The 57,671-nt window shown below is 55.5% G+C and carries 44 protein-coding genes and 1 pseudogene (2 of these 45 cut by a window edge); 22 read left to right on the forward strand and 23 right to left on the reverse strand.

All coding sequences use genetic code 11. The features are described 5' to 3' along the window. Positions 1 to 2,442 carry the 5' portion of a bifunctional [glutamate--ammonia ligase]-adenylyl-L-tyrosine phosphorylase/[glutamate--ammonia-ligase] adenylyltransferase gene (gene glnE, locus ACJAXR_RS01690; RefSeq protein ID WP_415056518.1) on the reverse strand. It extends 483 nt beyond the left edge of the window, so the window shows 2,442 of its 2,925 coding nt (coding positions 1-2,442); the start codon lies at positions 2,440 to 2,442; the stop codon falls past the left edge of the window. Positions 2,443 to 2,679: 237 nt separating this feature from the next. Between glnE and aceE the strand changes: the two genes are divergently transcribed. Together aceE and aceF are read left to right on the forward strand one after the other, a co-directional pair. Beyond that, positions 2,680 to 5,337: a pyruvate dehydrogenase (acetyl-transferring), homodimeric type gene (aceE, locus tag ACJAXR_RS01695; RefSeq protein ID WP_415056519.1), complete on the forward strand. Its 2,658-nt coding sequence runs from the start codon at positions 2,680 to 2,682 to the stop codon at positions 5,335 to 5,337. A gap of 11 nt (positions 5,338 to 5,348) precedes the next feature. Continuing rightward, positions 5,349 to 7,028, forward strand: a complete 1,680-nt coding sequence (gene aceF / locus ACJAXR_RS01700; protein WP_415056520.1) for a dihydrolipoyllysine-residue acetyltransferase — start codon at positions 5,349 to 5,351, stop codon at positions 7,026 to 7,028. A gap of 52 nt (positions 7,029 to 7,080) precedes the next feature. Here aceF and clpB read toward each other — a convergent pair whose 3' ends face one another. From clpB to rluD, 3 genes are all read right to left on the reverse strand, one after another. Next, positions 7,081 to 9,648: an ATP-dependent chaperone ClpB gene (gene clpB / locus ACJAXR_RS01705; RefSeq protein ID WP_415056521.1), complete on the reverse strand. Its 2,568-nt coding sequence runs from the start codon at positions 9,646 to 9,648 to the stop codon at positions 7,081 to 7,083. Between the two features lie 152 nt (positions 9,649 to 9,800). Then, positions 9,801 to 10,538 (reverse strand): peptidoglycan editing factor PgeF, encoded by a 738-nt coding sequence (gene pgeF, locus ACJAXR_RS01710; protein ID WP_415056522.1) that lies wholly within the window; start codon positions 10,536 to 10,538, stop codon positions 9,801 to 9,803. Next, complete coding sequence (gene rluD, locus ACJAXR_RS01715) at positions 10,535 to 11,494, reverse strand: 23S rRNA pseudouridine(1911/1915/1917) synthase RluD (protein ID WP_415056523.1); 960 nt, start codon at positions 11,492 to 11,494, stop codon at positions 10,535 to 10,537. The genes pgeF and rluD overlap by 4 nt, the downstream gene beginning before the upstream one ends. A 195-nt stretch (positions 11,495 to 11,689) precedes the next feature. Here rluD and ACJAXR_RS01720 point away from each other — a divergent pair, with 195 nt between their 5' ends. Beyond that, positions 11,690 to 12,685: an outer membrane protein assembly factor BamD gene (locus tag ACJAXR_RS01720; RefSeq protein ID WP_415056524.1), complete on the forward strand. Its 996-nt coding sequence runs from the start codon at positions 11,690 to 11,692 to the stop codon at positions 12,683 to 12,685. Between the two features lie 59 nt (positions 12,686 to 12,744). On the opposite strand, the gene ACJAXR_RS01725 is transcribed toward ACJAXR_RS01720, so the two are convergent. Next, positions 12,745 to 14,376: an NAD+ synthase gene (locus ACJAXR_RS01725; protein WP_415056525.1), complete on the reverse strand. Its 1,632-nt coding sequence runs from the start codon at positions 14,374 to 14,376 to the stop codon at positions 12,745 to 12,747. A 143-nt stretch (positions 14,377 to 14,519) separates the two neighbouring features. On the opposite strand from ACJAXR_RS01725, the gene ACJAXR_RS01730 reads away from it, so the two are divergent. From ACJAXR_RS01730 to ACJAXR_RS01740, 3 genes are read left to right on the forward strand one after another with little or no spacing between them, the layout of a single operon-like run. Then, on the forward strand, positions 14,520 to 14,750 hold the full coding sequence (locus ACJAXR_RS01730) for a PP0621 family protein (protein WP_415056526.1): 231 nt from the start codon (positions 14,520 to 14,522) through the stop codon (positions 14,748 to 14,750). Then, positions 14,731 to 16,323 carry a two-component system sensor histidine kinase NtrB gene (locus ACJAXR_RS01735; RefSeq protein WP_415056527.1) on the forward strand — a complete coding sequence of 531 codons (1,593 nt, stop codon included), beginning with the start codon at positions 14,731 to 14,733 and terminating at the stop codon, positions 16,321 to 16,323. Before ACJAXR_RS01730 ends, ACJAXR_RS01735 begins: the two co-directional genes overlap by 20 nt. Before the next feature lie 35 nt (positions 16,324 to 16,358). Next, on the forward strand, positions 16,359 to 17,711 hold the full coding sequence (locus tag ACJAXR_RS01740) for a sigma-54-dependent transcriptional regulator (RefSeq protein ID WP_415056528.1): 1,353 nt from the start codon (positions 16,359 to 16,361) through the stop codon (positions 17,709 to 17,711). On the opposite strand, the gene thiO is transcribed toward ACJAXR_RS01740, so the two are convergent. Further along, a complete protein-coding gene (gene thiO / locus ACJAXR_RS01745; RefSeq protein WP_415056529.1) occupies positions 17,708 to 18,820 on the reverse strand; it encodes a glycine oxidase ThiO in 1,113 nt (370 codons plus the stop codon). The genes ACJAXR_RS01740 and thiO overlap by 4 nt on opposite strands. A gap of 203 nt (positions 18,821 to 19,023) precedes the next feature. On the opposite strand from thiO, the gene mqo reads away from it, so the two are divergent. After that, positions 19,024 to 20,505 carry a malate dehydrogenase (quinone) gene (gene mqo, locus ACJAXR_RS01750; RefSeq protein WP_415056530.1) on the forward strand — a complete coding sequence of 494 codons (1,482 nt, stop codon included), beginning with the start codon at positions 19,024 to 19,026 and terminating at the stop codon, positions 20,503 to 20,505. A gap of 136 nt (positions 20,506 to 20,641) precedes the next feature. Here the strand turns inward: mqo and glyA are convergent, their stop codons facing one another. Both glyA and ACJAXR_RS01760 read right to left on the reverse strand, forming a co-directional pair. Beyond that, complete coding sequence (gene glyA, locus ACJAXR_RS01755; protein WP_415056531.1) at positions 20,642 to 21,898, reverse strand: serine hydroxymethyltransferase; 1,257 nt, start codon at positions 21,896 to 21,898, stop codon at positions 20,642 to 20,644. A gap of 103 nt (positions 21,899 to 22,001) precedes the next feature. Continuing rightward, positions 22,002 to 25,886, reverse strand: a complete 3,885-nt coding sequence (locus ACJAXR_RS01760; protein ID WP_415056532.1) for an EAL domain-containing protein — start codon at positions 25,884 to 25,886, stop codon at positions 22,002 to 22,004. 193 nt (positions 25,887 to 26,079) lie between these two features. Between ACJAXR_RS01760 and ettA the strand changes: the two genes are divergently transcribed. The 3 genes and pseudogenes from ettA (at position 26,080) to ACJAXR_RS01775 (ending at position 28,345) form a co-directional block, all read left to right on the forward strand. Beyond that, positions 26,080 to 27,744 carry an energy-dependent translational throttle protein EttA gene (gene ettA, locus ACJAXR_RS01765; protein ID WP_415056533.1) on the forward strand — a complete coding sequence of 555 codons (1,665 nt, stop codon included), beginning with the start codon at positions 26,080 to 26,082 and terminating at the stop codon, positions 27,742 to 27,744. 4 nt (positions 27,745 to 27,748) lie between these two features. Beyond that, positions 27,749 to 27,874, forward strand: a pseudogene (locus tag ACJAXR_RS01770) (Glu/Leu/Phe/Val dehydrogenase dimerization domain-containing protein); the annotation flags it as partial. Between the two features lie 114 nt (positions 27,875 to 27,988). Further along, a complete protein-coding gene (locus tag ACJAXR_RS01775; protein ID WP_415056534.1) occupies positions 27,989 to 28,345 on the forward strand; it encodes a PilZ domain-containing protein in 357 nt (118 codons plus the stop codon). Here ACJAXR_RS01775 and radA read toward each other — a convergent pair whose 3' ends face one another. After that, positions 28,346 to 29,725: a DNA repair protein RadA gene (radA, locus tag ACJAXR_RS01780; RefSeq protein ID WP_415056535.1), complete on the reverse strand. Its 1,380-nt coding sequence runs from the start codon at positions 29,723 to 29,725 to the stop codon at positions 28,346 to 28,348. Between the two features lie 134 nt (positions 29,726 to 29,859). Between radA and ACJAXR_RS01785 the strand changes: the two genes are divergently transcribed. The 4 genes from ACJAXR_RS01785 to ACJAXR_RS01800 all read left to right on the forward strand — a co-directional run bounded on the left by ACJAXR_RS01785 (position 29,860) and on the right by ACJAXR_RS01800 (position 33,743). Then, positions 29,860 to 30,624 carry an EAL domain-containing protein gene (locus tag ACJAXR_RS01785; protein ID WP_415056536.1) on the forward strand — a complete coding sequence of 255 codons (765 nt, stop codon included), beginning with the start codon at positions 29,860 to 29,862 and terminating at the stop codon, positions 30,622 to 30,624. Next, on the forward strand, positions 30,617 to 32,071 hold the full coding sequence (locus ACJAXR_RS01790) for a polyphosphate kinase (protein WP_415056537.1): 1,455 nt from the start codon (positions 30,617 to 30,619) through the stop codon (positions 32,069 to 32,071). The genes ACJAXR_RS01785 and ACJAXR_RS01790 overlap by 8 nt, the downstream gene beginning before the upstream one ends. 43 nt (positions 32,072 to 32,114) lie before the next feature. Continuing rightward, positions 32,115 to 32,528 carry a large-conductance mechanosensitive channel protein MscL gene (gene mscL, locus ACJAXR_RS01795; protein WP_415056538.1) on the forward strand — a complete coding sequence of 138 codons (414 nt, stop codon included), beginning with the start codon at positions 32,115 to 32,117 and terminating at the stop codon, positions 32,526 to 32,528. Between the two features lie 81 nt (positions 32,529 to 32,609). Continuing rightward, positions 32,610 to 33,743, forward strand: a complete 1,134-nt coding sequence (locus ACJAXR_RS01800; RefSeq protein WP_415056539.1) for a methyltransferase — start codon at positions 32,610 to 32,612, stop codon at positions 33,741 to 33,743. A 13-nt stretch (positions 33,744 to 33,756) separates the two neighbouring features. Here ACJAXR_RS01800 and ACJAXR_RS01805 read toward each other — a convergent pair whose 3' ends face one another. The 5 genes from ACJAXR_RS01805 to ACJAXR_RS01825 all read right to left on the reverse strand — a co-directional run bounded on the left by ACJAXR_RS01805 (position 33,757) and on the right by ACJAXR_RS01825 (position 39,165). Further along, positions 33,757 to 33,888, reverse strand: coding sequence for a DUF2256 domain-containing protein (locus tag ACJAXR_RS01805; RefSeq protein WP_415056540.1), 132 nt, complete (start codon positions 33,886 to 33,888; stop codon positions 33,757 to 33,759). Further along, positions 33,885 to 35,426, reverse strand: coding sequence for a cryptochrome/photolyase family protein (locus ACJAXR_RS01810; RefSeq protein WP_415056541.1), 1,542 nt, complete (start codon positions 35,424 to 35,426; stop codon positions 33,885 to 33,887). The genes ACJAXR_RS01805 and ACJAXR_RS01810 overlap by 4 nt, the downstream gene beginning before the upstream one ends. Then, on the reverse strand, positions 35,423 to 35,737 hold the full coding sequence (locus tag ACJAXR_RS01815; RefSeq protein ID WP_415056542.1) for a DUF6482 family protein: 315 nt from the start codon (positions 35,735 to 35,737) through the stop codon (positions 35,423 to 35,425). Before ACJAXR_RS01815 ends, ACJAXR_RS01810 begins: the two co-directional genes overlap by 4 nt. A gap of 71 nt (positions 35,738 to 35,808) precedes the next feature. Next, entirely contained in the window at positions 35,809 to 36,330 is a 522-nt protein-coding gene (locus ACJAXR_RS01820; RefSeq protein WP_415056543.1) for a TIGR00645 family protein, read from the reverse strand. A 399-nt stretch (positions 36,331 to 36,729) separates the two neighbouring features. Further along, positions 36,730 to 39,165, reverse strand: a complete 2,436-nt coding sequence (locus ACJAXR_RS01825; RefSeq protein ID WP_415056544.1) for a Lon protease family protein — start codon at positions 39,163 to 39,165, stop codon at positions 36,730 to 36,732. Between the two features lie 155 nt (positions 39,166 to 39,320). On the opposite strand from ACJAXR_RS01825, the gene ACJAXR_RS01830 reads away from it, so the two are divergent. Continuing rightward, positions 39,321 to 40,829, forward strand: a complete 1,509-nt coding sequence (locus tag ACJAXR_RS01830; RefSeq protein ID WP_415056545.1) for an amidase — start codon at positions 39,321 to 39,323, stop codon at positions 40,827 to 40,829. Between the two features lie 119 nt (positions 40,830 to 40,948). On the opposite strand, the gene ACJAXR_RS01835 is transcribed toward ACJAXR_RS01830, so the two are convergent. Together ACJAXR_RS01835 and ACJAXR_RS01840 are read right to left on the reverse strand one after the other, a co-directional pair. Next, a complete protein-coding gene (locus ACJAXR_RS01835; protein WP_415056546.1) occupies positions 40,949 to 41,812 on the reverse strand; it encodes a uroporphyrinogen-III synthase in 864 nt (287 codons plus the stop codon). A 43-nt stretch (positions 41,813 to 41,855) separates the two neighbouring features. Then, positions 41,856 to 42,935: a calcium/sodium antiporter gene (locus ACJAXR_RS01840; RefSeq protein WP_415056547.1), complete on the reverse strand. Its 1,080-nt coding sequence runs from the start codon at positions 42,933 to 42,935 to the stop codon at positions 41,856 to 41,858. A gap of 223 nt (positions 42,936 to 43,158) precedes the next feature. Between ACJAXR_RS01840 and ACJAXR_RS01845 the strand changes: the two genes are divergently transcribed. Continuing rightward, positions 43,159 to 44,262 (forward strand): DUF2855 family protein, encoded by a 1,104-nt coding sequence (locus ACJAXR_RS01845; protein WP_415056548.1) that lies wholly within the window; start codon positions 43,159 to 43,161, stop codon positions 44,260 to 44,262. Positions 44,263 to 44,358: 96 nt separating this feature from the next. Here the strand turns inward: ACJAXR_RS01845 and ACJAXR_RS01850 are convergent, their stop codons facing one another. From ACJAXR_RS01850 to ACJAXR_RS01860, 3 genes are all read right to left on the reverse strand, one after another. After that, positions 44,359 to 44,787 (reverse strand): MAPEG family protein, encoded by a 429-nt coding sequence (locus ACJAXR_RS01850; RefSeq protein ID WP_415056549.1) that lies wholly within the window; start codon positions 44,785 to 44,787, stop codon positions 44,359 to 44,361. A gap of 102 nt (positions 44,788 to 44,889) precedes the next feature. Then, on the reverse strand, positions 44,890 to 47,898 hold the full coding sequence (locus ACJAXR_RS01855) for a transglycosylase domain-containing protein (RefSeq protein WP_415056550.1): 3,009 nt from the start codon (positions 47,896 to 47,898) through the stop codon (positions 44,890 to 44,892). A 907-nt stretch (positions 47,899 to 48,805) separates the two neighbouring features. Beyond that, entirely contained in the window at positions 48,806 to 49,225 is a 420-nt protein-coding gene (locus tag ACJAXR_RS01860) for a pilin (protein WP_415056551.1), read from the reverse strand. Between the two features lie 266 nt (positions 49,226 to 49,491). Between ACJAXR_RS01860 and pilB the strand changes: the two genes are divergently transcribed. Genes pilB through ACJAXR_RS01890 form a run of 6 tightly spaced genes read left to right on the forward strand, consistent with a single transcriptional unit; the run spans position 49,492 to position 55,125 of the window. Beyond that, entirely contained in the window at positions 49,492 to 51,192 is a 1,701-nt protein-coding gene (pilB, locus tag ACJAXR_RS01865; protein WP_415056552.1) for a type IV-A pilus assembly ATPase PilB, read from the forward strand. Between the two features lie 3 nt (positions 51,193 to 51,195). Next, complete coding sequence (locus tag ACJAXR_RS01870; RefSeq protein ID WP_415056553.1) at positions 51,196 to 52,461, forward strand: type II secretion system F family protein; 1,266 nt, start codon at positions 51,196 to 51,198, stop codon at positions 52,459 to 52,461. A gap of 3 nt (positions 52,462 to 52,464) precedes the next feature. Beyond that, complete coding sequence (locus tag ACJAXR_RS01875; protein ID WP_415056554.1) at positions 52,465 to 53,337, forward strand: prepilin peptidase; 873 nt, start codon at positions 52,465 to 52,467, stop codon at positions 53,335 to 53,337. 3 nt (positions 53,338 to 53,340) lie between these two features. Beyond that, positions 53,341 to 53,946: a dephospho-CoA kinase gene (gene coaE, locus ACJAXR_RS01880; protein ID WP_415056555.1), complete on the forward strand. Its 606-nt coding sequence runs from the start codon at positions 53,341 to 53,343 to the stop codon at positions 53,944 to 53,946. After that, entirely contained in the window at positions 53,943 to 54,131 is a 189-nt protein-coding gene (locus ACJAXR_RS01885) for a DNA gyrase inhibitor YacG (RefSeq protein ID WP_415056556.1), read from the forward strand. Before coaE ends, ACJAXR_RS01885 begins: the two co-directional genes overlap by 4 nt. Positions 54,132 to 54,135: 4 nt before the next feature. Further along, complete coding sequence (locus tag ACJAXR_RS01890) at positions 54,136 to 55,125, forward strand: Nudix family hydrolase (RefSeq protein ID WP_415056557.1); 990 nt, start codon at positions 54,136 to 54,138, stop codon at positions 55,123 to 55,125. 52 nt (positions 55,126 to 55,177) lie between these two features. Here the strand turns inward: ACJAXR_RS01890 and ispH are convergent, their stop codons facing one another. The 4 genes in view from ispH to ileS are tightly spaced (at most 31 nt apart) and all read right to left on the reverse strand, a layout consistent with a single transcriptional unit that may run on beyond the window. Then, on the reverse strand, positions 55,178 to 56,125 hold the full coding sequence (ispH, locus tag ACJAXR_RS01895; protein WP_415056558.1) for a 4-hydroxy-3-methylbut-2-enyl diphosphate reductase: 948 nt from the start codon (positions 56,123 to 56,125) through the stop codon (positions 55,178 to 55,180). A gap of 31 nt (positions 56,126 to 56,156) precedes the next feature. Continuing rightward, entirely contained in the window at positions 56,157 to 56,594 is a 438-nt protein-coding gene (gene fkpB, locus ACJAXR_RS01900; protein ID WP_415056559.1) for an FKBP-type peptidyl-prolyl cis-trans isomerase, read from the reverse strand. Positions 56,595 to 56,624: 30 nt separating this feature from the next. Continuing rightward, positions 56,625 to 57,122, reverse strand: coding sequence for a signal peptidase II (gene lspA, locus ACJAXR_RS01905; protein WP_415056560.1), 498 nt, complete (start codon positions 57,120 to 57,122; stop codon positions 56,625 to 56,627). After that, positions 57,115 to 57,671, reverse strand: partial view of an isoleucine--tRNA ligase gene (ileS, locus tag ACJAXR_RS01910; RefSeq protein ID WP_415056561.1) — the end only. The gene runs 2,275 nt beyond the window's last position; 557 of the gene's 2,832 nt are visible here — the last part of the coding sequence; its start codon lies beyond the right edge, outside the window; the stop codon is at positions 57,115 to 57,117. Before ileS ends, lspA begins: the two co-directional genes overlap by 8 nt.

A 57,671-nucleotide genomic window follows, 5' to 3' on the forward strand; every position in this document is an offset into this window, starting at 1 on the left:
CTTGCATCCAGCCAACACCCTGGCCCGAACCAGCGCCTGATGCTCCCAGGTCCAGGCTTCATCACGCTGATAGCGCGCGAAGGAGGCCAAGGAACTGACCAGCAGACCGGACTCGCCGGAGGGCCGCAGCCGCATATCAACTTCATACAGCGCGCCTGACGTAGTTTGCGCATTAAGCATGTGAATAATGCGCTGACCCAATCGGGTAAAGAACCGACTACCGTCGATCGGGCGTGGGCCATCGGTCTCAGCCTGGCCGTCGCCATCGTGAAGGAATACCAGATCCAGGTCAGAGCCGTGGCCCAGCTCGATACCGCCCACCTTGCCGTAACCAAGGATCACAAAATCCATTTCACAGTCGGAGCCATCCGCGCGTTTAGGCTTACCGTGTCGCAGAGTCATTTCACGCCAGGCCAACTGCAGAACCTGCTGCAATATGGCCTCGGCAATCCACGTCAGGTAGTCGCTAACCTTCATCAGCGGCAGACTGCCGGCGATTTCCGAAGCAGCCACCCGCAGCACATGGGCGCGCCTGAAATAGCGAAGCACTTCCATCTGCTGCTCCAGATCATCCTCGGGGATGCGCATCAGCTGTTGGCGCAACTCATCGACCAGCTCTTCGGTTTCCGGCGGACGATACAGACGTCCAGCGTTCAGCAGCTCATCCAGCACAACCGGGTAGCGCGTGATCTGCTCAGCAATCCAGGGGCTGGCCGAACACAGCACCAGCAACTCGCGCAAGGCGCCAGGATTTTCAGTCAGCAGCAACAGATAGGCCGAGCGCCTGGCCACGGCTTCGACCAGAGGCATAACTCGCTCAAGCGCCAGATCAGGATCATCCTGTTCGCTCGCCATACCCAACAGGCGCGGCACAAACACATCCAACCGCTCACGACCCAGTCGCTGCATAGACTTGACCCGACCCGAATGGAGCAGACCACCCAATTTGCGCCAGGCTTCCTCCGGCTCACGAAAGCCACCCGAGCGCAGCTGTTCGATGGCCTGCTCAGGATCAGCGCTTTCCCACACCGGTATCCATTCGGCGTGCCAACCAGGCTCCTCATCTTGATCCTCGTCCGGGTCGGCGATCACCGCGGCAAAATGCATAGCGACACACCGTCGGTGAACCTCCAGGGTTTCACGGAAGCTCTGCCAATCGGCGAACCCAAGCACGTAAGCGACACGCGTACGACCCTGACTGTCAGTCGGCAACATCTGGGTCTGGCGGTCGTCTATAGCCTGCAAGGCATGCTCAACATCACGCAGCAGCAGATACGCTGCCTTGAGCTCTTTCACCGCCACAGAAGGCAGGTAGCCGTTGGCCGCGAGCACATCGAGCACAGCCAGTATCGGCCGCTGCTGCAGCGCACGTTCGCGGCCACCATGGATCAACTGAAAGGCCTGACCAATGAATTCGATCTCGCGAATACCACCCGAACCCAGCTTGACGTTATCTTGCAGCCCCTTGCGCTGCACCTCGCGCTGAATCATCAGCTTGAGACTGCGCAACGCCTCTATGGCAGCAAAATCCAGGTAGCGCCGGTAGACAAAAGGCTTGAGCATGGCTTGCAGCTCCGCACCCGCTTTCTGGTCGCCGGCAACCACGCGCGCCTTGATCATGGCATAACGTTCCCAGTCCCGACCCTGGTTCTGGTAATACTGCTCCAGCGCATCGAAGCTGAATACCAGGGCGCCACTATCACCGTAGGGCCGCAGTCGCATATCCACGCGAAATACAAAGCCGTCAACCGTGATCGCATCCAACGCCTTGATCAGCCGCTGCCCAACTCGGATAAAAAACTCCTGATTGGAGATACTGCGGCGCCCACCGCGGGTCTCACCCGCCTCAGGGTAAGCGAATATCAGGTCAATATCCGAAGAGAGATTAAGCTCACGAGCGCCCAACTTGCCCATACCCAGCACAACGAGATGCTGAGGCTCACCGATCTCATTTACCGGGGTACCTTGGGTCGCGCAGGTATCAATATAAAGCCATTGGTAGGCGGCTTCGAGACAGTTGTCGGCCATGTCGGACAAATCGCGCACCGTTTCAGCCGTGTTGGCGTGGCGCGTCAGATCGCGCCAGATTATCCGCACTTGCTGCTCCTGACGGAATCGACGCAACGCCTGGGCCAGCGCGTCTTCACGGTCTACCCCATCAAGGGCCCGTGTTAGCATGCCTTGCATCTCATCCTTGGCCAGTGGACGCCATAACAGATCATCGCTAGTCAGTCTCCAGGTCATACCCGGATCACGGCGCAATTGCTCGGCGACAAAATCGCTGCCAGCGAGCACATGACGCAACTCAGTCATAAATTCTTCGCCTAACTCTTCCGGGCGTCCCAACGCTTCCTGCGCAGCCGCTACGTGCAACTGCTCCAGATGATGATCAACCAGAGACTGAAGAGAAATAGGGAGGGCCGAAGGCGGAGAGAAAACCATGGTCTATCCTGTAGCAATGACGATGGTGCAGCTTGCCATGGCAGCATCAGATGGAAAAGAGCCAGAAACCGGAACCGACCGGTCATATTGTAGTTTTACTACCAAATAACCGCGAAAAAAGCTATATAATCTGTTTTTTTATGTAGTTATACTACAAATACCGCCTATAACACCCGTCAGTCCGAGTCGGCTATTTACTGCCACGACTGATTTGGCCCACAAGGTCTGGAGCTAATAATGAAGCAGGACGATATCGACCCACTTGAAACCCAGGAATGGCTCGACTCACTCGAATCCGTACTTGATAACGAAGGCGAAGACCGCGCGCACTACCTGATCACCCGCCTAGGCGAACTGGCAAGTCGTAGCGGTACACCGCTGCCGTACGCCATCACCACGCCATATCGCAATACCATCCCGGTCGCCCATGAATCACCGATGCCCGGCGACCTGTTCATGGAGCGGCGTATCCGTTCGATGGTCCGATGGAACGCCCTGGCCATGGTTATGCGCACCAATCAGCAGGACCCTGATCTGGGCGGACATATCTCCACTTTCGCTTCGAGTGCCACGCTGTACGATATCGGCTTCAACTATTTCTTCAAGGCACCCACTGATGAACATGGCGGTGACCTGGTGTTCTTTCAGGGTCACGCCTCTCCGGGTATATATGCCCGTGCATTTCTCGAAGGTCGGATCTCCGAAGATCAGCTGAACAACTTCCGCCAGGAAACCGGTGGCAAAGGTCTTTCGTCCTACCCCCACCCTTGGCTGATGCCCGATTTCTGGCAGTTTCCCACCGTATCCATGGGCCTGGGCCCGATTCAAGCAATCTACCAAGCGCGCTTTATGAAATACCTCGAGCACCGCGGATTCATCGAGCCCGGCAAACAGAAAGTCTGGTGCTTCGTGGGCGACGGCGAAACCGACGAGCCAGAATCACTCGGCGCTATCTCCCTGGCCGGCCGCGAAAAGCTCGACAACCTGATTTTCGTGATCAATTGCAATCTGCAACGTTTGGATGGCCCGGTGCGCGGCAACGGCAAGATTATCCAGGAACTAGAGGGCAGTTTTCGCGGGGCCGATTGGAACGTGATCAAGGTCATCTGGGGGCGCATGTGGGATCCACTCCTGGCACGCGACCATGACGGTCTGCTACAGCAGCGCATGGAAGAAGCCGTGGATGGTGATTACCAGAATTACAAAGCCAATGACGGTGCTTATGTACGCGAGCACTTCTTTGGCGCACGGCCTGAGCTACAGGACATGGTCAAGGATCTAACCGACGCGGAGGTGTGGAAACTCAATCGCGGTGGCCACGACCCCTACAAGGTGTATGCGGCCTACCACGCAGCCGTGAACCACAGCGGCCAACCGACCGTCATTCTGGCCAAGACCATCAAAGGCTACGGTACGGGCGCGGGTCAGGGTCAGAATACCGCCCACAACACCAAGAAAGTCGATATCGACAGTCTGAAATTATTCCGCGACCGCTTTGACATTCCGGTCAATGACAAGGACCTGGAAAAATTGCCTTTTTATAAGCCCGAGGAAGGCAGCGCCGAATACAAATACCTGCATTCCAGACGCGAAAAACTGGGCGGCTACATGCCCCAGCGTCGCATGGAAAGCTTCAAGGTCACGGTACCTCCGCTGGATACGCTCAAGGCAATCCTCGACGGCAGTGGTGATCGAGAAATCTCCACTACCATGGCTTTTGTCCGAATCCTCTCGCAACTGGTCAAGGACAAGGAGCTGGGCTCCCGAATCGTACCCATAGTGCCTGACGAAGCCCGCACCTTCGGCATGGAAGGCATGTTTCGCCAGCTGGGTATTTACTCTTCGGTTGGCCAGCTGTACGAGCCCGTCGACAAGAATCAGGTGATGTTTTATCGCGAGGACAAAAAGGGCCAGATCCTAGAAGAAGGCATCAACGAGGCCGGCGCAATGTCCAGCTGGATAGCCGCCGCCACTGCGTACAGCACCTACAATCAGCCCATGCTGCCGTTTTATATCTTCTATTCGATGTTCGGTTTTCAGCGTATTGGCGATCTAGCCTGGGCCGCCGGTGACAGTCGCGCCAAGGGCTTTCTGATTGGTGGCACCGCCGGGCGCACCACACTCAACGGTGAAGGACTGCAACACGAAGACGGCCACAGCCACATCCTGGCCTCCACCATTCCCAATTGCCGCAGCTACGATCCGACTTATGGCTATGAACTTGCGGTGATCATCCGCGAAGGCGCGCGTCGAATGATGGAGGAGCAGGAAAACGTCTACTTTTACTTGACCGTGATGAACGAAGCCTACGTGCAACCGCCGATGCCCAAGAGCAAGGACGTTGAGGAAGGCATCATGCGCGGTATGTATCTGCTGCAGGAAACGAAAAAGCCCGCAGCGCTGCACGTGCAACTGCTCGGTAGCGGTACCATTTTGCGTGAAGTAATTGAAGCAGCGGAGATCCTCAAGAAACAGTTCAAGGTGACCGCTGACATCTGGAGCGTCACCAGTTTCAACGAATTGCGCCGTGATGGACTCGACGTCGAGCGCTGGAACCGGTTACATCCGACCAAAACCGATCGCGTCAGCTTTGTCGAACTTAACCTGGCCAAGCGCAAGGGACCGGTGATTGCCTCCACCGACTACATGAAACTCTTTGCTGATCAGATTCGCCAATGGGTCCCCGGTATCTACAAGGTGCTGGGCACAGATGGCTTTGGTCGCAGCGACAGTCGCAGCAAGCTGCGGCATTTCTTCGAGGTAGACCGGAACTGGGTAGCCTACAGCGCCTTGGTTGCGCTGGTGGAGTCCGGCGACCTGGAACCCAAGGTGCTCAGCGATGCGCTGAAATCCTTCGGTATCGATCCTGGCAAGACCAACCCGCTGGACTGCTGAGGAGAGATGCAATGAGTGAAGTGATCAAGGTACCCGGCATTGGCGACGGTGCGGGCGAAGTCATCGAAATACTGGTCAAACCTGGCGACACCGTCGAGGCAGAACAAAGCCTCGTGGTGCTGGAGTCCGACAAGGCCAGCATGGAAATCCCCTGCCCCAAAGCGGGTACAGTCAAGTCGATCAAGGTCAAAATAGGCGACAGCCTGAAGGAAGGAGACGATCTGATCGAGCTGGAGTTCGAAAGCGCAGACGCCGGCGAAGAAAAACAGGAAAAGGCAGAAGAGCCTGCCAAAACCGCGAAAACTGACAGCACCCAAGACGATGAGGCAGAAGCCAAAAAGCCTGATAACAAGAATGGTGACACGCAGGCGGCAAGCGACAAGAAGCCCGTTGGCAGCTCAGTCCAGCCAGTCAAAGTGCCCGACTTGGGCTCGGACAGCAAAGCTAAAGTCATCGAAATCCTGGTCAAGGAAGGTGACAGCGTCGAGGTAGATCAGTCACTGATCGTGCTGGAGTCCGACAAGGCCAGCATGGAAATCCCCTCCCCTGTCGCTGGTACCGTCGAGTCAGTCGAGATCAAACTGGAGCAGGACGCGGGTACTGGCGATCTGATCCTGCACATGAAGGTCGCAGGCAAAGCGCAGGAGCCGTCGGAAAAAGCGGACAGTGAAGAGAAATCGACATCCGCAGACCCATCCGGCGGGAAGGCTAAAGCCAAAGAGGGTGAGAGTGCAGAACAGGCCAATGCGCCTGCGCCGATTGGCGGAGCTAGCCGCGATGGCGCTAAAGTCCATGCGGGTCCGGCTGTGCGACTCCTTGCCCGCGAGATGGGTGTGGACCTCACTGGAGTGAAACCCAGCGGGCCGCGAGATCGGATCCTCAAGGAAGACGTGCAAGGTCATGTCAAATCCGTGATGAAGCAAAGCAAGAGCGCACCGGCCACTGCCGGTGGCTCAGGCATACCAGCCGTACCGGAAATCGATTTCAGCCGCTTTGGCGAGATCGAAGTCAAAGACATGACTCGGCTTCAGCAGGTTGGCGCAACCAACATTCATCGCAGCTGGTTGAATGTGCCCCATGTGACGCAATTTGATCTGGCCGATATCAGCGAGCTCGAGACCTTCCGCAAGGACCAGAAAGCCGTAGCGGAAAAGGCTGGAGTCAAGCTCACCATACTGCCTTTCCTGCTCAAGGCCTGTGCTCATTTGCTGCGCGAACAGGCTAATTTCAATGTGGCCCTGGCGCCAAATGGCAAGCAACTGATCCACAAACACTATGTGCACATCGGTTTTGCCGTAGACACGCCAGACGGACTGATGGTGCCGGTGATCCGCAACGTGGACAAGAAAAGCCTGTTGCAGTTGGCAGGCGAAGCTGCCGAACTGGCGGAAAAAGCGCGCGCCAAGAAGCTTGGTGCCGATGGCATGCAGGGCGCCTGCTTTACTATCTCCAGCCTGGGTCATATCGGCGGTACGTATTTCACCCCCATCGTCAATGCCCCAGAGGTTGCTATTCTCGGCATATCAAAAGCAACTATACAACCCGTTTGGGATGGAGCCACTTTCCAACCGAAGCTGATGTTGCCGCTATCGCTCTCGTACGATCACCGTGCGATTAATGGCGCCGCCGCAGCCCAGTTCACGCGACGGCTGGGTGAGCTTTTGGGAGATATCCGATCGATGCTGCTCTAGGCGCATAGGCCGAAACGGGATTCGGCCTTTCCAGCAACGCTCCATCCACCACTCAACCGGTAAAAACAAATTCCTCATTTTCGACCTTAGCCTGAATAGTCACCCCCGGCGCAAAGTCCCCAGCTAGAATACGCTGGGCAAGGGGGTTTTCGATCCAGCGTTGAATAGCGCGCTTGAGCGGACGTGCGCCATAAACCGGGTCGTAGCCCACTGAGACCAGCTTCTTCAGTGCTTCATCGGTCAGCTCTAGCTTCAGATCACGCTCGGCCAGGCGCTCACCCAGACGTTGCATCTGGATGCTGGCGATACCGGCGATCTGTTCCTTGCCTAGCGGCTCGAAGACAACCACTTCATCAATACGGTTGATGAACTCGGGACGAAAGTGCTGCCCCACCGCATCCATAACCGCCGCATGCTGCGCCTCGGGGTCGCCGACCAGCTCCTGGATCTGTGCTGACCCCAGGTTGGAAGTCATCACAATCACCGTATTACGAAAATCCACAGTACGACCCTGGCTATCCGTCAAACGACCATCTTCCAGCACCTGCAGCAAAACGTTGAAGACGTCCGGATGGGCCTTTTCGACCTCATCCAACAGGATCACCGAGTACGGCTTGCGGCGCACCGCTTCGGTCAGATAACCGCCCTCTTCATAACCGACATAGCCCGGCGGTGCGCCGATCAGGCGAGCAACGGAGTGCTTCTCCATGAACTCGGACATATCGATGCGGACCATGGCCTCATCAGTATCGAACAGAAATTCGGCCAGCGCCTTGCACAGCTCCGTTTTGCCGACGCCGGTCGGCCCGAGAAACATGAACGAACCACTTGGCCGGTTTGGGTCACTGAGACCCGCACGTGAACGGCGCACCGCATTGGAGACAGCAACGACAGCCTCGTGCTGACCGATCACACGCGTGTGCAGACTCTCTTCCATGCGTAGCAACTTGTCGCGCTCGCCCTCAAGCATCTTCGACACCGGAATACCAGTCCACTTGGACACGACTTCAGCAATTTCCTCTTCGGTTACCTTGCTGCGCAACAGCTTGTTTTCGGTCGGCCCGTGCTGCTCGGCCATCTGCTGACTGCGCTCCAGATCCGGTATCACGCCGTACTGCAACTCGGCCATACGCGCCAGTTCACCCTTGCGCCGGGCGGCCTCGAGTTCTTGACGGGCCTGTTCGATCTTCTCCTGAATCTGAGCAGTGCCCTGCACATCGGCTTTTTCAGATTTCCAGATTTCTTCCAGGTCGGCATATTCGAGTTCTAGCCTGGCGATGTCTTCCTTGAGTTTCTCAAGGCGCTTGAGCGCGGCCTCGTCATCTTCCTTCTTCAGAGCTTCACGTTCGACCTTGAGCTGAATCAAGCGTCGCTCGAGACGATCGAGCACCTCCGGCTTGGAATCGATTTCCATGCGGATACGGCTAGCCGCTTCGTCGACCAGATCGATCGCCTTGTCCGGCAACTGGCGGTCTGTGATGTAGCGATGGCTCAATTTGGCCGCGGCGATAATCGCGCTGTCAGTAATCGCAACCTTGTGGTGCACCTCATAACGCTCTTTTAAACCTCGCAGGATCGCAATGGTGTCTTCTTCGCTGGGCTCGTCGACTTGCACCTTTTGAAAGCGACGCTCCAGTGCTGCATCCTTCTCGATGTATTTGCGATATTCATCGAGGGTAGTCGCGCCTACGCAATGCAATTCACCCCGTGCCAACGCCGGCTTGAGCATGTTGCCGGCGTCCATCGACCCTTCCGCCTTGCCCGCACCAACCATGGTATGTATTTCATCGATGAACAGAATGACCCGCCCTTCCTGTTTGGACAGCTCGTTTATCACGGACTTGAGACGTTCCTCGAACTCGCCACGGAACTTCGCACCAGCGATAAGCGAGCCCATATCCAGCGACAACAGACGCTTGTCGCGAAGACCATCGGGAACCTCACCATTGATGATGCGCTGCGCCAGGCCCTCAACGATGGCCGTCTTGCCCACACCGGGCTCACCAATCAATACCGGATTATTTTTGGTCCGACGTTGCAAAACCTGGATAGTGCGGCGTATCTCGTCATCCCGACCGATAACCGGATCGAGCTTGCCCTCTTCAGCTTTGGTAGTCAGGTCTACTGTGTACTTGTCGAGTGCCTGGCGCGATTCCTCGGCATTGGAATCGTTGATCGACTCACCGCCGCGCAGGTTGCTGATGGCATTCTCCAGGGCTTTCTTCGATACACCCTGACTCAGCAGGATCTTGCCCAGGGCAGTATTGCCTTCCATTGACGCCAGCAAGACGAGCTCACTGGAGATGAACTGATCGTTGTGCTGCTGGGCCAGACGGTCAGCCTGATTAAACAGTCTGGCCATATCCTGCGACATATTAACGTCGCCGTTAGGGCTGCTCACTGTCGGCAGGTTGTCCAGTGCGTCGTTCAAAGCAGAGCGCAACACATTGGTGTCAAAGCCTACCTGACGAAGCAGCGGCTTGATGGAGCCTTGCTGCTGTTCAAGCAAAGCTGACATGAGATGTACGGGCTCGATCTGCGGATTATCACGACCAACGGCCAGTGACTGGGCATCGGACAAGGCCAGTTGCAGTTTGCTGGTAAAACGGTCGATTCGCATAATATGTCCATCCTGTACTGAAAGCTGCCGGCAATCTATTGCAGCACGATTTCAATGAGTATGGACTTTAAATAGGGGCAGTTACCCGTGTTTCAAGGTGTGAAAAATTGATCAGAGTCAATTTTTTGTCATATAACTGCCAAGCGGGTCTTTCAATGCGCGCTATTCAACCAGATCAGGGAGGCAAATCGTCCGGTTTGGCCATCGCGCCGATAGGAATAGAATCGTGTCGGCTCGTTGACAGTGCAGTGTTCAGCGCCACTGATCAAGCCGATGCCACACTTACGCAAACGCTGGCTAGCCAGTTGGTAGAGGTCGGCGAGATAGTGACCTTCGCGCAGCGAAGGCACGAAAGCCTCGTCAGCCTGCGGGTCAGCGGCGATAAACGCCTCACGCACCTCGGGGCCCACTTCGAACGCTTGAGGCCCGATGGCCGGCCCCAGCCACGCCAGTACGCTTTCCGGCTCGCCCCCCATGGCATGAACTGTATTTTCCAGTACCCCCGCAAGCAGCCCACGCCAGCCCGCATGTGCAGCAGCCACGCGGGTTCCTGACTGGTTGCAGAAAAGCACCGGCAAACAATCGGCCGTCATTACCGTACAGGCGATGCCTGGCTGATCGGTCCAGGCCGCATCGGCCTCCAATACTCGCCTCGGATCCGCCTGAACAACGACTGTGCCATGCACTTGCTGCAACCAAGCCGGCTCACAACCCAGGGATTGTTGCAGCTCGGCCCTGTTAGCCGCCACGTGGACAGTATCGTCACCCACATGGTCGCCTAGATTGAAGCCTTTCCAGCGCCCTTGGCTACAGCCACCGCGACGGGTGGTCACACAGGTGTGAACCCACGGCGGTGCTGACCATTCGGCCTGCAGTCCATCAAAACTCATTCGCCTAGCTCACCGTCTTGACGCAATAGCGCCAGTAGATTCAGCATATCTTCGGGTAGAGGTACCTCCCAGCTCATCAACCGGCCATCATCCGGGTGCGTCAGTTGAAGACGTCGTGCATGCAGCGCTTGGCGAGGAAATCCGCGCAGCATTTCAAGCAGTTCAGGACTTGCGCCAGCGGGGATACGCATCCGTCCGCCGTAGGTCTGATCACCAATCAAGGGGAAATGGATGTAACTCATGTGGACGCGAATCTGGTGGGTGCGTCCGGTCTCGAGCTTCACCCGCACATGGGTGTGGGCGCGGAATCGACTGATCACCCGATAATGACTGACGGCTTGCTTGCCACCTACCATGACCGCCATTTTTTGCCGGTTGGTGCCATGCCGGGCGATAGGCTGATCCACCTTGCCGCCAGCGGTCATCACTCCAACCACCACAGCCTCGTATTCCCGGGTGACCGAACGCGCTTGCAGCTGCCCGACCAGGTCGGTTTGAGCTTCCAGCGTTTTGGCCACGACCATCAGCCCGGTGGTGTCCTTATCCAAACGATGCACAATACCTGCACGCGGCACCTTCGCCAGGTCAGGTGCATGGTGCAACAACGCGTTGAGCAACGTCCCGTCCTGGTGCCCCGCGGCGGGATGCACCACCAGACCCGCCGGCTTGTTTATCACCATCAGTGAATCGTCTTCATAGATCACCTCAAGGGCAATGGCTTCCGGCTGCCAGTCACCCTGCACCTCCCGCTCGGCCTCAAGCACCAGCTTTTCGCCACCGTAAACGGTATCGCGTGGGCGCACGCTACGCCCGTCTACCGTCAAACAGCCGTCTTTGATCCATGCCTGCAAACGCGAGCGCGAAAAATCGGGAAATAGCTGGGCGGCTACCTGGTCAAGACGCTGGCCACCACTTTCAGAGGCGACAAGCGCGGTCATGCAGATACGATCGGACATTCAGAACTCACTGAAAGGGGCCAGAGGCGCTGTGGCAGAGACGCAATCCTTTTTTGGATTCGGCTCTACGCTGTGGTTAAATACGGCTTCTTCAAAGGTAGCTTCCGGCTTTGCCGGTTACCTGAAAACAAGTCCCAACTATAACAGGACGGCTGTCCGGGCAACAGCGCATGGTCGTCCATCCGGGTATCACATATGTCAATGAAACACTTTTTGCTGGTCGGTTTGCTTGCGTTCTTGTCAGCCTGCGCATCGAATCAGGTGCTGGACGAGTCTCTCAGCGAATCGGAACTGTATCTGCTTGCCCAGCAAGATCTGGACGCCAACAGCTACAACGCCGCGGTCGAAAAGCTGAGGGCGCTGGAGTCTCGCTACCCATTTGGCCGTTTCGCCCAGCAAGCCCAGCTAGAATTGATCTATGCCTACTATGAGAACCAGGAACCCGATGCGGCAAAATCGTCATCAGATCGTTTCATCCGCCTGCACCCCCAGCATCCGAATGTGGACTACGCCTACTATATGGGTGGCATAACATCCTTTACCCGAGACCGCGGCATCTTCGAGCGTTTTCTGCCTCTGGACATGACTCGGCGCGACCCCGGTGCAGCGCGGGATTCTTTCAACGAGTTTGCCCAGTTGGTCAGCCGTTACCCCGAAAGTCGCTATGCCCCGGACGCACGTCTGCGGATGATCTACCTGCGTAACCTGCTGGCAGCCTACGACGTCAACGTCGGCCATTACTACCTCAAGCGCCAAGCTCACCTTGCCGCGGCCAATCGAGGTCGTTACGTGGTCGAGAATTTCCAGCAAACGCCCTCTGTCGCAGACGGCCTGGCACTGATGGTCGAAGCCTACCAGCGGATGGCGATGCCGGAACTGGCAGACACCTCGTTAGCCGTGCTGCGTGCCAACTATCCGGAACATCCCAGCCTAGATGGCGATACCTTCCGCCACCATGTAGAACCTGCGCAACGTGAACGGGGCAGATTCAATAAAATGGCCGGCGATCTGATGAACAAGGTCATGACCCCTCCATCGCGTAACGCTGGCACGCAAATGGAGCGCGAAATGCAGCAACAATACCTGCAAGCTCGGGATGCATTACCACGGGAAATCCGTACGCCTGTCCAAGCTGAAGAAAAGCAAGGCCGTTCGATCTGGAGCCGCATGACCTTTGGCCTATTCGACTAGGAATCCCGCAGCCCGCGCCCTGGCTTAGCGTCAGGGCGCGGAATCAACAAGCACCTGCTTTAATCCTCTACCGCCCAACCCGACGTAATCGGATAACGTCGATCGCGGCCAAAGCCACGCTGGGTAATACGCGGTCCAACGGCAGCCTGTCTGCGCTTATACTCGTTACGGTCAACCAGCTTGACGATCTTGTGTACCGTCTCGGCTTCGAATCCGGCCTCCACTATGGCACTAGCCGACAGATCATGCTCAACGTACAGCCGCAGAATCTCATCCAATACCGGATAGGCCGGTAACGAGTCTTCGTCTTTCTGATCGGGTGACAATTCGGCCGATGGAGGCCGGTCGATAACTCTTTGCGGTATCACTAGCCCTCTGCTGTTACGGTACTCAGCCAGACGAAAGACCAGCGTCTTGGGCACATCCTTGAGTACGTCAAAACCGCCTGCCATATCGCCATACAGGGTGGCATAACCGACGGCCATCTCGCTCTTGTTGCCCGTGGTCAATACCAGCGCACCGGTCTTGTTCGACATCGCCATCAACATCACGCCGCGGCACCGTGACTGCAAATTCTCTTCGGTGGTATCCCGCGGCATGCCCTCAAATACCGGCTCGAGAGTCTGCATGAACGCCTCGACCATCGGGGCAATAGGCAGCACATGATAGGTGACATGTTGGGTCCGAGCCTGTTGCGCGGCGTCCTCCAGACTCATATCCGAAGTGTAATGGTAAGGCATCATTACCGCCTCTACTCTGTCGGCGCCCAGTGCATCGACCGCCACAGCAAGGGTCAACGCAGAATCGATACCACCCGACAAGCCGAGCAGGACGCTTTTGAACCCACTTTTACCAATATAATCACGAACACCCAGCACCAGAGCCTCATACACACTTGCTTCAGGCTGCGGCATAGGCGCAAGACTGCCCTGACGCAATACCACCTGATGCGCATCAAATGACACATCGACAGGATGCAAGCCCTCAACGTACGCGCCTGCGCGCAGGGCAATATCCCCATGAGACCCCATTGCTACCGAACCACCATCGAAGACCAGTTCGTCTTGCCCGCCCACCTGATTCACATAGATCAAAGGCATGGCCCCTTCTGCGCAGCGCCGGGCCATCATTTCTTCGCGTTCGTGCTGTTTGCCCATGTGAAATGGCGAAGCGTTCAAATTCAACATCAATCGCGCACCCGCCTCACGCGCCTGCACCATCGGCTGCGCTTGCCAGATGTCTTCGCATACTGTCAAGGCCACGGGCAACCCGTGCAACTCGAAGACGCAGGGCTGATTGCCTTCAGCAAAATAGCGTTTCTCGTCAAACACTTTGTAGTTGGGCAGGTGCTGCTTGTCATAGCTGGCCAGAATCTTGCCATCAGCGATGACCGCCGCTCGATTAAAGCACCGGGCGCCCTCACGCCAGGGGTAGCCGACAACCACATGAATACCCGACACCCGTTCACACAGCGATTGCAGCGCCGACTCCACCCGTGACTGCATACTTGAACGCAGCAACAGATCCTCCGGTGGATAACCACTGAGCGCCAGCTCGGGGAAGACGATCGCCTGTGCCTGCAGGTCATCCCGCGCACTCAAGGCACTCTGCACAATCCGCTCAAGATTACCCGGGATGTCGCCAACCCTCAGATTGAGCTGCGCCATTACGATACGAAGGGTATCTGCCATCATCATTCTCCTGATATTCCAATACCCGCATTGTCGTGCATGGCGCGGACAGCCGCAATCGCCGCACTGCATGGTTACTCCACGGGATTTTGGCGCCAGACGCGGTTGGGCTACACTGCATTTCTTTTTCCAGGGGCAACACCATGGGCCTGATCAAACTGCTTGTATTCATTGCCGTGGTATTCGCCGCACTGACTCTGTGGCGTCGGCTCCAGAGTAAACGCAACAACCGACGCAGCTCAGCAGCAACGACATCCAAGCCGATGGTGCGATGCAGCCAGTGTCAGGTTCATTTGCCCGAGGATCGAGCCGTGCGCGATAACCAGCGCTGGTACTGCTGCGCCGAACATCGTGATGCCGACCATCATGACTGAGCCGGGCGATTCCCAGCGACCAAGGATATTACGGCTCTACAATCTGTACAGGGTCGTACTTGGAGTTTGCCTCGCGATTCTAACTAGCACCAGCGCCCGTGACGGCCTGTTGCAATTGAGTAGTCCGCAAATTTACGAAGTGGCCAGCTGGATCTACCTGTTGGTCAATGTATTAATTGCTGTGTTGTTGAACCGCAGAAGTCGCGACGTGCATCTGTTCGTGGTCTCCCTGCTGGATATTTTCCTGCTGGGTATCATCTTTTATGCCGCCGGGGGCGCAAGTAGCGGTTTCGGCAGCTTGCTGATCATCCCTGTCGCTATTGGCAACATTCTTTTGCATGGCCGGGTTGGGTTACTACTTGCAGCGCTGGCCAGCCTGGCGGTTATCTATCTAACGTTCTTTCTCAGTTTGTCTTACCCTGGGGTGAGCCAGGGCTATCTCCAAGTCGGCGTGCTCGGATGCATCTACTTCGCCGTAGCGATGTTCGTTCAGCGTTTTAGCCGGCGGCTACGCCAATCGGAAACCCTTGCCCTTCATCAGGCTGCGACTCTGGCGAACCTGGAAAAAGTCAATCAGTTGATTATCCAGCGGATGCGTACCGGAATCATCGTGGTCGGTGTTAGCAACAATGTGCTTCTGGCCAACGAAGCGGCTGCACAACTGCTCGGCGAGCCGATCATTCGCGGCATGGATATCGAAGAACTGGCAGTCGGCCTGGCTCAGCGCTTGCACCAATGGGAAGAAAACCCCTCCACACGCGCGCTACCCTTTCACAACCATAGCGGCGGCGCCGAAATAATGGCCAATTTCAAACCGCTGGCCGCCGACGGCGAAGAAACGGTGCTGGTCTTTCTCGATGACAACAGCCAGATAGCTCAGCAGGCGCAGCAACTGAAACTCGCATCTCTAGGGCGTCTCACTGCCAGTATCGCCCATGAAATACGCAACCCTTTGGGCGCCATCAGCCACGCAGCGCAGCTACTGGGTGAATCGGAACTGTTACCGCCGGCCGATCGTCGCCTCAGCGAAATCATTCAGCAACATTCCAAACGCATGAACAAGGTTATCGAAACCGTGCTGGAATTGTCGCGTCGACGGCCTAGTGAACCTCAATTGGTCGACCTTGCGCTGTGGGTCAGCCAGTTCGTTGCCGACTTTTCCGTCAGTAGCTCAGTAGCTGACAATCTCGAGCTTGAAGTAACGCAGCCAGGCATCGAAACCCGCATCGACCCCAATCAACTCAGTCAGGTGGTCGATAACCTGTGTCGCAACGCACTGCGTTACAGCGGTCCGGCAGAAGAGCACAGAACCATCTGGCTAAGGGTGTATATTCAGCCTGATACCGACTTGCCCGTCCTGGAGGTTATCGATCATGGGCCGGGTATAGCCGAGGAGCACATAACGCACATCTTTGAGCCCTTCTATACCACCGAAGCAAGTGGTACCGGGTTGGGGCTATATATCTCCCGCGAATTGTGCGAAAGCAACCAGGCAAGACTCGAATACGAGCCCATGGTGCCCCGCGGCAGTTGCATGCGGATAACCTTTGCGCATCCCAAACGGCTCGTATAATCGACCACAAGACTCTGGAAGGTGAATCGCAACCAATGACACAGACAACAAGTCCGCTGGCCCTGATCATTGATGATGAGCCGGATATCCTTGAACTACTAGATATGACACTGCAACGCATGCAGGTAAAAACCTACAGCGCAACGACGCTGGCTCAGGCGATGGAACTGTTGACCCGTTACCGCTTTGATCTATGCCTGACCGACATGCGCCTGCCCGACGGTGATGGCCTAGCCATAGTGCGGCATATACAACTGAATCATCCACAAACTCCGGTAGCGATGATTACCGCTTACGGCAGTCTGGATACGGCTATCAGTGCACTCAAGGCAGGGGCTTTCGACTTTCTCAGCAAGCCCGTGGATCTGCAGCGCTTGCGCGAACTGGTCAACAGCGCGCTGCGTCTGAACCCATCCCAGGAACCCATCCAGATCAGTGACGAACCAGACCCCATCATGGGTGTCTCTGCACCGATCGAACAGCTGCGCAAGCGTATCGCCAAACTGGCACGCAGCCAGGCTCCGTTATACATCAGCGGCGAATCGGGCAGCGGCAAGGAGCTGGTTGCTCGGCGCATCCACACATTGAGCTCACGCTCAGTTGCCGCATTTGTACCGGTCAACTGCGGTGCTATCCCCTCAGAGCTGATGGAAAGCGAATTCTTCGGCCATCGCAAGGGCAGTTTCACCGGCGCCGTGACAGACAAGCCAGGGCTCTTTCAAGCGGCCTCCGGCGGCACGCTTTTTCTCGACGAAGTCGCCGACCTGCCGTTGTCAATGCAAGTAAAGCTGCTAAGGGCAATACAGGAGAAGGCCGTCAGACCCCTGGGGACCCAACAGGAGGAATCAGTAGATGTGCGCTTGCTGTGTGCTACTCATAAGGATCTGGCTGCAGAAGTGACAGAAGGTCGATTTCGTCAGGATCTGTTTTATCGCATCAACGTGATCGAATTGAATGTACCCCCTCTGCGCGAGCGCCGCGAAGACATTCCATTGCTGAGTAATCATATTCTTACCCGCCTCGCCGCACGAAATGACATGCCGATACCGACTATCGCTGCTCGCACCATGGAGCTGCTGGCTAGCTATCGCTTCCCGGGCAATGTGCGTGAGCTGGAAAACATTCTCGAGCGCGCTTTTACCCTAAGCGAAGGACGGATAATAGAAACTGACGACATTCACATCTCCGCCTGCCCTACTAATGGAGAGTCGCCGGTCTCACTAGGCGATATCGGTTCGCTGGAAGATTATCTCGGCAATATCGAACGCATTGCCATCACCCAGGCACTTGAGGAATCCCGCTGGAACAAGACCGCTGCTGCCAAGCGCCTGGGTCTGACCTTCCGATCCTTTCGCTACCGACTGAAAAAACTTGGCCTAGAGGACTAAAAGGTCCGTGGGCCCATACGTCCGTCCACCGAGTAAGGCTGGCTATCGATTTCAGGCAGCTTGCCGATCATGAGGTCAACCAGCATTCGGCACGAGGCCGGCGCCAGGACCAGGCCATTACGGTAATGTCCGGTATTGAGCCACAAGCCATCGATACCAGCAACGGCTCCGACAAAGGGCACACCATCAGGTGAGCCCGGACGCAGGCCCGCCCACTGCGCCACGGGCTGGAGATTCGCCAGGTCCGGCAACAAGCTGCGCGCGGAGGCCCGTAGCGAATCCAAGGCATCAAAGGTGATCTCAGTGTCGTAACCCACGTGCTCCAACGTACTGCCGATCAGGATATGGCCGTCTCTCCGCGGAATCGCATACCGGCTCTCGTGCAATACAATGCTCGGCAACCAGCCTGGTGCGGTCTTATAAATCAGCATCTGCCCCTTTACCGGCGCTACGGCCAGATCCAGACCAAACTGGGCAAGCCAATCACCACTCCAGGCGCCCGCCGCAAGCACCACCGCATCGGCAGCCTGCTGACCCCCGCCATAAATGACACCTTTTACTCGGCCACCTTCAATCCGTAATCCACTGACCTCTGTATTTTCCAACAGTGAAAACCCGGCAAATTGCTGGAGACGAACGCCCAACGCTGCCATTAGTCTTGGATTGCGTACATTGGCCAACTGCGGCTGCCACATCCCCTGATCAAAGCCTGGAGCCAGTGATGGAATCTGTTCATAAATGAAATCGCCATCGACAGCCGTAATCGGTTTACCCTGCTGTTCAGCCCACTGCAGTGCAGCCTCCTGCTCGGCGTGGTCAAGCCAGATCAGGCCACAGGGACTTAACTCGGGGTCAATACCCGTGTGCATAAACAATTCGCGACACAGTTTCGGGTAATGTGCCTGAGACCATTCGGCCAGCGCGGTGACGGGCTGACTGTACCTCCATGGATACAATGGAGTAACAATACCGCCACCGGCCCAAGACGCTTCCTGCCCGGTGCTGCGACGCTCGATAAGACAGACGTCGCGACCACTCTCAAGGAGCTCCAGAGCAGTCAGGCAGCCCATCACCCCGCCCCCTATTATCACCACCCGCTGCATAACCATCACTCCCGTCTGTCTGCTATATCGCGCTGAGCAGCTTAAACCCTAGAACTATACATAAACCATGACCTCGGACAGGGAATCTTTTCTCATACAGTATTGCCCAACATGTATCTCACGCCATCTGGTCACCCTCTGGCGTGTGTTACTCGACTCGATAAAACGGTATTATCAAATCTGGTTTTTACCTAGAAGGCGGCATGTTAATGACAGCAAAGAACGTAGACGTATTGCTGGTCGGAGGTGGCGTCATGAGCGCCACACTGGGAATGTTGCTCAAACAGCTGGATCCAACCATGACCATTACCTTGGTCGAACGTTTGGATCACGTAGCCCACGAAAGCACGGATGGCTGGAACAATGCGGGTACCGGCCATGCCGGTTACTGTGAGCTGAATTACACCCCAGAAGACCAGAACGGCAATATCAGCATCGACCGTGCATTGGACATTAACGCGTCCTTTGAAGTGACCCTGCAGTTCTGGTCCTATCTGGTTGAGCAGGGGTTGTTACCCAAGCCAACGAGCTTTATCAATCCGACCGCCCATCAAAGCTTTGTCTGGGGCGAAAAGGATGTGAAGTTCCTGCGCGAGCGGCATAAGTTGCTCAGTGCCCATCACCTGTTCGCTGAAATGCAGTTCAGTGAAGCGGCTGAACAGATAGACGAGTGGATGCCACTGATTATGAAAGAGCGCAAGGCCGACCAAGCCTTTGCAGCCACCCGAGTCAATCACGGCTCGGATGTCGATTTCGGCTCACTGACACGCAGCATGGTCGGGCACCTGAAGGACACCGAGAATTTTGACTTATTGCTGAAACACTCTGTCCAGAGCCTGAAAAAAAGCAAGAGGGGACACTGGCGGGTCGAGCTGGAGGACGAAAAAACCGGCGAAGAAAAAACCCTTAACGCCAAATTTGTATTCCTTGGCGCTGGCGGCGGCTCGCTGCCACTGCTGCAAAAATCCAACATTGACGAGAGCCAGGGATATGGCGGGTTTCCGGTAAGTGGCCAATGGCTGGTCTGCAGGGAACCGGCAATCGTCAAACAGCACCACTCGAAGGTGTACGGCAAGGCACCGAGCGGAGCGCCGCCAATGTCGGTACCGCACCTGGATACGCGGATTATCAACGGTGAGCCTGCCCTTCTGTTCGGCCCCTTTGCCGGCTTTACCACCAAATTCCTCAAGGAAGGATCGGTATTCGACCTGTTTTCCTCCGTCAAGCGTTACAACGTAGCTCCGATGATGGCGGTGGGCCGCGACAATATGGATCTGACGCGCTACCTGATTGCTGAATCGTTCCAGTCGCACAAGGACAGGGTCTCATCGCTGCGCAATTTCTTCCCACAAGCCAGCGAAAAAGACTGGGCCTTGCAAAACGCCGGCATGCGGGTTCAGATCATCAAGAAAGATGCAAAGGGCCATGGCAAGCTGGAGTTCGGTACTGAAATTGTCGCTGCAAAGGATGGCACACTGGCAGCGTTGCTGGGTGCTTCCCCGGGGGCATCAACAGCCGTGCAAGCCATGATCAACGTGCTCGAGCGTTGCTTCAAGGATCGCCTGGCCACACCAGAATGGCAGGCGAGAATGAAAGAGCTGGTGCCCTCCTACGGCCAGTCTTTGATCAACGATGGAGCGCTGCTCAAACGAGTGCGCGATAGAACGCTAAGCACTTTGCAACTGCGTTAACTTAGAGATGGACTCTTGGCTCGCTGCTGCCGCGGGCAGCAGCGAGACTCTTAAACTCGCAGCGTCACATTTGACTCAACACAAAAAAGCCCCCCCAGATCGAAAGCCTGGGGGGCTTTTGCGTACAACAGGCGTATCAGTCGCCGTATACCGGCAACCGGCTGCAGATAGTCTTGACCTGATCGCTTACCCGCTTGATGACACTGTCATCGTTGATATTTTCCAGCACGTCACAGATCCAGCCTGCCAGCTCGCTGCAGTCAGCCTCATTAAACCCGCGGGTAGTCACCGCCGGCGTCCCAATCCGCAGCCCGGAGGTCACGAAGGGTGAGCGCGGATCATTTGGCACCGCGTTCTTGTTCACAGTAATGTGCGCACGGCCCAGGGCGGCATCTGCATCCTTGCCGGTTATGTCCTGCTTGATCAGAGACAACAGAAAAAGATGATTCTCGGTACCGCCCGAAATCACATCAAAGCCACGCCCCATGAATACCTCGGCCATGGCCTTAGCGTTCTTGATCACTTGCTGCTGATAGGTCTTGAACTCTGGGCTCATCGCCTCCTTGAAGCAGATCGCCTTGGCGGCAATAACATGCATCAGCGGGCCACCTTGGCCACCCGGAAACACTGCGGAATTAAGCTTCTTTTCCAGCGCTTCGTTGGCGCGAGCCAAAATCAGACCACCACGTGGCCCTCGCAAAGTCTTGTGAGTGGTGGTCGTGACGACATCCGCAAAGGGCACCGGATTAGGATATACACCCGCTGCGACCAGACCGGCAACATGGGCCATGTCAACAAACAGATAGGCGCCAACCTTGTCGGCGATGGCCCGGAAGCGGGCAAAATCCAACACCTGAGAATAAGCCGAAAAACCGGCAATGACCATTTTCGGCTTGTGTTCCACCGCCAGCGCTTCGACCTCGTCATAGTCGATCAGGCCAGTGTCGGTATTGATGCCGTACTGCACAGCATTATAATGCTTACCTGAAAAGTTGACTGTCGCGCCGTGTGTCAGATGTCCGCCATGGGCCAGACTCATGCCCAAAATAGTATCTCCGGGCGTCAACAATGCCTGAAAGACAGCGCTGTTAGCCTGTGAACCAGCGTGCGGCTGGACGTTCGCGTAGTCGGCACCAAACAGAACCTTGGCCCGATCGATTGCCAGTTGCTCGGCAATGTCCACATACTCGCAACCACCATAGTAACGCTTGCCGGGATAGCCTTCGGCGTACTTGTTGGTCAGTACAGAGCCTTGAGCTTGCATTATCGCCGGACTGGTGTAGTTCTCGGAGGCGATCAGTTCGATGTGGTCTTCCTGACGGACAGCTTCCTGCTCCATCGCGGCCCATAACTCGGCGTCGAAGGTAGCAATATCGTTAGAACGGCTAAACATGGCACGGCCCCCTACAAGGACGATCAAGTAAATAAGGCCGCATTTTAGCGCATGGAATCGACTCTGGCACATGAAAAGCGCTCACGTACCCAACAAAATCGTTTCAAGGCCAATCCGGCACGCTCAAGTTTGAGCCGTTTAGAAATTGCGCGGCCAGATCCGTAGCAGGCATTGGCCTGCCGAGCAAAAAGCCTTGCACCTCGTCACAACCAAAACCAACCAGCAAGGCAAGCTGCTCACGGGTTTCCACGCCTTCGGCGATAACCCGCAACTGCAGGCTCCGCGCCATGGCCACAATGGCCTGAGCGAGTAGCGTATCGCGGTTTTGATCCCGCATCGCCTGAATAAAAGAGCGATCGATCTTGAGGGTATCGATCGGGAAATCCTTCAGATAATTCAACGACGAATAACCGGTACCAAAATCGTCGACTGCGATTTCAACCCCCAGCGCCTTCAGCGCCGCAAGCGTCTGCATGGTTTCATCCACATTCTGAAGCAATACACTTTCCGTCAACTCCAGCTCAATTGAAGCTGGGTCGAGCAGATAACGTTCCAGCACACGACCCACCTGAGCCGCCAACTGGACCTCGGTAAACTGCCGGCCAGAGAGGTTGATCGCCAGACGCGGCAATGGATGACCGCTATCACGCCATTCGGCCATTTGCCGGCACGCAGAGTCCATTACCCAGTCACCCAGGGCGCCGATCAGACCAATTTCTTCAGCAATCGGCACGAACACAGCCGGCGAAATGGCCCCACGCTCCGGATGCTGCCAGCGCAGCAATGCTTCTGCACCGGCCAGTCGACCACTGATACAATCAAATTGCGGCTGGTAATGCAATTCAAGCATATTGTCCTGCAAGGCGCGGCGCAGGTCACTTTCCAGACTTACCCGATCGAGCGCCGTAGCATTCATTTCAGCCTGATAAAACTGGAAGGTATCCTTGCCAATGGACTTGGCATGGTACATAGCGGTATCGGCGTTCTTCAGCAGTGTGCTAGGTTCGACGCCATCTTGCGGATACAACGCCAGGCCGATACTGGCGCTGATGAAAAACTCACGCTCCTGCAGTACAAAGGCAGGCGCCAACACGGTGAGAATCTTCTCAGCTACGTGTATCGCGGCAGCCATGGCCCTTTCCTGATTCTGTTGCCCTGCTAGCAAAATGGTGAACTCGTCACCGCCCATGCGCGCCACAGTGTCGCTGTCGCGCACACAGCCGCTGAGCCGCCGGGCTACCTCCTTGAGCATGACGTCGCCGGCCGCGTGACCCAACGTATCATTGATCGGTTTGAACCGATCAAGGTCAAGAAAGAGCACTACCAGAGACTCTCCCTTGCGCTCAGCCAATTGCAACGCGGTCTTGGTCCGGTCCTGGAAGAGAGTTCGATTGGGCAGGCCCGTCAGGGCATCATAGTAGGCAAGGGTCTCAATACGGGCTTCACTGGCCTTGCGCTCGCTGATATCAACAAAAAAGCAGACGTAACTGACCAGATCGCCCTCATTATCATGCACTGCAGTTATCCCGGTCCAGGCAGGAAACTGGTCGGCATTCTTGCGCCGCATCCAGATCTCGCCCTCCCAGCGACCCTGCTGCCTGAGTATGCGCAAAATTCCCGGATAGAACTGCTCGTCAAGTACATCGGAAGCCAGCAGCATGGGGGTCTGATCTATGATTTCATCTGCACTGTACCCGGTAATCTGAATGAAGTTCTCGTTAACCTGCACAACGTAACCGGCAGGATCCGTGACCAGAATGGCGCCTGTGGTATTTTCAAATACCGTCGCTGCCATGCGCAGTCGATTTTCGGTACGCCGTTGCTCGGTAATATCACGAACAATACCCAGCAGACCAAGGAAACGGTCGTTGCCATCCCACATCAAAGACAAACGCACTTCAGTAGGACACTTATGGCCATCCGCCTTGATGCAGTCGACCGTCGTTTGCCGATGATAGCCCTCTTCGCGCAGCCTGGCAGCCTCCTCGGGGCACTCCAGACGCGGAGTGAGCTCGCGCACAATCGAGCTCATGAAACGCTTATAATCAGAGCCGGCCACCACGTTGCTGAATCCGGAGGCAATCAGCTCTTCTGGGCGGTACCCCAGCACCCGTGTGACGGAAGGACTGATGTAATCCAGGCGAAATGCAGTGTTAGTCGACCAGATCACATCACTGATATTCTCAGCCAGCAACCGGTAGCGCTGCTCGCTGGTACGCAGCTGCTGAGTTGCCATGGTTTGTTGATGAACATCCCGCACTACTCCGATCAGCTGACTCACCCTGCCGTCAGACAAACGCGAAAGGACCTTCACCCGCAGGCTGAACCAGCGCCAGGTTCCATCCTTGTGGCGCCAGCGCAGCCGAGTCTCCTGCACTACCTCATCTTCCAGGACCTGCTGCAAGTTGCGATTTATTTGTAGCTGCTCAACGTCATCGGGGTGCAGTAAGCGGTCGCGGTATTCATCATCGAGGGTCCGTTCATCGGATTCGTCATAACCTAACATCTGGGCCAATGAACGGTTGCTGTAGACAAACTGCTGTCGCTGCATATTTCTGATGAAGACAGTATCGGGGACAGCCTTTACCACGCCCGCCCAGTAACGCTCGCGCTCCACCATCGACAATTCGATCCGTCGCCGTGCGGTAATATCCGTCAGGCTCATGGTGACCGCATGGTAGTCCTCAACATTCTCCGGCAGACGCATGATGACCCAGACATGACGAACGGTGCCGGCGGGCACCCGCAAAGGCGTTTCGAATTCAAGCCTCGGTGTTCGGTTCACAATCGCAAGGAGTACCTTGTAGCGCGCCGAGTCGTTGCGCACTTTTTCTGCCCGCTGCAGAACACTGGGTACCCCCTCAATCGAGCCCTGGCCGGTCAATTCAAGAGCCACCTGATTGGCATCGACTACGCTCACGCTCTGGAAGATCTCATGATGGCGTTGGGGGTGCTTCTCCAGCCACGCATCCAGCGTCACCTGATTGTAAATCCCCTCGCCCAGCAGCCAGCTACGCATAGAGGCAAGATTAAGCTGGCAGAGGGCCATACCAACCCCTTCGAAAACATCTCGGTAGCGTCGCTCGGTATCTTCCACATGTCTAAAGGAGGCACGGCTGCGTGCCAGCAGCGCTTGGTTTGCACGGCGCATGCGAACAACAGTCCACACCACCAATAACATGACAAGAATGAACCCCAGAACCAGCAGCACTTTCAATTGCACCGCTTTACCGAGGCGCTGCAGATAGAAATCAGGCTCTACTAGACCGCGTACTTGCCACAGACTACCTGCTACCGGAGCACTGACGACCACTTGCTCGCGCTCCTGGGCAGTCATCGATTGGTTGTCCAGAAAAACCAGACGGCTGCCCTCCTGCCGCGCCAATACACGTGCTCGCCCGGCATCTTCCAGCAGCCATATATAACCCTGAGCCGATTGAGTGGAAACCAGTGCAGCGATTTCCCGGTCATCTATCTCGATCACCCAAAAACGGTCGGGATGGCTGCTGGCAATAGACCAATAAAGCACACCGCGCGCCACGTCCGAGTCCAGCGCAAAAGGGTAACCACTGATCTTCAAACCCCGCAAAGCGGGCATCCAGGGTGACGTATCAGAACCCGCTCCCGGCTCCAGCAAAGAGACTTCGGTAATCAATCGCAGCCCGGGAAGCAAGGCTTCCACAGCATCTACCGCTTCGTCTTGCGCGTTGCTATGAAGGTTATCCAGAACCCCGGCAAGAGCTATCGACTTAACCTCGAGATTCAAACCTATCTGATTAGCTGTCAGCCAGACGGACTCCTCCACCTGTACTTGATGCTGGGTACGGAGCAAATGAAAATCCTGCCAGGCTTGCCACACCATGAGGATCGCAAGCAAGATTGCAGCGACTGCGACGAGCACAAGCTCACCCGCAACAGGCAGGCTGTCGGGTGCACTGATAGTCAAAGCCTGGTCCTGTGCGCTGCTCTTGTCGTGGTTCGTGCTCAAGTCACTCATCTTTACGTAACTGTTAGTCCTGTGAGAAGAATATCACAGCCTGCAGCCTAAAATGTAACCAAGGAAGGCCTGAGATATTTGCCCTAAAGGCCCAGTTGGGCTAGCCTTGCGGGCAATTTACAGGCTCGCCTGCGGGCCTTCCCAATACAGTACCGATCCACCTTTTCATTCAGGTTTTCGCATCATGGCTCAATTCGTTTACAGCATGCACCGGGTCGGCAAAGTCGTCCCACCCAAAAACCGCATACTAAAAGACATTTCATTGTCCTTTTTCCCCGGCGCCAAAATTGGCGTACTGGGCCTCAATGGCTCTGGAAAATCGACCCTGCTGCGCATCATGGCCGGAGTGGATACCGAAATAGAAGGTGAGGCTCGTCCTATGCCGGGTATCAAAATCGGTTATTTGCCGCAGGAACCGGAAATCGACCCGACAAAAACCGTTCGTGAAATCGTTGAAGAGGCGGTAAGCGAGATCAAGGATGCACAGGCGCGCCTGGATCAGGTCTATGCGGCCTACGCCGAGCCCGATGCGGATTTCGATGCGCTGGCTGCCGAACAGGGCAAGCTTGAGGCGATCCTCCAGGCCGGCGATGGCCATAATCTGGAGCGTCAGCTGGAAGTTGCCGCCGACGCGCTGCGCCTACCACCCTGGGATGCCCGTATCGAACTACTGTCGGGCGGCGAAAAACGCCGGGTCGCCTTATGCCGACTCCTTCTGTCGGCACCTGATATGTTGCTGCTGGACGAACCAACCAACCACCTCGATGCCGACTCTGTCGCTTGGCTAGAGCAGTTTTTGCACAATTTTGCTGGCACTGTTGTGGCTGTTACCCACGATCGCTACTTCTTGGACAATGTCGCCGGCTGGATTCTCGAACTTGATCGCGGGCATGGCATTCCGTTTGAGGGCAATTATTCCCAGTGGCTGGAGTCCAAGGCCACACGACTGGCCCAGGAATCAAAGCAGGAATCGTCCCATGCCAAGGCGATGAAAGCCGAACTTGAATGGGTTCGTCAGGGTGCCAAGGGCCGCCAGTCGAAATCCAAGGCGCGCCTGCAACGTTTTGAAGAACTGCAATCGCAGGAATTCCAAAAGCGCAGCGAAACCAACGAGATTTACATCCCCGCGGGTCCGCGACTGGGCGACAAGGTCATTGAGTTCAATAATGTCGGCAAGGGCTACGGCGACCGCGTATTGATCGACGACCTGAGCTTTGCCGTACCCAAGGGCGCTATTATCGGCGTTATTGGCGGCAACGGTGCGGGTAAGTCCACCCTGTTCCGCATGATCACCGGTAAGGAACAACCTGACAGCGGTAACATCGACATTGGTGAAACCGTGGAAATTGCGAGCGTGGATCAGAGTCGTGACGAGCTCGACGGCAAAAAAACCGTATGGGAGCAAATCTCTGACGGTTTCGACATGATCAAAGTCGGCAATTACGAAGTCCCGTCCCGTGGCTACGTGGGGCGCTTCAACTTCAAAGGTGCGGACCAACAGAAATTCGTCAAGGATCTGTCCGGTGGGGAACGCGGTCGTTTGCACATGGCGCTGACCCTAAAAAAAGGTGCCAACGTACTGCTGCTGGACGAACCCTCCAACGACCTTGATGTAGAAACACTGAGGGCGCTGGAAGAGGCCTTACTCGACTTCCCGGGTTCCGCCATTGTGATCTCCCACGATCGCTGGTTTCTGGACCGTATCGCGACACACATCCTGTCCTATGAAGACGAAGGCAAGGTCAGTTTCTTCGAAGGCAACTACAGCGAATTCGAAGCCGATCGCAAGAAACGCTTGGGCGAGGCAGCGTCTCAGCCTCACCGTGTGCGCCATAAGAAGCTGGCCTGACACGCTAGCAGCATACAAAGGTTGCTTGCGGTTTCACCCCTCAGCCGACCTGGGTATTCTGAAGTTTCTCGCATTAGAACAGGTCTTCAAAAACGTCCTGACCACGCTGCCGCAAGGCGGCGGAAAGGGGCCAGCCTCGCGGGTTTCCACAGAGTAGCGAATGCGATGTTGGCACAGGACGTCATCTGAAAAGCCAAAAAGAGACTATAATCATGGGTATATGCACTCTTGTCGGAACCAGCCAATGAGCAATGAACGCCGCCGCTTTACCCGCGTTATGTTCGACGCCAGTACCTGTCTGCTTCAGGACGGGCTGAGCATAGACGTACAGTTGGTTGACCTTTCTTTGCATGGGTTACTGGTGATCGAGCCCCCAGGATGGAAGGACACGAATCGTCATACCCAGTTCAATGCCGTGATCCAGCTAGCAGAGGCCAGCCAGATCTGCATGGACGTGCATCTGGCCCACGCCGAAGAAGGTTTGCTGGGATTCGAGTGCGATCACATTGACCTGGACTCTATCAGCCACCTCAAGCGCCTTATTGCCCTAAACACAGGGGACGAGGAGCTGCTGGGTCGGGAGCTCGCAGCCCTGCTCTGATCAATCGAAGATGGCCGCCAGCGCTTCATCCAACCGTGTCACTGCAATCACCTGCATCCCCTTGGGACTTTCTTTCGGCGCATTCGCCTTGGGCACGATTGCGCGAGTGAAGCCATGCTTGGCTGCCTCTTTCAGACGCTCCTGACCGCTGGGCACCGGACGAATCTCGCCAGACAAGCCGAGCTCACCAAAGACCATGAGATCCATCGGTAACGGACGGTTACGCAGACTCGACATGACAGCGGCCAGCAACGCCAGATCGACCGCAGTTTCCAATACCTTGACCCCCCCGACCACATTGACGAATACATCTTGATCGTAAGTCGCAACGCCACCGTGGCGATGCAGTACGGCAAGCAACATGGCCAGTCGATTCTGATCTAGCCCGAGCGTCACGCGCCTGGGATTGCCCAGGTGAGATGTGTCAACCAGCGCCTGAACCTCGACCAGCATGGGTCTGGAGCCTTCCCAGGTAGACATCACCACGCTACCGGGAATCGGCGTATCGTAGCGCGATAGAAAAATAGCCGACGGGTTGGACACTTCTTTGAGCCCTTTGTCGGTCATCGCAAAGACGCCTAACTCGTTGACTGCACCAAAACGATTCTTGACCGCCCGCAGCATACGCAAGCGACCGTCGGATTCCCCCTCGAAATACAGCACCGTGTCTACCATGTGTTCCAGTACGCGGGGTCCGGCCAGCGAGCCATCCTTGGTTACGTGACCGACGAGGAAAATAGCGGTCCCGCTCTGCTTGGCATAACGTACCAGCAGCGCCGCACTCTCCCGGACCTGAGACACACCGCCCGGAGCGGACTGCAGTTGCTCAGTAAAGATAGTCTGAATGGAGTCCACCACCATCACTCTGGGCTTCTCCAATCGCGCGGTAGCAATAATGCTTTCGATACAGGTCTCTGTCATGACTCGCAGACGCTCTTCGGGTAAGCCCAGACGTCTTGCGCGCATCGCTACTTGCTGCTGAGACTCTTCCCCGGTGACATACAAGGCCGGCATGCTTTCGGCTAGCTGACATAGAGTTTGTAACAAGATGGTTGATTTACCGATGCCCGGATCGCCACCGATCAGCACAACCGACCCGGAAACCAACCCGCCACCGAGGACGCGGTCGAGCTCTGACGATCCGCTTGGCTGGCGCGGCACTTCTTCTGTTGATACTTCGGCCAGCGTACGCACCTGAGCCATCTGCCCAGTCCAATGGCCAGTGCGCCCAGCAGCCGGGCCACTGCCACCGGTCGGAGTAATATCCACGACGGTTTCTACCAGCGTGTTCCAGGCCTGACATTCACCGCACTGACCGGCCCACTTAGTGAATGTTGCGCCACATTCGGTGCAGCCATAGATTCGCTTGTTTTTTGCCATGGAGTCCCCGAGGATTACACAAAATAGTATTTTTATGGCTGTTAGGTAAGGTGTACAGTCTATTGTCCCGGCAAGGCTAATAGCTATGGTCGATCAATGTATACTATGCCCGAATTCAAACGAGAGACTATTGTATGACGTCTGAGATTGAAATTCCCAAGCCCTGCAAGGCATGCCAGGACAACGAGCCGCTTTGCTTTGAATTCACCATGGCTTTTCAACCGATAGTCGACATTCGCGACAAAACTGTCTTCGCCTACGAAGCATTGATTCGCGGAACGGATGGTGCCGAGGCCGCAAGCATTCTCTCGCGCGTCAATGAGGACAACCGTTACATATTCGACCAGTCCTGCCGAGTCAAAGCTGTAGAACTGGCCTCACGGTTGAATATTCCCTGCTTTATCAGCATCAATTTTTTGCCCAATGCGGTGTATCAAGCGGCAACCTGTATTCGTGCCACACTCGAAGCAGCCCGCCGTTTTAACTTTCCAACCAACCGGCTGATCTTCGAGATCACCGAAAACGAACGGTTGGTGGATAAGGAACATCTCAAGAGCATTATCACGGAATACAAGCGTCAGGGTTTCAAAACGGCCATCGATGACTTTGGCGCCGGATATTCGGGCCTGAATTTATTGGCCGAGTTTCAACCGGATATCATCAAACTGGATATGGGTATTGTTCGCGATATCGACCACGACCCAGTACGCCAGGCCATTGTGCGCGGCATTCTCGGTGTATGTCAGGCGCTGAATATTGACGTAATTGCCGAAGGCATCGAAAGGATGGAGGAGCTTGATATCCTGCGCTCGATGGGCGTTTTCCTGTTCCAAGGCTTTTTATTCGCCAGACCCGGCTTTGAACATCTGCCCGATATCAGCTGGCCAGTCGATGCCTGACTACACCGCGGGCACCACGCCGGACGAGGCTGAGATTGATGAGCTCAATGAACAGCTACTTGAAGCTCAGTTCAACCTGCGTAAAGCAGGCAAAGGCCCAATACTGCTTTTGATCAGCGGTAATGACTTTGCCGGTAAAGCAGAAATAATAGACACGTTCTACTCATGGCTGGACAACCGCTTTCTTAATACCCGTGCATTCAGCCTGCCTGAGGGCATTGAAAAACGCATGCCCCGTTGGTGGCGCTACTTTCGAACGCTACCGCATGCGGGTGAAATTGGCTTTTACCTTGGCTCCTGGTACCACCAGCCACTGATGAGTTTCAGTCGGGGCAAGCTGTCAGACAAGCGCTTCCGCCAGCAGATGCAAGACATCGTCCGGTTCGAGCAACTACTGGTAGACGAGGGCGCCAGCATACTGAAGCTCTGGCTCCATCTTGATAACAAGTCCACTGACAAGAACACCCGGCCTGATGACGACGTCCTGCGCTCCAACACCGTCGCCATGCGTGAATGGGGCGATTTCAGTGTTGAGGATTATGAAAAGGTCCGTGTCGGCGCCCAACTTATGAGCGAACTAACGACCAGTGAAGCCGCACCCTGGCACAGGGTGTCAAGTAGCGACCCAGCCCAGCGGGACATGCTGATCGGGCAGCTCCTTCTGAACGCCATACGCGCGCAACTCACCTCCCCCGCCCAACCGGCCCCATCTCGCAGCTGGATACCCGCAAAGCGAGCGCGACTTGACGAGCTCGACTACAGCCAATCCCTCAGCAAGAATGATTACAAAGAACAGCTGGAGCACTACCAGCAGCTGTTGCGCGAATTGATCAGACACCCGCGCTTTGCCCGTCGGAGCCTGCTACTGGTATTCGAAGGCACTGATGCCGCGGGTAAAGGCGGTACGATACGCCGAATTACCCAGTGTCTTGATCCGCGCTTATTGCGCGTGCATGGCACCCGCGCACCGACCGAAGAAGAGAGAAAGCAGCCCTACCTGATGCGCTTCTGGCGACGCATTCCAGCTCCCGGCCATATCGTCGTCTTTGACCGTAGCTATTACGGTAGAGTTTTAGTCGAACGGGTAGAAGGGTTTTGCAACCCAGCGCAATGGCAACGGGCCTACGGCGAGATTAACGACTTTGAACACCAGCTAAAGCAAGCCGGCACGCTGGTCATCAAGTTCTGGCTAGCCATCACCCCGCAGGAACAACTCGACCGCTTCAAGGCTCGGGAAGAGTCACCGCTCAAGCATTACAAACTGACGGATGAAGACTGGCGCAACCGCGAGCAGTGGCCCGCGTACCGCGATGCGGTGCATGACATGCTCGAATTCACCGATAGCACAGAGTCACCCTGGCATGTGATATCAAGCGAAAATAAACGCCATGGTCGAATCCAAGCGCTGAAAATTGTTTGCGAAACGCTGCAGAAAGCGCTCAAATAATAAACGCAACCGACTCAGGGATGCTCCATACAAGGATAATTTCATGCGTTTATTAAATGAATTCAAAGCATTCGCAATGCGCGGAAATGTCGTCGAAATGGCGATTGGTATTATCATAGGGGCCGCATTTGGCAAGGTCGTTTCAGCTTTTGTGGCCAACATTGTCATGCCCCCATTGGGACTGCTGATCGGCGGCGTTGATTTCGCTGACCTGGCCATTGTGCTCAGAGAGGTCCAAGGCGAATTACCCGCAGTAACACTTGGATATGGCTTGTTCATTCAGAGCGTGGTCGACTTTCTGATCGTGGCCGCGGCAATCTTTGTGGCAATCAAAGTCATGAACAACCTCAAACGTCAGGAAGTAGAAGAACCCGTCGCGCCTCCCGCGGAGACCCTGAGCAAAGAGGAAATACTCTTGGGCGAAATACGCGATTTGCTGGCGCAGCAGCGCCAGTAAAACGGCAACATAACCGCAGCTGACAACTGCGGTATACTGCTTTCGATTGATACACTCCCGACCATCTACAGCGGCGTTTCCATGCAAACATGCACCACCCCGTTCGGCGACCTCGAGCTCGAACGTTATCCCCTGACCGGTAATCCGACACTGCAGGCGTTTGACACCGCCGATACCTATCTCTTGCAGGCGCTATCCGAGCAGCCCGTATCTGATCTGCCAGTGCTGATCATCAACGATCATTTCGGCACACTGGCCTGCGCTATAGCAAAAACCAATCCGGAGCACAAACCGCATAGCTGGAACGACTCAGAACTGGCCAGAAGAGCACTGCAGGCAAACCTGGAAAACAACCAGTTAGCGCCAGACGCCGTAGTTTTTATTGATAGCCAAGAGGCGCCGCAGGGTCCGTATCGTCAGGTACTGATCCGTGTGCCAAAAAGCCTGGCGCTGATGGAAGACCAGCTGGCGCGCTTACACTCGCATCTGACTGCCGATGCCACCGTCCTCGCCGGCGCTATGGTGAAACATCTGCCCCACGCCGCAGGCGATCTCCTGGCAGCTCATATCGGCCCCTATCAGGCATCGCTGGCTGTTAAGAAAGCACGGCTGCTAAGCGCCACGGCGGACACTTCCCTTGCACCCAAGCAAACCAGCCTGACAACCCGCTATGCGCTTCCAGGCAGCGACGTCGAGCTGGTCAACCTGCCGGGGATATTCTCACGTGAGAAATTGGATAACGGCACCCGCGCACTGCTCGATACCCTGCCAACAGCGCAAGGCACACAGCTGATCATTGATCTGGGCTGCGGCAATGGGGCGCTGGGTATCAGGGCAGCGCAACTGAACCCGGAAGCCCAGCTGCTTTTCGTTGATGAGTCCTACGCGGCCGTAGCGTCAGCACGACTTAACTTCGCCAGTGCATTCTCCGGACGCACAGCAGAATTTCTGGTGAGTGATGGCCTGACCGACGTAACGCCTGCCAGCGCAGGGCTAGTGCTCTGCAATCCCCCGTTTCACCAGCAGCAGGCCGTGGGTGACGAAATGGCCAAGCGCCTGTTCGCCCAGAGCCGCGAAGCACTGAATGACGAGGGGAGCCTGATGGTGGTCGGTAACCGTCATCTGGGTTACCACGTCAAGCTGCGGACGAACTTCGAAAAAGTCGAGCAACTGTCGGCCAATCCGAAATTCGTGGTTCTCAAGGCCAGCAACTAAAGTCAGCCTAGGCTTATTTGGCCCGTCGGCAGCGCTCGGAACAATATTTAACTTCTCCCCAGCAGCGCTGCCACTTTTTGCGCCAACTGAAGGGCAGGCCGCAGCTAACGCATATTTTGCTTGGCAGATCGGCCTTCTTCTTCACAACGCCTTGCCTTGATCCAGACGCGCCAGCAAGGTTTCACCCCAGTCCCACAGCGCACTTTTCTTGCTGTCGGTCATGCGGTCGAGATTGCCGTAGATCATCTTCATGCGCTGGTTACCGCCCAACTGCTCGCGATGGCGCATAAGGAAATGCCAGTATAGTGAGTTGAACGGGCACGCTGCCTCGCCTGTCTGCTCGCTCACCTTGTAGCTACACCCCTGACAATGGTTGGACATACGTTTGATGTACTGACCACTCGCACAGTAGGGTTTTGAGCCCAAATAGCCCCCATCGGCATGCATGACCATGCCCAGCGTATTGGGCAGCTCAACCCAGTCAAACGCATCCATGTATACCGCCAGATACCAGTCACATATCTGCTTCGGTTCTATTCCCGTCAACAGTGCAAAGTTACCCGTCACCATCAGCCGCTGAATATGGTGCGCGTAGCCGTGCTCAAGGGTCTGGCCTATAGCCTGTTGCATGCACTTCATGCGGGTCTTGCCTGTCCAGTAGAAGTCCGGTAAATCCCGTGTATTACCCAGGGCGTTGCGGGCAGCGTAGTCAGGCATCAATAACCAGTAGATTCCGCGCACATACTCGCGCCAGCCGAGTATCTGCCGAATGAACCCTTCAGCGGCGTTCAACGGAATATCGCCTGCCTGCCAAGCCGCCTGCACGTCGAGACATACTCGATGGGGACTGAGCAGGCCGATATTCATCGCTGCCGCAATTCGGGCATGGAAGAGGTAAGGTTGATCATCAGCCATGGCATCCTGGTAGTCACCAAAGTGCGGCATACCCTGATCCAGGAATTCCTGCCACAGACGCTCCGCTTCGACCGCCGTCACTGGATAATCAAAACCGGCCAGCGTCCCATAATGATCGTCGAAATGAGCGGCAACCAGTTTTTCCACTGCGCGTGTAATCTCATCTGCAGGAAAATGTGGCTGGTCCGGAACAGTCAGCCCCTTGGGCAGTGCCTTGCGATTCTCGGCGTCGAAATTCCAGCTTCCACCCTCCGGCCCCCCGTCGGCATCGAGTAACAACCCATGCTGCTTGCGCATCTCACGGTAAAAGAACTCCATACGCAGTTGCTTGCGATCGGTAGCCCATCGTGCAAACCGCTCGTGACTGCAGAAAAAGCGCTCGTCTTCGTGTATGTGCAAATCTGGCCAATCATCTTGCAAGGCGCGAAACACCTCCAGCAGGCGCCATTCACCCGGCTCACAGAGCTCGATACCCTGAGGATCTAGTCGCGTACGGGCACGCTCAAGTTCGCCGGGCAGTGATCCGGTATTATCCGGATCATCCAGCTGGACGTAATCAACCCTAAACCCACGTTCCTGAAGCTCCTGCGCAAAATGCCGCATGGCTGACAGGATCAACAGAATTTTCTTGGGATGGTGCGGTACGTAACGGCCTTCTTCCTGAACCTCCGCCATCAGTATCCGATCTTTCTCGGGATCAGCATCACGCAGAGAAACAAGGTCATGACTGAGCTGGTCACCCAGCACCAATATCAGATTGCGCGTCATCGGCGTAGCGGAAGAGTCAGACTCATGGCGGGAGCGCCCTGAGTAGAGCCCTCTCCGGCCGGTCCAATCTCGTCATAGATATTCTTATGCACCAGATTGATCGTCTCGAGCGGCAACTCGCAGAGGGTATTGCGCACCTCCTCGAAGGAGCGAAAAGTACGGGGCTCCTTATCTCCCGCCTTCTTCTTGAGTATGTCGCGGCGCTCATCAGAGACCGCCTCAACAAGATAAATGTCGCCCTCATGAGAGAGCACATTCAGTTCAATAATCCGACCCTGAGTGGCCAGTTCCTGCAGATCGTCAAGCGTCATTGGCCTAACCCCGAATAGCTGTGTAAGTACATAGCGTAGCGTTGCTCGAGGTCATGCTCCATTCACAGATGTTACATATTGTCCTTTTGCGCTTGCGCTGCGCTTTCACCCTTGGCGATCTTGTCCAGCACACCCATCCCGAAAGCCGATACTACAAAGGTCATATGAATAATTACATACCACATCATCTTGTCGTTCGGGATGTTCTGGGCATTCATAAAGACCTTCAGCAGATGAATCGAGGATATGGCCACGATGGACGCCGCCACCTTCATCTTCAATGAGCTTGAATCCATCTTGCCCAGCCAACTCAATTTCTCCTGACCTTCCTTGATGTCCAGCTGGGATACAAAGTTTTCATAACCGGAGATCATCACCATAACCAATAAACCACCCACCAATGCCATATCAACCAACGACAAGACAACCAGAATCAAATCCGCCTCGGCGATGGCGAACAGATTGGGAATCAAGTGAATCACTTCCTGAAAAAACTTCACTGCCAGGGCAAACAACGCCAGTGACAAGCCCAAATAGATCGGAGCGAGGATCCAGCGAGCCGCATACAGTAGCGTTTCCAATGCACGTTCCATACGAATCAATACCTTTCTTCATGTTGTTGCGCCCGAGCATCGAGCGGGTTGTTCACAATTGTTGTGGATAACTCTGTGGGCAGTACGCGGAAAAACCGCCAAGAGCCTTACCCTGTCCGCGGCGCGCGCAAGAGTACAAAAAATAGCCAAAAAGTTCATTCTTTTCTTTACCCAATTGCTAACCGCCGTTCTACGGTAGCTGCAGAGGATACTGAGCTGAATTGCTCGAAACAGTCGTCCATTTGTCATCCAGACCAGTACGGGTTATTGACAATAACGAAAAGCCTCTATATTGCCTATTTGCTCCACATGATCTGTGGGTAAGTCTGTTGATAAACATGGGAGCAATTGCTGCACTACTTGACAGTATGGGCCTCTGAGAGATTGCTCAGTGATTGATCAGGCGCGACTGGCGGGTCGAGTATCGGCCTTATCAGTCGCACTTCCCTCATCATCCCGCTGCAGGTCGGCAATTTCACGCAGGCGTCCGACTACCCGCGCATTGATCGTGCCTTCTGGGAAATGACCATCCTTATCTGCTGCACCAGTTTCTTCACCCGCCAGCAGCCCCATTGCCTGATCGACCTGCCTGACCGCATAGATATTGAACATGCCATCTCTGACCGCATCCAGCACAGTCTGATCCAGCATCAGATTGGGTATGTTGGCGCGGGGTATGATTGCACCCTGGTGACCGGTCAAACCGCGAGCAAGGCACAAGCGGAAGAATCCCTCTATCTTCTCGTTGACGCCACCCACAGCCTGGACTTCGCCGAACTGGTTGATCGAGCCGGTAATCGCGAAGCCCTGCTTGAGCGGCGTACGCGACAGTGCCGACATCAGCGCACAGACTTCACCCAGGGAGGCACTGTCGCCATCCACATAACCATAGGATTGCTCCAGGGCAATGCTTGCCGAAATCTCCAGAGGAAAGTGCTGAGCATAACGGCTACCTAGATAGCCGGTCAGGATCATCACACCCTTGGAGTGGATAGGCTGACCCAGCTCGACTTCCCGCTCGATATCGACGATACCACTGCCGCCTGGGTAGACCGTGGCGCTGATCCTCGCCGGCACGCCAAAAACCGAATCGCCGACCTCGAGAACGGTCAGACCGTTGCATTTACCTACTTCGGCGCCGTCTGTATCGATCAGGATGACACCCGAGAGCATGTCCTCACGGATACGCGCACTAACACGCCCAGTACGCGCCTCCTTGGCCTGCAGCGCGCGTTCGATATGGGCCGTGTCAATTAACGGATCACCTGCCAGTTGCCGGGTAAAGTCCGCTTCTGCAACCAGCTGGAAAATGTCACTGATACGCGCAGAAAGACGTTGCTGATGTTCAGCCAATCGCGCGCTGTGCGTCAGCACTCTGGCTACCGCAGCCGCCGTTAGCGGGGCGAGACCCTCCTCCGAGGTGCGCGTTTTCAGCAGTTGCGCCATACTTTCAATACTTTCCGGGGTCCGCGGCAGGTCTTCATCAAAGTCGACCAGTACACGAAACATCTCCTGAAAGTCCGGATCCATGTCCTGCAGTGTGTAATACAGATGCCGCGAGCCAATGATGATGACCTTGACCGCCAGGGGTATCACATCAGGGGTCAAGGTGACGGTCGTCAGTCGCCCCATCTCCGCCCAGGGCGACTCCATCTTCAGCTGACGCGATTGCAGTGCACGCTTGAGCGCGTCCCAGACAAAAGGTTCGCCCAACAGCTTTTCGGCCTCCAGCACCAAATAGCCGCCATTGGCGCGATGCAGGGCACCGGGGCGTATATGCCGATAACTGGTGATCAACGCGCCCTGCTCCGAACTGTATTCGATACGCCCGAACAGGTTGTCGTAGGACGGATGGGGCTCGTGTACCACCGGCGCTCCGCCGGTGTCATCATGGCCGACGATCAGAGTTGGGCAATACTGCTCCGTGAGCAATTGCTTCTTGAAGGCTTCGGATCGGGGCTCAACCGAACGCTCATCAACCAGCAATTCAACCACGGTCTTCAACAGATTCTGGCGCACCAGATTGAAGTAATCACAGACCGCATCATTGCCGCTGAATTTTTCCATCAAGGGTTCAAGGATAGGCTTTATAGCATCCGTGATAGTTTGTTCATTCAGTTCGCGCAGTTGATTGCTCGACTCGCGTTTCCACTGCGGCAGGCTCGATAAAGCCTCATTCAGGACTTCCTCCATCGTGGCAATATCCACGTGGAAGCGCTCGCGGTCCTCTTCAGCGAGTTGCGCGAACTCAGCCTCGTCCAGTGCCTTACCGTCCTTCATCGGCGTGAAGGCAATATTCTGGGCGTCGCGATAGACCGCGATACTTTTCTCCAGTGCTTTGCGCTCTACCGAATCGATCGCCCTGTCGTAGCGTTGATTGAAGCCCCGATCAATTGCACTCTTCTTCTGCTGAAACGCCGGGTGTTCAAACACCGCAGGGAAAGTAGCCAGCAGGTTGTCGATGAGCTTGTTGATATCCTCCAGCAGCCCACTGGCGGTGCCGGGGGACAGACTCAATACCCAGGGCTCGCGCGGCTCGTCGAAGTTGTTTACATACAGGCAGTCTTGGGGGGTAATCTGGCGCTTGGCCTCGGCCTTGAGGTAGCGCATGACGTAGGAGAAGCGACCGGTGCCCGGCTCACCCATCACAAATACGTTGTAGCCTGAACGGTGCATGGCTACGCCAAACTGCAGCGCCTCTACGGCCCTGTCCTGGCCAAGAATCCCCAGAAAGGGCTCCAGATCATCGGTCGTGGTGAACCCCATGCTGTCAAGATCGATCGGCATGGTGAGTTGTTCGGGCTTTAAGCGCAGAGCATTGGCTTCGTGGGTCATCAAGCGTCCTTGGTAGGAGTGTTTGCATAAGACCCGCATTGTTGCCCTGCAAGCGCTCGCTGACAAGGGCAAAGCACCCTTTGACTTGACGACCGAGCCTGTAATCGCGTTTCATTAGAGTATTTACTCAAAATTAATAAGAAGAGGTCAGCGAGATGTCGATCACTGTGCAGGAATATGTCAATAGCGATGCCACCGCCCTCGCTGAAAAGGTCGCCTCAGGTGAGACCAACGCCAACGAGCTGCTGGATATCGCCATCAGCCAATACCACCGCCTCAATCCGCAGATCAACGCTGTCTGCCAGCCCATGTTTGATCTCGCCCGCGATCGGGTAGGCGAGCAATTGAGCGGTCCCCTTGCGGGCGTGCCCATGCTGATCAAAGACGCAGTGCAGGATTACGCCGGCCTGCCCACAGGCAGCGGAAGCAAGGTCTTCAGCCGGACTCCGGCGGCCCGTCACTCGCACATCGTGCAGCGGCTGCAAAATGCCGGCGCGGTCATCATCGGCAAGAGCAACACCCCTGAACTGGCACTCAAGGGCGTAACCGATCCGCTCGCCTTTGGCCAAACCCGCAATCCATGGAACACCGCGCACACACCCGGCGGCTCCAGCGGTGGATCCGCAGCAGCGGTAGCTGCCGGCATGGTGCCGATTGCCGGTGCCAATGATGGTGGCGGCTCTATTCGCATTCCCGCCGCCTGCTGCGGGCTGTTCGGTCTCAGGCCGACCCGCGGACGCGTCTCGGTCGGGCCGGCCCACGCTGAAATCTGGGAAGGCGCCTCGAGCGATCTGGTCCTTTGCCGCAGCGTGCGGGATGCAGCGCTGGCCATGGATGTTCTCTCAGGACCGAACGACGGCGACCCTTTCATTATTGCCCCGCCGCAAGCGTCTTTCCGAGACCTGGCGGGCCGCGAACCGGGTGTCTTACGTATCGGCTACAGCACCCGCTCGCCAGTGGACACCCCAGTGCATCCGCAAGCCATCAAGGCAGTCGAGCAGGCAGTGGAAGTCCTGCGCTCCCTTGGCCACGAAGTAGTCGAGGCAGAGCCGGACTACGACGGCCAGGCCCTTGCGCGGTGTTATCTGAACATGTATTTCGGTCAGGTGGCTGCAACACTCGATCAAGCCCGGGAAACCGGTGCCCGCGACGAGGAGTTCGAGCTTCTCACTCGCACTTTGGCTGCGTTCGGCCGCGGTATGAGCAGCGCCAGCTATATCAACAGTCATCGCCAATGGAACCAATTCAGTCAGGCACTGGGAATGTTCTATCAGCAACACGATTTATATCTGACACCGACACTGGCTCACCCACCCATTCGCCACGAGCAGGCTGACATACCCGCTGGTCAGGCACGGGCACTAAAATGGCTGCTGGCGACCGGCCTGCTGCCGCTGTTAGCGCGCTGGGGTGCAATGGATAATATGGTCGAAGACATGGCGCGCAAGAATCTGACCTATGTGCCCTTCACCCAGCTCGCGAATCTGACTGGCACGCCAGCCATGAGCGTTCCCTTGTACTGGACCCCTGAAGGGCTGCCCCTGGGTGTTCAGTTCTCCGGCCCCTCAGCCAGCGAGCCTCTGCTTCTGCAGCTGGCAAGCCAGCTTGAAACAGCCCAACCCTGGGCCAATCGTTGGCCCGCCATGAGTAAAGTGCCGGCGTAACCGCATTATCTGCAATGCTGAAGGTAGGAGCGGTCGCCTGACCGCGAAAGGAGGTCAAACCCTTCGCGCCGGGACCGGCGCTCCTACCGCGAATGGGTGTAATCCGCCAATATGGTGCTTTAATCCGTATCGCTGCCCTCGACTCCCGGCGCGCCCAGCGCCTTGACCAGCTCCCGCACCAACGGCTTCATGAAAAAACTGCTTTCGGGCATCAGATCGACCTGAACCTTGCGCCCCCGCAACTCGTCAGCCACGACGGGGCCTACAGCGGCGACTTTTAACCGCCTCAACCCGTCAATCAGCGACTGCTCACCACATTGGCGACGGCCAATCTGGAATAGCCGCCGCACCTGCGTGGCACTGGTAAACGCAACCGCATCAAGCTGACCGTCCAGAATCGCCGTCACCAGCTCCTCAACCCGCACGTCCTCCACGTCGTCTGCATAAATATAGGGCGCGACACTGCTGGCAACGGCGCCCGCCTCACGCAAAAAGTCCATGAGCAGCACGTTGGGCTCGGTGCCATACAACTGCACCGCCACTCGCCGCCCCTGTAGATCGTCATCTTTCAATGTACGGATGACACCCTCGGTAGTCGGCTCCAGAGCGATGAGATCCGTTTTCAAACCAATAGTGCGTAGCGCAGTGCCGGGCTTGGGGCCGCGAGTCAGTTTGCGCACCCGTCCGAGCTGGGCGATAAAATCATCGCGCAGACTACCGCCCGCGCGTTCAGCCGTACCCAATAAGCGGCGCAGACCTTCACCGGTCAGTAAAATCAAGTCATCACAGGGGTCGCTGACGAAGGTCTCGATCCAGCGAGTTATGCCTTGCTGGTCGGGCGCATCGTGAATAGACACCAGAGGGCATCGCAACACCCTGGCGCCGCGCTTCACCAGCATATCGGCAAACAGATCCAGCTCGCGGCTTTCCGGTAGCGCAATATAGCGGCCGACCAATGGCAGTGTTTCAGTAGTCGCGTTCATGTCTGCTCCGACAGCAAAAATCCTATTGTGCGACGTGCACTGGTCATTGTGAACCCACGCGCGTGCCGCCGCGAAACATAACCACCACCAGCGTGATCGCGGTAAGCGGTATAACGTAGTAGAGCATAGCGCTCTGCAGTCCCGGGACGCCGCCCGCACCGCCATCGGTCGTCACCACATGGAGGGTGTAGACAATGTAATAAGCCATGAACAGCAGGCCTTCCCAGCGATTGATGCGCATCCCACTGATAAAGATTGGCAAGCAGGCCAAGGCAACGGCAAACATCACCAGCATGTCGAAGCGCAATACCGCTTCGGATACGGCTATGCCAGCAGGAGCCAGCATCGACGAGACGCCCAGCACCGCGAGCAGATTAAAGATATTACTACCCACCACGTTGCCAACGGCAATATCCCGTTGCCCCCGCAGACTTGCAATAATCGATGTTGCCACCTCAGGTAAAGAAGTGCCGGCCGCCACAATCGTCAGCGCTACCACGCGCTCGGACACACCCAGACTGGTCGCCATGATAACCGCACCGTCCACCAGCCAACGGGCACCAATCACCAGCATCACCAACCCGCCCAGCACCATCAGTACATTAATTAACACCAACCCACTTTGCTCGGCGTTTGGCACACCCAGCTCGTTGGCATCATCCGGACGATTGGCGCGGCGACTGCTGATAATCAGAAACAGCGTGTAAGCGATAATCAGGGCAAACAGCAGGATGCCATCGAAACGCCCCAGAGAGCCGTCCAGCGCCAGAAGAATCACCAACAGGCTGGCACCGATCATGATAGGTACGTCCAGTCTGATCAGTTGTCGCGACACCACCAGGGGGGCAATCAAGGCCGACAGGCCAAGGATAAATAACACGTTGAAGATGTTGCTACCCAGCACGTTACCTAAGGCAATATCGCCCTGGCCGCTGAGCGAAGCGCCGGTACTGACTGCCAGCTCGGGTGCACTGGTACCAAAGGCAACGACGGTCAAACCAATGACCAGAGGCGATATTCGAAACCCCGCCGCCAGGCGCGAGGCACCCTTCACCAATACCTCTGCACCCGCTACCAGCAGGACCAGCCCCACTATGAAAAGAATTATCACCATCGGCGTCATGATTAAAACCCCTCCTACAGGGCGGATGCCAGCGGTTGCAGGCGCAATAATCTAGCACGCCGCCAGCCTTGCGCCAGTGCCCGTACAAAATATTACATGCACTGGGCAAAATGGATCTCACTTACCCTTATTACACGCTATCGACCTGATGATTTCAGGCAGACCCAGCATGCGTGATCAGGCAAGCTATGCTGGTATTCACCCTAGCAGAGAGTTATTTCCCATGACCGACAGCAATCACACATTCGTAGTCGACCAGAACGATCTTGAAAATTGTGCCACGCTAGAACTGCCGCACACCGGCGCTGATCAGCTGGCCGACGGCGAGGCCCTGCTGACAGTCGATCATTTTGCCTTCACGGCCAACAACATTACCTATGCAGCGCTGGGCAAGCGCTTCAAATACTGGGACTTTTTCCCCGTCGAAGCACCCTGGGGACAAATCCCGGTCTGGGGCTTTGCCGATGTCACCGCATCGCGCCACCCAGAGATAAAGACGGGTACGCGCGTATACGGTTATCTACCCATGGCCAACCAGCTGATCGTCAAACCCGGCAAAGTGAGCAAGAGCAGCTTTCTGGATACCGCCGAGCACCGTCAGCATCTAGCGACCGCGTATAATCAATATCTATTCACAGTAGCCGACCCCGCGTACCGGCCTGAGCACGAAGCACTGCAAATGCTCCTGCGGCCGCTGCTGATTACCTCCTTCCTGCTGGACGATTTTCTGGCTACCCAGGACTTTTTCGGCGCCGACCAGATAATACTGACCAGCGCCTCAAGCAAAACCGCGCTCGGGCTGGCATTCATGCTCCAGCATCAACGCCAGGCACGAGGCAAACAGCTGACCATCACGGCACTGACCTCCCCTGGTAATACTGCGTTCGTAGAGAGCCTGGGGTATTACGACAAGGTTGTCAGCTATGCCGATATCGGCAAGCTCGATGCAACCCAGGGCACCGTATCAGTAGATTTTGCCGGCAACGGAGAGGTACTGGCAGACCTGCATAAGCATTTTGCCGACAACATGTTGTTCAGTTCATTGGTCGGCGCCGCCCACTGGGACGCCCGCGGTGGCGACAAGAACATGCCCGGCGCAAAACCCGAAGTCTTCTTCGCCCCCGGTTACTGGGAAAAGCGCGGCAAGGAAGTCGGCAATGCCGAGCTAATGCAGAATTTTGCCAAGCTATGGGCGCCGCTGGTGACCTCGGTCGAAGGCTGGATGAAAGTGACCGAGCTCAAGGGCCAGGAAAGCATGCGTCAGGCCTATCTGGACACCCTGCACGGCGACATCCGACCGGATCAGGGGCTGATACTCAAGCCCTGAGCGTTCTATCCATGGCAGTCATAATTGCTGCCATGGATTCGGTTCACTGGCTAAATACCGGACATCCTCTGGCCCCCCACTATCGTCAAACCGGGTCTAGCCAACCAATCCAGACAACAGCAATAACCACCAGCCAAGAATAACCAGCTGAGTTAGAAATCCAGCGAATCGCAGCCAGACAAATATCTGCGCCGTGCTGATCAGATGCATGACCGACTGGAATATCCTTGCCCCCAGCATCAACAAAGCCAGGCCATCAGTGACAGCCGAGTTACCTGTCGCCAGAGCGTAAAGCAGTACCGCAAGGAGCAGAGGAACGTTCTCAACACAGTTGGCATGCGCACGCACAAGGCGGCGGCCAAGGCCGTCGGGCGTATTGCTCCCATCCGGCGCAAACGCATTCACTTTCATCTTCCCGGACAACACCAGAAGCCCACGTTGATTGACCATTACAAACAGCAACACCAGCATCCAGGCAGCAAGACCCAAAACAGCAATAGCGGAAGGAGACAAAGCAGAAGACATGGCAGAAACCTCATTATTTTTGTTGGAAAAACGAGGATAGAGTAAATACTCTATTTAGCCAAGGGTCATCAAAAAGCAGCAAAGTCAAAATGGGTTCCCGCGTTAGCGGGAATGACTGGGAGTGGAGGATGCAGAGGTATTTTGAGACGGTTCACACCCTCCCTCACCCTGCTGCAGATACGATTGCAGTATCGGCGCCATCCCCTTCAAAACCTGCACCGGCAACGCAGAGGTGAACCTAAACCCATCTGCTGCTTTACCCGGTACAAACGCAGTCAAGGTACCGAAATGGTTGTCCCCAAGAAAGAACACAAAAGTAGCCGTGCGATTCATCACCTGGCTGCTGGTCGACCGACCACCGGCAAACAGGCTGTGAATGCGGTTATCACCCGTTCCCGTCTTACCACCAAGGGCCATGGCCTGTCCCTGCGCATCAACAAAGGTACCCTGTAACCGGCGCGCAGTACCCCCATCCACGACCTCGGACAGCACACCTTTCAACGCCGCAGCCACATCCCCATGCATTACCTGTACGCCCACATCTTCCTGGCGTTCTAAACGAACTTCATAAGGCGTGCCCGCAGCAAAATGCAGGTCATTGATGCGGCGGCTCGGGAAGCGCATACCCTTGTTCTGGATCACACCCATCAGCTCCGCCAGTGCCGCCGGACGATCCCCGGAACTGCCCAAAGCGGTACCCAATGAGGGAACGAGATACTCGAATGGATAGCCCAGCCGCTTCCAGCGCCGATGCACTTCCAGGAACGCCTCGACTTCCAGCATGGTACGGATACGTGAATCCCGCGCGCTACGGTGACGAGTCCTGAACAGCCAGCCATAGACCTCTTGCCGTTCAGCCTGACTGGCCTCCACCGCGCTGCTGAAACTGCTCACAGGCTGACGGCGCAAATAGCCCACCAACCACAACTCCAACGGATGCACCCTCGCGATATAGCCCTGGTCCGGCAAATCGTAACTGCCAGGGCCATAATCTCGATACAGACTGCCCAGGCGAGCGCTACCCAGCTCGCTCATCCCCGGCTGAGACTGCATAAAAGCATTGAACGTGGTTGCATCGGCCTCCGGGTATAAATAGCGATGCACCGCCGCCAGACGACTAGCCGTCGGTCGTAGACCATCCAGAAAGACATCCAGCCGCTCCTGTTCGGTCAAGTCCGCATACTTGCGCCAGAAGCGCAGTAAGAAGGTCTGCCCTTCCTTGTCCGCAAACCGCTCTAAATACACCTTGCGCGCCGGATCTTTATCGTCACGCATCACATTCATACTGCTTTCCGGCGACTGATAGATCGCATAGCGCAGAATATCGCGCATCAGGCGCACAAACGGCAGGTTGATCGACTCCCGCAAGGATTCGCGCAGCGTCGGATTTCGGCCGTTGTCTTCGCGGCGAAAATTGGCGAAACGCTGCACGCCCCCACCAGTAAAGAAACGCTCATCAGGATTCGCCGAATAGCGTCGCTCCAGCGCGGCTTCCAACGTTTGTGCCAAGGTCGCCTGGGGGTATGCGCTCAAATAACCCGCTGCCCACACCGCCAATACGTTCTCATTATCGGCGCGCAATTTAGCCAGCAACTGCTGATCTGCTTGGCTTAATCTCTGATGCAGCTCAGCAATGATCTCAAGATAGGTCGCCAATACACGCAACTTCGCCGTGGACCCCAGCTCAAGCTTGCTACCCTCGTTCAGATCGAAGGGTAAACCCGTATTATCCGTCTGCACCCGTACCTGATTACCGTCTGCACCATGTTGCATCAGGGTGAAGCTGTAGCGCACATCACCAACCTTTTCCGGCGAGAGCAGGCGCTCACCCAACAGCCCGATTTCCCCAGCCATGTCTGGCGTCGACAAGCTTTCCAGATAGGCGCTGACCTGTTGTTGTAACTCTCCATGCAAACTGGTGTCAGCCTGCAGGTCATAGCGATCAACGGCATACTGCGATTGGCCTAGCAGGCCAGACAGCCGGGCCCGCGCAACGGTGATCGCCTTATCCACCGCAAAGCGCTGGCGCAAAGGCGCCTCAATCCAATTACGAAACACCAACGGCTGAACCAGAGCTTCGTCGCGCAGTGCAGCTTCAATCACGCCCTCACGCGTCAGTAGACGCAAGTGGCTGTCAATCAGCTCATTCAGATCAGCGCGCCCCTGCAGCAAGTAATAGGAAGGTCGGCGCTGGGCGATCATCAGAGCCAAGGCCTGACGCAGCGCAATCGCCTGCCCTGAGAGATCTTCATGGCCGGACAAACGCAGACTAAAACGGTCGATATCCTCGGCAAACCACACCCACAGACCATCGCCAACACCATTGACTTCACCATGCCCAGGCGCCGCTGCGAGCGGCACTGTATTAATATAATCGAGCACCAACTGCCGGCGTGCGTCCAGTGTATTCGGACCGTTCGTGTAAGCTCGCACACTCGCAGACCCCATCTGCATCAGCTTATCTTCCAAGCCCTGAGTGCGGCCCTCAAGAGAATGGCGATACTTTTCAATCTGCGTCGCCAGAGTACTCGCCCCAGGGGTTGAACGATCGGCATTAAAGCGGCTACTCGCCAGCGATACCGACGCACCCGCCAGGCGCAGCCAATTCACCGCAGGGTTGGCATTGGGATGCTCGCTACTTAACAAGTCACGATCTTCGATGAACAACAAAGATTCGGCCAGCAACGTTGGCACCTGCTGGTAATCAAGGTAGTAGCGGCCAGGGTAATGAAAATCAAAGACCGACTCACCGCGACAGTCGCGAATGCTCAGACCGGATTCGGTCTTCTCATCAAAGGGCGGATAAAAACCCTGCTCCACATAGCGCAGCAAGGGATCAGAAAAACGCGCCTGAAAGACCACCGAATAGCCCAGAGACTGCAAGCGAGGCACCAGAATAGGCAACGTCGTATAACCATAGCGCCAGTCAAAAGGGCCGTACTCGGGATAGATAACCTTCTCACTAGGGCTGTCGGTCAACTCATAGGTCAGTTGGGACGCGTACTCACTGACGAATCTGGATTGATAGTAGGAATGCTGAATCTCCTCACTGATCAACAACGCCAGCGCCACCAGCAAAATACCCAAAAGAAGCCATGGACGATGCCGCATATTGCCTCCCCAGTATAATTTCACGCCAGTCTACTGGAGAGGTGTGGGGTGGAATAGCCGTGGTTTCGGTCAGTAGCGAGAAAATGCCAACTCGGCAGGATATTCAGCCTTAAGGTGGTACGAGCGGCCTCCTGGCCGCGAAGGTGCTAACCTAGCAATCATCAGAACTTCAGCATTAAGCAGCAAACCCTTCGCGGCGGGGCCGCTACTCCTGCCCGGGTCAGCGATCTATACGCAACTTCAAGGACCGCCGTCACTGCACCGGCACAGCGTGGAAAAGCCAATAAAGATTCTGCCTGATCGACTCCGATGGCTACCTGCTGCAATGTCAGCCCTGTATCGAAATAGGCCCAGTACGCGCCGCAATGGTCTGCGCTCCCAACACGTATCGCTAAAGTAACTATCGCGGCAATGCACACGGCAAACCGTCGCTACTGGTCACTCCCCATCCTTTATACCAGCAGCTTGGCGACACGCTAGAAGCTCGCCAATCTAACTTCCACAATCTTTTGTTCAAAACACCTGCTCGTGGAACTCACCGAAACGATAAGCCGAATAACGTTAAGCGTGCTCGTAATTGGCAACGACAGATTCAAAGATCAAATCGAAAGACTGACTGGCCAATCAGCGCGGCTTGCTAAAACCGGCCGCCCAGCCAAAAAATAAAGCTCTTATGACTTTTAAATAACCGCGGAAGGCAGAAACACCAATCCCCGGAGGACCGGGGATTGGTGTTAGACCATCGAGCTTAAAATGGGCATCAGGGTCAGACCAAAACGTTCATCTGACCCCAATTACGCAACCCCCCCGCACAGAGCGGAGATTTTTACGAAGGGCTTATTTCGAGGCCGGAATCAAACAGACAGGCTAAGGGCAAAAGGCAAGACATGACCCCGATCTATCAAAATTAATTTTTGGCATAACCCTCGGTTACACATGAGCCAGAGTAAAGCCAAGTGAGGCGTTCGCCGTCAACTGTTGGAGAAAGGACGCATGTTTCAGTGGCTAAAATGCCTTTGTAAGCATTTGGTGTGGCAGTTATAACGCCATCCACAATTCCAAGGCTGTTAAAAGCTTTTGCGGTAGAAGCCGCGGGAACTGGCGGAATACCGTTAGTACCAGCGTCCAAAACAACGAGGGCATTACCGTTCTGGAAGGATTCCGCAACTGCAAGTTTGTAAGGTGCCATTGCCCCAACAACTTCAGTGTAAGCTGCACGCTTGATGTAATCCTGATACGCAGGCAATGCAATAGCCGCCAAAATACCAATGATCGCAACAACGATCATCAGTTCGATCAATGTAAAACCTTTCTGAACCTGTTTCATGGTCAACTCCCTTGTGTGTTTTTAACTATGAGGCTCCAATATTAAAGCAGTAACCATGCCAATATATATAAACCCTCAATTCCGGGCGCACCCAAGGGTTTGATACCCGATTTGCGCCCCTAAACCATCACCTGAATCGTCACAGAGTGACGCATTTCGTCACATCAGCGGAACTTTCGATTCAAGTTATGTGTCCTGCAGAGCCCTGCTGTACTATAGTCGAAAGTTAAATACCATCTAAAAACGGATCGAGACAGCTTCTGCCTATGGAAACTCCCGCCCTCTCCGGCCTAGCCCGGCGCATAGTCCAGGATCAGCTTTTGGATGCCCAAGCTGCCAGCAAGGCCAGCAAGCAGGCGTCACAGAATAAGATCCCCTTTATTACCTATTTAGTGCAACACAAGCTGGCCAATGCGAAAGACCTGGCGATGCTCTGTGCCGAAGAGTTTGGCTATCCGTATTGCGACCTCTCAGCGATCGACGGCGAAGCCCAACCGCGTGATCTGGTCAGCGAAAAGCTGATCCGCCAGCATTCTGTGATTCCTTTGTTCAAACGTGGCTCGAGATTGTTTCTCGGGCTTTCAGACCCTACCAATCAGCAAGCACTAAGCGACATTCAGTTCAATACCGGTTTGATGACGGATGCTGTAATGGTCGAGGACGACAAACTACATATTGCTATTGAGAAGTTTCTCGACAGCCCCTCCGGTGGCCTAGGCGACATGGCGGATGAGGCTCTTGACAACCTTGACGTACAAGTCATCAACGAAGATGACAAGCAGGATGGCGGTAGCGATGCCGACGATGCGCCCATCGTTCGCTTTGTCAACAAGATGCTGCTTGATGCTGTGCGCATGGGCTCATCCGACTTGCACTTTGAACCCTACGAAAAAATGTACCGGGTTCGCTTCCGCACTGACGGTATTCTGCATGAAATCGCCAAACCCCCGGTGCAGCTGGGTGTGCGTATCGCCGCTCGACTAAAAGTCATGTCAGCGATGGATATGGCTGAACGGCGCAAGCCGCAGGACGGCCGTATCAAGATGAAGATATCCAAGAACAAGGCGATCGACTTTCGCGTGAATACGCTGCCCACGCTGTGGGGAGAAAAGGTGGTGTTGCGTATCCTGGACGCTGAGAGCGCCAAGATGGGTATTGATGCACTGGGCTATGAAGACGATCAGAAAGAAATGTACATGACAGCCCTGTCTAAGCCGCAGGGCATGATCCTGGTGACCGGCCCGACCGGCTCAGGCAAAACAGTTTCCCTCTATACCGGTCTGAATATTCTCAACACGGTTGAACGTAATATCTCTACTGCCGAAGATCCCGTAGAAATCAACCTAGAAGGGATCAATCAGGTCAACGTGAATCTCAAGCAGGGACTGGATTTTTCCAAGGCCTTACGAGCGTTTCTGCGTCAGGATCCCGACATCATCATGGTCGGTGAGATTCGTGACCTAGAAACGGCGGAAATTGCAGTCAAGGCGGCACAGACTGGGCACATGGTTCTGTCGACGCTGCACACCAACAGTGCCGCTGAAACGCTAACCCGAATGCGCAATATGGGTGTACCGTCATTCAATATCGCCACCTCAGTAAACCTGATTATCGCTCAGCGGCTAGCCAGGCGTTTATGCAAGTTGTGCAAGAAGCCAATGGAAGTACCGCGCGATGTTTTGCTGGAAGAGGGCTTTCACGCTGAAAAAATAGATGCCGGCATCACAATTTACGGCCCTGTGGGTTGCGAAAGTTGTAAAGATGGTTATAAAGGACGAGTGGGGATTTATGAGGTAGTCAAGATCACGCCAGCCATGCAGCGTATTATCATGGAAGATGGCAACTCAATCGAGATATCAGAGGTCGCCCAGAGCGAAGGTTTCCGTAACCTGCGACAGTCTGCCTTGATGAAGGTAGAGCAAGGCGTAACCAGCCTGGCGGAAGTCAACCGTGTCACCAAGGATTAAGTCATGGCGCAACAAGCAGCGATAAAAAGAAAAGCAGCACCAGCGAAAAGAAAGGCTGCAAAAGAAGTTAAGTCTTCTACTTACAAGTGGGAAGGCAAAGACCGCAAAGGCACCAAGGTCGCTGGCGAGATGCAGGGCACCAATCCGGCGCTGGTTAAAGCTCAACTGCGAAAACAGGGTATTCTGGTATCCAAGGTAAATAAGAAATCGACTCTATTCAGCAGCAAAGGCAAAAAAATCAAGCCGCTGGACATAGCGTTTTTTACCCGCCAGTTAGCTACCATGATGAAGTCGGGGGTGCCTATCATTCAGTCATTCGACATCATCGCTGAAGGCACAGAAAATCCTAACTTCCAGAAGTTGATAAATGAAATCAAGGTTGATGTAGCCGCCGGCAATACCTTGGCAGATTCGTTACGCCAGCATCCCAAGTACTTTGATGATCTGTTTTGTAATCTGGTTGAATCCGGAGAGCAGTCAGGTCGACTTGAGTCGTTGTTGGATCGTATTGCGACCTACAAAGAAAAGACTGAAGCCCTAAAAGCCAAAATTAAAAAAGCCATGACTTATCCTATTTCAGTGGTCGTGGTTGCAATTATAGTAACCGCTATTTTGTTGCTGAAGGTCGTGCCTCAGTTCAAGGAAGTGTTCGCCAGCTTCGGCGCTGAGCTTCCAACCTTCACTTTAATGGTGATTAGTCTATCCGAATGGCTGCAAGCATGGTGGTTCATTATTCTTATTGGATTCATTATTGTCGGTTTTATATATACCAAGGTACATCTTAAATCGAAGAAATTTCGCGATGGTCAGGACCGGCTTTTGCTCAAAGCCCCAATCATCGGCGATATCATCTACAAAGCCGCAGTGGCGCGATATGCACGCACTCTTTCTACTACCTTCGCAGCCGGTGTGCCGCTGGTTGATGCTCTTGATTCGGTCGCTGGCGCGGCAGGCAACATCGTTTTTTACAATGCTGTCATGCAAATCAAGGAAGACGTGTCGGCCGGTTCACAGCTGAATTTCTCTATGCGGACCACCAATGTGTTCCCTTCACTTGCCATTCAGATGGCGGGCATTGGTGAAGAATCGGGTAACCTTGACGGGATGTTAGACAAGGTTGCTGACTACTACGAGGCCGAGGTCGACAACGCGGTAGACAACCTGACTACCCTGATGGAGCCTATGATCATGGTCGTTTTGGGTGTATTGGTCGGCGGCCTGATCATTGCTATGTACCTACCCATCTTCCAGCTGGGTAACGTAGTTTAACCGATGCCTCTCATTGATTATCTGGCCAACAATGTACACTCCTTTATTTTTCTCACTAGCCTGCTTGGTCTGATTGTAGGCAGCTTTCTGAATGTGGTGATTCATCGCCTGCCGATAATGATAGAGCGCGACTGGCTGCGCCAAAGTAGAGAGATGCTCGATCCTGATGGAGAGCAGCCGCCGGATACCACGTTTAACCTCATCTTACCGCACTCCCACTGTCCGCATTGCTCTACCGAGATCAAGGCTTGGCAAAACCTACCCGTTATTAGCTTCGCGCTTCTGAGAGGCCGATGCGGTCATTGTCGCGAGCGCATCAGTTTCCGCTACCCGGCAGTCGAGTTACTCACAGCGGCCTTGTCCGCAGTAGTTGCCTGGCAGTTCGGATTTGGCTGGGAAGCTGGCGCGATGCTGGTTCTGACATGGGCCCTGATCAGCCTCAGTCTTATCGACGCAGATACTCAGCTATTGCCCGACGTCATTGTGCTGCCCCTGCTGTGGCTAGGTCTAATCGTGAATAGCTTCGGACTTTTTACCGATCTGAATACCGCTCTATGGGGCGCTGTAGCTGGCTATCTGAGCCTCTGGCTGGTTTTCTGGGCATTCAAGCTGATAACTGGCAAGGAAGGCATGGGCTACGGTGATTTCAAGCTCCTGGCCATGCTGGGTGCCTGGGGGGGATGGCAGGTTCTTCCGCTCACCATACTGCTGTCATCTCTGGTCGGTGCCATTCTGGGCATTATCATTCTCAAAACACGGGGCCAGTCCAACGCCACCCCCCTGCCTTTTGGCCCTTATCTGGCTATCGCCGGGTGGATTGCTCTGATCTGGGGTGACACAATAACCGGCAAATACCTTCAAATTGCCGGATTCTAAAAAATGATCATTGGTTTGACCGGGGGCATTGGCAGTGGCAAGTCTGCCGTTGCACTGCGTTTTGCGGTAAAGCACGGCATCCACGTCGTAGATGCGGACCTCAAATCGCGCGTCGTAGTAGAGCCGGGGCGCACCGCTTTGCAAGCGATTGTGGATCACTTTGGCGAGACTGTTGTTCAAGCCTCCGGAGAGCTTGACCGGGCTGCGCTGCGCGACAGGATATTCAGCGATCCGCAGGAGCGGCTATGGCTTGAAGCCCTGCTACATCCGCTGATCCGCAAAGAAATCGTCACTGATCTTGCCTCTGCACAATCCACGTATGCATTGCTTGTTTCTCCTCTGCTCGTCGAGTCGGGACAGCATCTTATGACCGATCGGGTTCTTGTCGTCGATGTATCAGAGGAGACCCAGCTACTGCGCACTACGCTGCGCGATAACGTGCCGCAGCAACAGATCAAAGCCATCATGCAAGCACAGGCCACGCGCGAAGAGCGCCTGAAGCATGCCCACGACGTAGTCAGCAACGACCAGGATCTGGCAGCGCTCCACAAACAGGTGGATGTGTTGCATCAGCGTTATTTAAGCCTGGCCGCCGGAGAAAATACATGACCCGCAATCTGCAATGCCCTACCTGTAGCGCTCCCGTCACCTGGGACGAAGCTTTTCCGGATCGACCCTTTTGTTCACCCCGCTGTCGCCTTATCGATCTGGGTGCCTGGGCGGCGGAAGAGCATGTCGTGCCTGGCGAAGAACTCGAGCAGGACATTTACTCTGGCGATTTGCCCCAGCATTAACCTGATGAGCCCAAATCGTATTCATGTCATGGCTGCGGTGATACGACGTGATGGCCGCACGCTTATTGCCCGGCGCCCTGAAACCGCCCACCAAGGTGGGCTGTGGGAGTTTCCGGGTGGCAAGCTCGAGACAGGCGAAGAGCGGCTTGATGGGTTGCGGCGTGAGCTGCTTGAAGAACTGGGTATATCAGTTACCTCTGCTCGTCCCTTGATCGATATTAGCCATGACTATGCCGATAAATCGGTACGGTTGGATGTGTGGCTGGTTGATGGTTTTGAGGGGGAAGCTCATGGTGCTGAGGGTCAACCTATCCGATGGGTAACCACCGCCGAACTGAGTGAGTACGCGTTTCCTGCTGCTAATAAGCCTATTGTTACCGCGGCTAGTCTCCCCCCGTATTATTTGATTACGCCTGATGGGTCGGATAGTGAGGAATTGATAGCTGGGCTGGAGCTAGCTGAAGCGGTGGGTATTGAGATGGTCCAGTTGCGTCAGACCAGGCTGGGATCGGGGGAGTATGAGCACTTGGCTGCCGGGCTGGTGGAACGGTTGGGTGATGTGTTTATATGGATATGTAAGGGGGCAGTGCCGCCTGCAGATGGAGCGGGTTGGCATTTGACGGCCAGGCAGTTGCGGGCGTTGTATCAAGCTGGGTGGTGTAAGGGGGAGCGCTTCGCGGCGGGGCCGCCGCTCCTACCGGGAGATGAGGTGTGGTGTGGTTGGTTGGTTGCTTCTTGCCATGATGAGCAGGAACTGCAGATGGCCGCGGCCATTGGCGTGGACTTTGTCACCCTGTCTCCTGTCCTACCGACCCAAAGCCATCCTGGCGCCCCTCATCTGGGATGGAGCCGCGCAGCGGAGTTAATTGCCTTGGTGAATGTGCCAGTGTATTTGCTCGGCGGGCTGACGAAGGACGACCTGGACCAGGCTCAGAGGATCGGCGCGCAGGGTATAGCCGGCATTTCGGGATTATGGCCGGATACTACACAGTAATAAAGACGCGCGACCGCTCGCCCATGCTAATTTTCTATTTCTAAATCCTTGATCAGTCCAACGACACCACGCGCAGCTCTTTCGGCATGCTGAAGATTATATTTTCTGCCTGACCAGCCAGCTCTTCTGCACCGGTGGCGCCCATCCCGTGTAGACGCTGGATAACCTGGCGGACCAGAATATCCGGGGCTGATGCACCGGCAGTGATTCCGATATGCTTTATACCTTCTAGCCAGGCTGGCTGGATTTCTTCGGCACCGTCGATCAAGTAGGCCGGCGTGCCCATGCGCTCGGACAGCTCTCGGAGTCGGTTGGAGTTCGAGCTGTTCGGACTACCCACCACCAACACCAGGTCGCAACCTGCAGCAAGCTCTTTGACCGCATCCTGGCGGTTCTGGGTCGCGTAGCAGATATCATCCTTACGCGGACCGTCAATGGCCGGAAAACGCGCCCTGAGTGCGTCTATAACGCGGGCCGTGTCATCCATCGACAATGTAGTTTGGGTAACGAAGGCAAGACGGCTTGGATCTTTAACTTCCAGTTTAGCTACGTCCTGCTCGTCTTCCACCAGATAGATGGCTCCGCCTTTGCGCGCATCGTATTGCCCCATGGTGCCTTCAACCTCTGGGTGTCCAGCATGGCCGATCAAGATACACTCCAGGCCATCGCGGCTGTAGCGTGCTACTTCCATATGCACCTTGGTTACCAGCGGGCAGGTCGCATCAAAGATCTTGAGCCCTCGGTCTTCGGCCTCTTTGCGTACGGCCTGGGAAACGCCGTGGGCGCTGAAGATAACGATGACGTCATCAGGAACCTCCTTGATCTCTTCCACAAAGATCGCGCCCCGATTACGCAGATCTTCAACCACAAACTTGTTGTGTACCACTTCATGCCGAACATAGATGGGGGCACCGAAGACTTCCAGCGCACGGTTGACGATCTCGATGGCGCGATCTACGCCAGCGCAAAAGCCGCGGGGGTTGGCCAGTTTGATCTGCATGGGTGCCTCGGTGATTGGGGTGTGGTGAACGTCAGAGCAGTGTGACTTCCAGAATCTCTACGTCGAACGTAATCGTCTTGCCCGCCAGTGGATGGTTGAAGTCGACGTCTACTGTCGTGTCATGAATGGTCTTGACCATGCCGGGCATTTCGCCGCCGGCTGCGTCACGGAAGATGATCATTAAGCCCGTTTCAAGCTCCATCTCGACAAACTGGTCGCGCGGTACGTTCTGGACGTTCTGCGGATTACCGGGGCCAAAACCACGCTCAGGCTCGATCTGAAAGCTACGCTGGTCACCGGCTTTGAGGCCGAACAGGCTCTGCTCAAAACCGGGCAACAGGCTCCCGTCACCCACTTTAAACGTGGCTGGGCCTTTGTCTTTGGTGGAGTCGATGGCTTCGCCGCCCGGCAATTTGAGGGTGAAGTGTAGCGTCACTTGCGTGTCGTGATTGATGCGCGTCTCGGTCATAATTCAGCCCCTTTAGTCGATGTCTAGCTTTTAGGCGGGTTTGTCCGGTTTGCTGATGAACATATCCAAAATCAATAGCGCCGCGCCAACAGTAATACTGCTATCGGCAAGATTGAACGCTGGAAAAAACCAACTCTGCTGCCAATGCACCAGAATAAAGTCCACCACGTGGCCATGCATTATCCGATCGTAAAGATTACCCAGTGCGCCACCGAGAATAAGCGCAAGCGCAATCGGCTCAAGCCGCTTTATACGCGGCAGCCGGGCCATCCAAATCAGCAACATGGCACTGACGCCGACCGCAATGGCAGTGAAGAACCAGCGCTGCCAGCCACCAGCATCAGCCAAAAAGCTGAATGCCGCGCCGGGGTTGAACGCCAGAGTGAAACTAAACAGGCCGTCGATGACCGGCACCTGCTGGTAAAGCTCCAACTGCTGAAGTGCAACCCATTTGGTCAACAGATCCAGTGCAATCACCAGAACCGCAATCCACAACCAACGCAGGCTGCCCTGGCGCAAATCAGGCATGCTTGCGCACCTCACCCGGACCTTCAATATTGTCGATGCAGCGGCCGCACAGTTCAGGGTGTGCTGCATGAGATCCCACATCGGGACGCAGATGCCAGCAACGCGCACACTTGGTGTGACTTGATTTCACGATGCTCAGCTTCAGACTCGGTAGCTCTGTTGTTACAGAGTCTGGGCCCGCAGCGTCTAGTGGCGCAATACCCGCCTGGGACGTAATCAGCACAAAACGTAACTCATCGCCTAAACACGCCAATTTATCAGCCAAAGCTGCGTCGGCGTGCAAGGTGACTTCAGCCTGCAGACTTCCGCCGATAACCTTTTCCTTGCGCAGGTTTTCGATCTCGCGGTTAACCGCTACCTTCACCGCCATGACTTCGTCCCAAAACGCGCGGCCGAAGTTCGTCTTTTCCGGCAGTGCGAAGAGCGCTTCATACCAGGTATTAAGCATAACGGAATCGTTGTGCTCACCCGGCAGATGCTCCCACAGCTCTTCGGATGTAAACGCCAGAATCGGCGCGATCCAGCGGGTCAGTGCCTCGACGATATGAT

It is taken from the genome of Halopseudomonas sp., from assembly GCF_047631575.1.
GTDB lineage: Bacteria > Pseudomonadota > Gammaproteobacteria > Pseudomonadales > Pseudomonadaceae > Halopseudomonas.

Excerpts from the sequence above, each read along its gene's own strand:
- aceE (WP_415056519.1), top strand. The coding sequence starts at position 2,680 with ATGAAGCAGGACGATATCGACCCACTTGAAACCCAGGAATGGCTCGAC.
- aceF (WP_415056520.1), top strand. The coding sequence starts at position 5,349 with ATGAGTGAAGTGATCAAGGTACCCGGCATTGGCGACGGTGCGGGCGAA.
- clpB (WP_415056521.1), bottom strand. The coding sequence starts at position 9,648 with ATGCGAATCGACCGTTTTACCAGCAAACTGCAACTGGCCTTGTCCGAT.
- pgeF (WP_415056522.1), bottom strand. The coding sequence starts at position 10,538 with ATGAGTTTTGATGGACTGCAGGCCGAATGGTCAGCACCGCCGTGGGTT.
- rluD (WP_415056523.1), bottom strand. The coding sequence starts at position 11,494 with ATGTCCGATCGTATCTGCATGACCGCGCTTGTCGCCTCTGAAAGTGGT.
- ACJAXR_RS01720 (WP_415056524.1), top strand. The coding sequence starts at position 11,690 with ATGTCAATGAAACACTTTTTGCTGGTCGGTTTGCTTGCGTTCTTGTCA.
- ACJAXR_RS01725 (WP_415056525.1), bottom strand. The coding sequence starts at position 14,376 with ATGGCAGATACCCTTCGTATCGTAATGGCGCAGCTCAATCTGAGGGTT.
- ACJAXR_RS01730 (WP_415056526.1), top strand. The coding sequence starts at position 14,520 with ATGGGCCTGATCAAACTGCTTGTATTCATTGCCGTGGTATTCGCCGCA.
- ACJAXR_RS01735 (WP_415056527.1), top strand. The coding sequence starts at position 14,731 with ATGCCGACCATCATGACTGAGCCGGGCGATTCCCAGCGACCAAGGATA.
- ACJAXR_RS01740 (WP_415056528.1), top strand. The coding sequence starts at position 16,359 with ATGACACAGACAACAAGTCCGCTGGCCCTGATCATTGATGATGAGCCG.
- thiO (WP_415056529.1), bottom strand. The coding sequence starts at position 18,820 with ATGGTTATGCAGCGGGTGGTGATAATAGGGGGCGGGGTGATGGGCTGC.
- mqo (WP_415056530.1), top strand. The coding sequence starts at position 19,024 with ATGACAGCAAAGAACGTAGACGTATTGCTGGTCGGAGGTGGCGTCATG.
- glyA (WP_415056531.1), bottom strand. The coding sequence starts at position 21,898 with ATGTTTAGCCGTTCTAACGATATTGCTACCTTCGACGCCGAGTTATGG.
- ettA (WP_415056533.1), top strand. The coding sequence starts at position 26,080 with ATGGCTCAATTCGTTTACAGCATGCACCGGGTCGGCAAAGTCGTCCCA.
- ACJAXR_RS01775 (WP_415056534.1), top strand. The coding sequence starts at position 27,989 with ATGAGCAATGAACGCCGCCGCTTTACCCGCGTTATGTTCGACGCCAGT.
- radA (WP_415056535.1), bottom strand. The coding sequence starts at position 29,725 with ATGGCAAAAAACAAGCGAATCTATGGCTGCACCGAATGTGGCGCAACA.
- ACJAXR_RS01785 (WP_415056536.1), top strand. The coding sequence starts at position 29,860 with ATGACGTCTGAGATTGAAATTCCCAAGCCCTGCAAGGCATGCCAGGAC.
- ACJAXR_RS01790 (WP_415056537.1), top strand. The coding sequence starts at position 30,617 with ATGCCTGACTACACCGCGGGCACCACGCCGGACGAGGCTGAGATTGAT.
- mscL (WP_415056538.1), top strand. The coding sequence starts at position 32,115 with ATGCGTTTATTAAATGAATTCAAAGCATTCGCAATGCGCGGAAATGTC.
- ACJAXR_RS01800 (WP_415056539.1), top strand. The coding sequence starts at position 32,610 with ATGCAAACATGCACCACCCCGTTCGGCGACCTCGAGCTCGAACGTTAT.
- ACJAXR_RS01810 (WP_415056541.1), bottom strand. The coding sequence starts at position 35,426 with ATGACGCGCAATCTGATATTGGTGCTGGGTGACCAGCTCAGTCATGAC.
- ACJAXR_RS01815 (WP_415056542.1), bottom strand. The coding sequence starts at position 35,737 with ATGACGCTTGACGATCTGCAGGAACTGGCCACTCAGGGTCGGATTATT.
- ACJAXR_RS01820 (WP_415056543.1), bottom strand. The coding sequence starts at position 36,330 with ATGGAACGTGCATTGGAAACGCTACTGTATGCGGCTCGCTGGATCCTC.
- ACJAXR_RS01825 (WP_415056544.1), bottom strand. The coding sequence starts at position 39,165 with ATGACCCACGAAGCCAATGCTCTGCGCTTAAAGCCCGAACAACTCACC.
- ACJAXR_RS01830 (WP_415056545.1), top strand. The coding sequence starts at position 39,321 with ATGTCGATCACTGTGCAGGAATATGTCAATAGCGATGCCACCGCCCTC.
- ACJAXR_RS01835 (WP_415056546.1), bottom strand. The coding sequence starts at position 41,812 with ATGAACGCGACTACTGAAACACTGCCATTGGTCGGCCGCTATATTGCG.
- ACJAXR_RS01840 (WP_415056547.1), bottom strand. The coding sequence starts at position 42,935 with ATGACGCCGATGGTGATAATTCTTTTCATAGTGGGGCTGGTCCTGCTG.
- ACJAXR_RS01845 (WP_415056548.1), top strand. The coding sequence starts at position 43,159 with ATGACCGACAGCAATCACACATTCGTAGTCGACCAGAACGATCTTGAA.
- ACJAXR_RS01850 (WP_415056549.1), bottom strand. The coding sequence starts at position 44,787 with ATGTCTTCTGCTTTGTCTCCTTCCGCTATTGCTGTTTTGGGTCTTGCT.
- ACJAXR_RS01855 (WP_415056550.1), bottom strand. The coding sequence starts at position 47,898 with ATGCGGCATCGTCCATGGCTTCTTTTGGGTATTTTGCTGGTGGCGCTG.
- ACJAXR_RS01860 (WP_415056551.1), bottom strand. The coding sequence starts at position 49,225 with ATGAAACAGGTTCAGAAAGGTTTTACATTGATCGAACTGATGATCGTT.
- pilB (WP_415056552.1), top strand. The coding sequence starts at position 49,492 with ATGGAAACTCCCGCCCTCTCCGGCCTAGCCCGGCGCATAGTCCAGGAT.
- ACJAXR_RS01870 (WP_415056553.1), top strand. The coding sequence starts at position 51,196 with ATGGCGCAACAAGCAGCGATAAAAAGAAAAGCAGCACCAGCGAAAAGA.
- ACJAXR_RS01875 (WP_415056554.1), top strand. The coding sequence starts at position 52,465 with ATGCCTCTCATTGATTATCTGGCCAACAATGTACACTCCTTTATTTTT.
- coaE (WP_415056555.1), top strand. The coding sequence starts at position 53,341 with ATGATCATTGGTTTGACCGGGGGCATTGGCAGTGGCAAGTCTGCCGTT.
- ACJAXR_RS01885 (WP_415056556.1), top strand. The coding sequence starts at position 53,943 with ATGACCCGCAATCTGCAATGCCCTACCTGTAGCGCTCCCGTCACCTGG.
- ACJAXR_RS01890 (WP_415056557.1), top strand. The coding sequence starts at position 54,136 with ATGAGCCCAAATCGTATTCATGTCATGGCTGCGGTGATACGACGTGAT.
- ispH (WP_415056558.1), bottom strand. The coding sequence starts at position 56,125 with ATGCAGATCAAACTGGCCAACCCCCGCGGCTTTTGCGCTGGCGTAGAT.
- fkpB (WP_415056559.1), bottom strand. The coding sequence starts at position 56,594 with ATGACCGAGACGCGCATCAATCACGACACGCAAGTGACGCTACACTTC.
- lspA (WP_415056560.1), bottom strand. The coding sequence starts at position 57,122 with ATGCCTGATTTGCGCCAGGGCAGCCTGCGTTGGTTGTGGATTGCGGTT.